The sequence below is a fragment of the Streptosporangium sp. NPDC005286 genome, assembly GCF_040607515.1.
Taxonomy (GTDB): domain Bacteria; phylum Actinomycetota; class Actinomycetes; order Streptosporangiales; family Streptosporangiaceae; genus Streptosporangium.
In genome coordinates, this window is record NZ_JBEXGU010000002.1 from 110,954 (window position 1) to 163,460 (window position 52,507).

The 52,507-nt window shown below is 69.9% G+C and carries 47 protein-coding genes (1 of these 47 only partly in view); 25 read left to right on the forward strand and 22 right to left on the reverse strand.

Annotated elements, in window-relative coordinates; all coding sequences use genetic code 11:
* The 5 genes in view from ABZU75_RS01740 to ABZU75_RS01760 are tightly spaced (each overlapping or abutting the next) and all read left to right on the forward strand, a layout consistent with a single transcriptional unit that may run on beyond the window.
* A protein-coding gene (locus ABZU75_RS01740; RefSeq protein ID WP_350923094.1) for an ABC transporter permease crosses the window boundary here: on the forward strand, nt 1-84 show its end. The gene continues 882 nt to the left of window position 1, outside the view; the window shows 84 of its 966 coding nt (coding positions 883-966); its start codon lies beyond the left edge, outside the window; its stop codon occupies nt 82-84.
* On the forward strand, nt 81-965 hold the full coding sequence (locus ABZU75_RS01745; RefSeq protein WP_355548122.1) for an ABC transporter permease: 885 nt from the start codon (nt 81-83) through the stop codon (nt 963-965). Before ABZU75_RS01740 ends, ABZU75_RS01745 begins: the two co-directional genes overlap by 4 nt.
* Entirely contained in the window at nt 962-1,933 is a 972-nt protein-coding gene (locus ABZU75_RS01750) for an ABC transporter ATP-binding protein (RefSeq protein ID WP_030916010.1), read from the forward strand. The genes ABZU75_RS01745 and ABZU75_RS01750 overlap by 4 nt, the downstream gene beginning before the upstream one ends.
* Nucleotides 1,930-2,898, forward strand: coding sequence for an oligopeptide/dipeptide ABC transporter ATP-binding protein (locus ABZU75_RS01755; protein ID WP_355548127.1), 969 nt, complete (start codon nt 1,930-1,932; stop codon nt 2,896-2,898). The genes ABZU75_RS01750 and ABZU75_RS01755 overlap by 4 nt, the downstream gene beginning before the upstream one ends.
* The gene (locus tag ABZU75_RS01760; RefSeq protein ID WP_355548130.1) at nt 2,888-4,744 is read left to right on the forward strand and encodes a prolyl oligopeptidase family serine peptidase; all 1,857 of its coding nucleotides are present in this window, start codon (nt 2,888-2,890) and stop codon (nt 4,742-4,744) included. The genes ABZU75_RS01755 and ABZU75_RS01760 overlap by 11 nt, the downstream gene beginning before the upstream one ends.
* Here ABZU75_RS01760 and ABZU75_RS01765 read toward each other — a convergent pair.
* The 4 genes from ABZU75_RS01765 to ABZU75_RS01780 form a co-directional block, all read right to left on the reverse strand.
* Complete coding sequence (locus tag ABZU75_RS01765) at nt 4,721-5,608, reverse strand: alpha/beta hydrolase (protein ID WP_355548133.1); 888 nt, start codon at nt 5,606-5,608, stop codon at nt 4,721-4,723. The two genes, ABZU75_RS01760 and ABZU75_RS01765, sit on opposite strands and share 24 nt — an antisense overlap.
* A gap of 7 nt (nt 5,609-5,615) precedes the next feature.
* Nucleotides 5,616-6,644: a tartrate dehydrogenase gene (locus tag ABZU75_RS01770; protein ID WP_355548136.1), complete on the reverse strand. Its 1,029-nt coding sequence runs from the start codon at nt 6,642-6,644 to the stop codon at nt 5,616-5,618.
* A gap of 104 nt (nt 6,645-6,748) precedes the next feature.
* Entirely contained in the window at nt 6,749-7,624 is an 876-nt protein-coding gene (locus tag ABZU75_RS01775; protein ID WP_355548139.1) for a LysR family transcriptional regulator, read from the reverse strand.
* 163 nt (nt 7,625-7,787) lie between these two features.
* Nucleotides 7,788-8,936, reverse strand: a complete 1,149-nt coding sequence (locus ABZU75_RS01780; RefSeq protein ID WP_355548142.1) for an ROK family transcriptional regulator — start codon at nt 8,934-8,936, stop codon at nt 7,788-7,790.
* A 78-nt stretch (nt 8,937-9,014) separates the two neighbouring features.
* Between ABZU75_RS01780 and xylA the strand changes: the two genes are divergently transcribed.
* The 6 genes from xylA to ABZU75_RS01810 all read left to right on the forward strand — a co-directional run bounded on the left by xylA (nt 9,015) and on the right by ABZU75_RS01810 (nt 15,603).
* Nucleotides 9,015-10,166: a xylose isomerase gene (xylA, locus tag ABZU75_RS01785; RefSeq protein WP_350923075.1), complete on the forward strand. Its 1,152-nt coding sequence runs from the start codon at nt 9,015-9,017 to the stop codon at nt 10,164-10,166.
* Nucleotides 10,163-11,533 carry a xylulokinase gene (gene xylB, locus ABZU75_RS01790; RefSeq protein ID WP_355548147.1) on the forward strand — a complete coding sequence of 457 codons (1,371 nt, stop codon included), beginning with the start codon at nt 10,163-10,165 and terminating at the stop codon, nt 11,531-11,533. Before xylA ends, xylB begins: the two co-directional genes overlap by 4 nt.
* 177 nt (nt 11,534-11,710) lie before the next feature.
* Nucleotides 11,711-12,376, forward strand: a complete 666-nt coding sequence (locus ABZU75_RS01795; RefSeq protein WP_355548150.1) for a DUF998 domain-containing protein — start codon at nt 11,711-11,713, stop codon at nt 12,374-12,376.
* A gap of 141 nt (nt 12,377-12,517) precedes the next feature.
* Nucleotides 12,518-14,731 (forward strand): ATP-binding protein, encoded by a 2,214-nt coding sequence (locus tag ABZU75_RS01800; protein ID WP_355548153.1) that lies wholly within the window; start codon nt 12,518-12,520, stop codon nt 14,729-14,731.
* 114 nt (nt 14,732-14,845) lie between these two features.
* Complete coding sequence (locus tag ABZU75_RS01805; RefSeq protein ID WP_089210923.1) at nt 14,846-15,235, forward strand: roadblock/LC7 domain-containing protein; 390 nt, start codon at nt 14,846-14,848, stop codon at nt 15,233-15,235.
* The gene (locus tag ABZU75_RS01810; protein WP_355548157.1) at nt 15,232-15,603 is read left to right on the forward strand and encodes a DUF742 domain-containing protein; all 372 of its coding nucleotides are present in this window, start codon (nt 15,232-15,234) and stop codon (nt 15,601-15,603) included. The genes ABZU75_RS01805 and ABZU75_RS01810 overlap by 4 nt, the downstream gene beginning before the upstream one ends.
* Before the next feature lie 72 nt (nt 15,604-15,675).
* Here the strand turns inward: ABZU75_RS01810 and ABZU75_RS01815 are convergent, their stop codons facing one another.
* From ABZU75_RS01815 to ABZU75_RS01830, 4 genes are all read right to left on the reverse strand, one after another.
* On the reverse strand, nt 15,676-16,251 hold the full coding sequence (locus ABZU75_RS01815) for an ATP/GTP-binding protein (protein WP_343961561.1): 576 nt from the start codon (nt 16,249-16,251) through the stop codon (nt 15,676-15,678).
* The gene (locus ABZU75_RS01820) at nt 16,232-16,579 is read right to left on the reverse strand and encodes a DUF742 domain-containing protein (protein ID WP_355548161.1); all 348 of its coding nucleotides are present in this window, start codon (nt 16,577-16,579) and stop codon (nt 16,232-16,234) included. Before ABZU75_RS01820 ends, ABZU75_RS01815 begins: the two co-directional genes overlap by 20 nt.
* Before the next feature lie 67 nt (nt 16,580-16,646).
* Complete coding sequence (locus ABZU75_RS01825; protein WP_355548164.1) at nt 16,647-17,054, reverse strand: roadblock/LC7 domain-containing protein; 408 nt, start codon at nt 17,052-17,054, stop codon at nt 16,647-16,649.
* Nucleotides 17,051-19,510, reverse strand: a complete 2,460-nt coding sequence (locus ABZU75_RS01830; RefSeq protein ID WP_355548167.1) for a nitrate- and nitrite sensing domain-containing protein — start codon at nt 19,508-19,510, stop codon at nt 17,051-17,053. Before ABZU75_RS01830 ends, ABZU75_RS01825 begins: the two co-directional genes overlap by 4 nt.
* Before the next feature lie 159 nt (nt 19,511-19,669).
* On the opposite strand from ABZU75_RS01830, the gene ABZU75_RS01835 reads away from it, so the two are divergent.
* Together ABZU75_RS01835 and ABZU75_RS01840 are read left to right on the forward strand one after the other, a co-directional pair.
* Nucleotides 19,670-20,476: an SDR family NAD(P)-dependent oxidoreductase gene (locus ABZU75_RS01835; protein WP_355548170.1), complete on the forward strand. Its 807-nt coding sequence runs from the start codon at nt 19,670-19,672 to the stop codon at nt 20,474-20,476.
* Between the two features lie 93 nt (nt 20,477-20,569).
* Complete coding sequence (locus ABZU75_RS01840; RefSeq protein ID WP_355548173.1) at nt 20,570-21,598, forward strand: acyltransferase family protein; 1,029 nt, start codon at nt 20,570-20,572, stop codon at nt 21,596-21,598.
* A 5-nt stretch (nt 21,599-21,603) separates the two neighbouring features.
* On the opposite strand, the gene ABZU75_RS01845 is transcribed toward ABZU75_RS01840, so the two are convergent.
* A complete protein-coding gene (locus ABZU75_RS01845) occupies nt 21,604-23,601 on the reverse strand; it encodes an FAD/NAD(P)-binding protein (protein WP_355548176.1) in 1,998 nt (665 codons plus the stop codon).
* A gap of 493 nt (nt 23,602-24,094) precedes the next feature.
* Here ABZU75_RS01845 and ABZU75_RS01850 point away from each other — a divergent pair, with 493 nt between their 5' ends.
* The 3 genes from ABZU75_RS01850 to ABZU75_RS01860 all read left to right on the forward strand — a co-directional run bounded on the left by ABZU75_RS01850 (nt 24,095) and on the right by ABZU75_RS01860 (nt 26,243).
* Nucleotides 24,095-24,295: a hypothetical protein gene (locus ABZU75_RS01850; protein WP_030916074.1), complete on the forward strand. Its 201-nt coding sequence runs from the start codon at nt 24,095-24,097 to the stop codon at nt 24,293-24,295.
* Between the two features lie 32 nt (nt 24,296-24,327).
* The gene (locus ABZU75_RS01855; protein WP_355548181.1) at nt 24,328-25,809 is read left to right on the forward strand and encodes an SPFH domain-containing protein; all 1,482 of its coding nucleotides are present in this window, start codon (nt 24,328-24,330) and stop codon (nt 25,807-25,809) included.
* 161 nt (nt 25,810-25,970) lie between these two features.
* The gene (locus tag ABZU75_RS01860; RefSeq protein ID WP_355548184.1) at nt 25,971-26,243 is read left to right on the forward strand and encodes a GlsB/YeaQ/YmgE family stress response membrane protein; all 273 of its coding nucleotides are present in this window, start codon (nt 25,971-25,973) and stop codon (nt 26,241-26,243) included.
* Nucleotides 26,244-26,691: 448 nt separating this feature from the next.
* Here ABZU75_RS01860 and ABZU75_RS01865 read toward each other — a convergent pair whose 3' ends face one another.
* From ABZU75_RS01865 to ABZU75_RS01875, 3 genes are all read right to left on the reverse strand, one after another.
* Entirely contained in the window at nt 26,692-27,717 is a 1,026-nt protein-coding gene (locus ABZU75_RS01865; protein ID WP_355548187.1) for a leucine-rich repeat domain-containing protein, read from the reverse strand.
* Nucleotides 27,718-27,972: 255 nt separating this feature from the next.
* A complete protein-coding gene (locus ABZU75_RS01870) occupies nt 27,973-28,212 on the reverse strand; it encodes a DUF397 domain-containing protein (RefSeq protein ID WP_350923032.1) in 240 nt (79 codons plus the stop codon).
* The gene (locus ABZU75_RS01875) at nt 28,209-29,069 is read right to left on the reverse strand and encodes a helix-turn-helix transcriptional regulator (RefSeq protein ID WP_355548191.1); all 861 of its coding nucleotides are present in this window, start codon (nt 29,067-29,069) and stop codon (nt 28,209-28,211) included. The genes ABZU75_RS01870 and ABZU75_RS01875 overlap by 4 nt, the downstream gene beginning before the upstream one ends.
* Nucleotides 29,070-29,277: 208 nt before the next feature.
* Here ABZU75_RS01875 and ABZU75_RS01880 point away from each other — a divergent pair, with 208 nt between their 5' ends.
* Nucleotides 29,278-29,565, forward strand: a complete 288-nt coding sequence (locus ABZU75_RS01880; protein ID WP_355548194.1) for a hypothetical protein — start codon at nt 29,278-29,280, stop codon at nt 29,563-29,565.
* Complete coding sequence (locus tag ABZU75_RS01885) at nt 29,562-30,125, forward strand: ATP-binding protein (protein ID WP_355548197.1); 564 nt, start codon at nt 29,562-29,564, stop codon at nt 30,123-30,125. Before ABZU75_RS01880 ends, ABZU75_RS01885 begins: the two co-directional genes overlap by 4 nt.
* 652 nt (nt 30,126-30,777) lie before the next feature.
* Here the strand turns inward: ABZU75_RS01885 and ABZU75_RS01890 are convergent.
* From ABZU75_RS01890 to ABZU75_RS01900, 3 genes are all read right to left on the reverse strand, one after another.
* Entirely contained in the window at nt 30,778-32,835 is a 2,058-nt protein-coding gene (locus ABZU75_RS01890) for a glycosyltransferase (RefSeq protein WP_355548200.1), read from the reverse strand.
* A gap of 63 nt (nt 32,836-32,898) precedes the next feature.
* Complete coding sequence (wecB, locus tag ABZU75_RS01895; protein ID WP_355548202.1) at nt 32,899-34,068, reverse strand: UDP-N-acetylglucosamine 2-epimerase (non-hydrolyzing); 1,170 nt, start codon at nt 34,066-34,068, stop codon at nt 32,899-32,901.
* Nucleotides 34,069-34,117: 49 nt separating this feature from the next.
* Nucleotides 34,118-34,606: a hypothetical protein gene (locus ABZU75_RS01900; RefSeq protein ID WP_355548204.1), complete on the reverse strand. Its 489-nt coding sequence runs from the start codon at nt 34,604-34,606 to the stop codon at nt 34,118-34,120.
* Here ABZU75_RS01900 and ABZU75_RS01905 point away from each other — a divergent pair.
* From ABZU75_RS01905 to ABZU75_RS01925, 5 genes are all read left to right on the forward strand, one after another.
* Nucleotides 34,590-36,140, forward strand: a complete 1,551-nt coding sequence (locus ABZU75_RS01905) for a glycosyltransferase family 4 protein (RefSeq protein ID WP_355548207.1) — start codon at nt 34,590-34,592, stop codon at nt 36,138-36,140. The two genes, ABZU75_RS01900 and ABZU75_RS01905, sit on opposite strands and share 17 nt — an antisense overlap.
* Before the next feature lie 129 nt (nt 36,141-36,269).
* Nucleotides 36,270-37,535, forward strand: coding sequence for a nucleotide sugar dehydrogenase (locus tag ABZU75_RS01910; protein ID WP_355548210.1), 1,266 nt, complete (start codon nt 36,270-36,272; stop codon nt 37,533-37,535).
* Between the two features lie 19 nt (nt 37,536-37,554).
* On the forward strand, nt 37,555-38,643 hold the full coding sequence (locus ABZU75_RS01915; RefSeq protein ID WP_355548213.1) for a glycosyltransferase: 1,089 nt from the start codon (nt 37,555-37,557) through the stop codon (nt 38,641-38,643).
* A 60-nt stretch (nt 38,644-38,703) separates the two neighbouring features.
* On the forward strand, nt 38,704-40,521 hold the full coding sequence (locus ABZU75_RS01920) for a DUF4434 domain-containing protein (RefSeq protein WP_355548216.1): 1,818 nt from the start codon (nt 38,704-38,706) through the stop codon (nt 40,519-40,521).
* A 19-nt stretch (nt 40,522-40,540) separates the two neighbouring features.
* A complete protein-coding gene (locus ABZU75_RS01925; protein WP_355548219.1) occupies nt 40,541-41,206 on the forward strand; it encodes an NUDIX domain-containing protein in 666 nt (221 codons plus the stop codon).
* A 76-nt stretch (nt 41,207-41,282) separates the two neighbouring features.
* Here ABZU75_RS01925 and ABZU75_RS01930 read toward each other — a convergent pair whose 3' ends face one another.
* Nucleotides 41,283-41,945, reverse strand: coding sequence for a Uma2 family endonuclease (locus tag ABZU75_RS01930; protein ID WP_355548222.1), 663 nt, complete (start codon nt 41,943-41,945; stop codon nt 41,283-41,285).
* 62 nt (nt 41,946-42,007) lie between these two features.
* Here ABZU75_RS01930 and hisC point away from each other — a divergent pair, with 62 nt between their 5' ends.
* Nucleotides 42,008-43,069: a histidinol-phosphate transaminase gene (gene hisC, locus ABZU75_RS01935; protein WP_355548225.1), complete on the forward strand. Its 1,062-nt coding sequence runs from the start codon at nt 42,008-42,010 to the stop codon at nt 43,067-43,069.
* Between the two features lie 78 nt (nt 43,070-43,147).
* On the opposite strand, the gene ABZU75_RS01940 is transcribed toward hisC, so the two are convergent.
* From ABZU75_RS01940 to purD, 5 genes are all read right to left on the reverse strand, one after another.
* Nucleotides 43,148-44,089, reverse strand: coding sequence for an EamA family transporter (locus ABZU75_RS01940; protein WP_355548228.1), 942 nt, complete (start codon nt 44,087-44,089; stop codon nt 43,148-43,150).
* Between the two features lie 218 nt (nt 44,090-44,307).
* Nucleotides 44,308-45,597: a GTP cyclohydrolase IIa gene (locus ABZU75_RS01945; RefSeq protein ID WP_350922997.1), complete on the reverse strand. Its 1,290-nt coding sequence runs from the start codon at nt 45,595-45,597 to the stop codon at nt 44,308-44,310.
* 225 nt (nt 45,598-45,822) lie between these two features.
* Nucleotides 45,823-47,091: a UDP-N-acetylglucosamine 1-carboxyvinyltransferase gene (murA, locus tag ABZU75_RS01950; RefSeq protein ID WP_350922994.1), complete on the reverse strand. Its 1,269-nt coding sequence runs from the start codon at nt 47,089-47,091 to the stop codon at nt 45,823-45,825.
* 244 nt (nt 47,092-47,335) lie between these two features.
* Nucleotides 47,336-48,370 (reverse strand): hypothetical protein, encoded by a 1,035-nt coding sequence (locus ABZU75_RS01955; RefSeq protein WP_355548233.1) that lies wholly within the window; start codon nt 48,368-48,370, stop codon nt 47,336-47,338.
* A gap of 145 nt (nt 48,371-48,515) precedes the next feature.
* Complete coding sequence (purD, locus tag ABZU75_RS01960) at nt 48,516-49,748, reverse strand: phosphoribosylamine--glycine ligase (RefSeq protein ID WP_355548237.1); 1,233 nt, start codon at nt 49,746-49,748, stop codon at nt 48,516-48,518.
* Nucleotides 49,749-50,196: 448 nt separating this feature from the next.
* Here purD and corA point away from each other — a divergent pair, with 448 nt between their 5' ends.
* Complete coding sequence (gene corA / locus ABZU75_RS01965) at nt 50,197-51,315, forward strand: magnesium/cobalt transporter CorA (protein WP_355548242.1); 1,119 nt, start codon at nt 50,197-50,199, stop codon at nt 51,313-51,315.
* A gap of 9 nt (nt 51,316-51,324) precedes the next feature.
* Here the strand turns inward: corA and ABZU75_RS01970 are convergent, their stop codons facing one another.
* Nucleotides 51,325-52,251, reverse strand: a complete 927-nt coding sequence (locus ABZU75_RS01970) for a glycerophosphodiester phosphodiesterase family protein (RefSeq protein WP_355548245.1) — start codon at nt 52,249-52,251, stop codon at nt 51,325-51,327.
* Nucleotides 52,252-52,507: the final 256 nt, after the last annotated feature.

Here is a 52,507-nt window from a genome sequence, read left to right on the forward strand (position 1 = left end):
GTGATCGCGGTGGTCGTGATCGTGTTCAACCTGCTCGCCGACATCGCCTACGCCGTACTCGATCCGAGAGTGAGGCTCCGATGACCATGCTCACCGCCCCGGCGGCGCCCGCGCAGGAACGGACCCAGTGGCAGCTGGCCCGCAGGCGGTTCCTGCGCCACCGGCTCGCGGTCGCCGGGCTCGGCGTGCTCGCCGTGCTGCTGATCGGCTGCTTCGGCGCCGACGTGATCGCCCCGTACGAGCGGGGCGTGCAGGACCTGGCGCTCGGGCCGACCCCGCCGTCGGCCGCACACTGGTTCGGCACCGACGAACTGGGCCGCGACTATCTCACCGAGCTGCTGTACGCAGGGCGGATCTCGCTGGCGATCGGTCTGTCCGTCGCCGTGCTCGCCACCGCGATGGGCACCGCTCTAGGAGCGGCCGCCGGCTTCTTCGGCGGCTGGGTGGACGAGATCATCATGCGGGTCACCGACCTGTTCATCGTCCTGCCCGCGATCGTGGTGCTGGCCGTCGTGCTGCAGGGGGCCGGCCGGTCTCCCACGGTGATCGTCCCGGTGCTGGCGGCCATCGGCTGGACCACGGTGGCCAGAGTGGTCCGCGGCCAGGTGCTCTCGCTCCGGGAGAAGGAGTACGTGTCGGCGGCCACGGTGCTCGGCGTGACCAGGCGGCGCATCATCGTGCGCCACATCCTGCCCAACCTCACCGGCGTGATCGCCGTGAGCACGTCGCTCGGCGCCGCCAGCGCGGTGATCGTCGAGTCCACGCTCTCCTTCCTCGGGTACGGCGTGCAGCCACCCGAGTCGAGCTGGGGCAACCTGTTGAGCCAGGCGGCCGGGCTGATCGGCACGGGCAAGGTCTACCTGCTGTACTTCCCCGGCCTGTTCATCCTGCTCACCGCGCTGGCCATCAACTTCCTCGGCGACGGGCTGCGCGACGCCTTCGACCCGAAAGGAGGCCGCCCGTGAGCGCGCTGCTGGAGGTCGACGACCTCACGGTCGAACTGCCCACCGACGACGGCCAGGTCACGGCGGTCACCGGGCTGTCGTTCTCCGTCGCGCCCGGCGAGACGCTCGGCATCGTGGGGGAGTCGGGCTCGGGCAAGAGCATCACCTCGATGGCCGTGCTGGGCATCCTGCCGGGCCGGGCCCGCGTGACAGGGTCGATCAGGTTCCGTGGCGAGGAACTGCTGGGCCGATCGGAGGCCGAGCTGCGCACGCTGCGGGGCAGCCGCATCGCGATGGTCTTCCAGGACGCGCTCACCGCGCTCACCCCCGTGCACACCGTCGGAGCGCAGATCGCCGAGGCCATCAGCGTGCACGACCCGTCGCGCTCGCGCCGCGAGCTACGCGGGCGCGTCGCCGAGCTGCTCGACCTGGTCGGTATACCCTCGCCGGCCAAGCGCGCCGAGCAGTACCCGCACGAGCTCTCCGGCGGCATGCGCCAGCGCGTCATGATCGCGATGAGCATCGCCAACGAGCCCGACCTGCTCATCGCCGACGAGCCGACGACCGCGCTCGACGTGACCGTGCAGGCGCAGATCCTCGACGTCATCAGGGGGATCCAGGAGCGCACGGCGACCGCGCTCATGTTGATCACCCACGACCTCGGCGTGGTGGCCGGCGTCGCCGACCGCGTGCTCGTGATGTACGCGGGAGCCAAGGTCGAGGAGGCCGCCGTCGAGCCGATCTTCTACGAGCCCGCCCACCCGTACACCCGAGGGTTGCTGGCCTCGCTGCCGCGGCTCGACGCGCGCCACGGCGAGCGGCTCTACCAGATCCCCGGCCAGCCCTCGCGGGCTCCCGGGTGCGCGTTCCACCCGCGCTGCGAGCACGCGAGGGCGGGCCTGTGCGACACGACCGTCCCCGCGCCGGTCCCCATCGGCGCCGGGCACACGGCGTCGTGCCTGCGGGTAGAGGAGGTTCGCTCGATATGACGGCGCTGGAGGTCGTGGACCTTGTCAAGACCTATCCGGTACGCAGCGGGGTGTTCCGCCGCCGCGTCGGCAGCGTCCAGGCCGTGTCCGGGGTGAACCTGCGCGTGGAGCGCGGCACCACGCTCGGGCTCGTGGGCGAGAGCGGCTGCGGGAAGTCGACGCTGGCCGCGTGCCTGGTGCGCCTCGTGGAGCCCACGGCCGGCCGGGTGCTGCTCGACGGCGCCGACTTCACCGCGCTGCCCGCCGCCGAGCTGCGACACGCGCGCAGCCGGATCCAGATGGTCTTCCAGGATCCGTACGCCTCGCTCAACCCCCGCATGACCGTGCGCGCCATCCTCACCGAGGCCCTCGACACCCACGGGCGCGACCCGGCGCGCGTGCCCGAGCTGCTGGAGCTCGTCGGGCTCGACCCCGGGCACGCCGGCCGCTTCCCGCACGAGTTCTCCGGCGGCCAGCGCCAGCGTGTCGGCATCGCCCGCGCGCTCGCCGTCGAACCCGACGTGATCGTGCTGGACGAGCCGGTCAGCGCGCTGGACGTGAGCATTCAGGCGGGCGTGATCAACCTGCTGGAGGACCTGCAGGACCGGCTCGGCCTCACCTACGTGCTGATCGCCCACGACCTGTCCGTGGTACGGCACGCCAGCGACCAGGTGGCCGTCATGTACCTCGGCCGGATCGTCGAACAGGGGCCGCCGGACGAGCTCTACCAGCGCCCCCTCCACCCCTACACCCAGGCGCTGCTGTCGGCCGTGCCGATCCCCGACCCACGGGCCGAGCGCGCCCGCCGCCGGATCATCCTGACCGGCGACGTCCCGAGCCCGACGGATCCGCCGTCGGGCTGCCGGTTCCGGACCCTCTGCCCGAAGGCCAGCCAGATCTGCGCCGCCGAGGTCCCTCCGCTCGTCACGGACGAGCGCGGGCACGGCGTCGCCTGTCACAAACCGGAGTTGATCGATGTCCTCTGAAGTCCGCACCTGGCGCTCGCGTTTCTCCGTACCCGTGCTGGAGTCCGCGCGTCCCTGCCCCGGTGCCCTCGACCTGGAAATGATCTTCGCGGCCGGCCTGGGAGACGCCGAGGTGTCGATCTGGGATCCGGCCACCGGCGCGACCACGCCGCTGCCCGAGTTGCCGCCGCACGTGGCCGACCCCGTACCGGCCGCCGACGGCCGCTCGGTGCTGGTGCTGCACGACGAGGACGGCGGCGAGGTCGGCCACCTGTGGTCGTATCCGGTCGGCGGCGGCCGGCCCGTCGATCTCACCCCTGACCTTCCTCCCTACACGCTGCGCGGCCTCGACGTGGCGCGCGACGGTTCGGCGGTGGTCATCGCGGCGGTCACGGACGCCGGGTTCACGCTCTACCACCTGGCAGGCGGCGCGGTCAGCCGCCTGTTCCGCAGCAGGAACGAGGCGTGGAACAGCCTGGTCACCGCCGACGGCACGCTGGCGAGCATCGACACCACCGACCACAACCCCGGTGTCCGCCGCTTCGCCGTCACCGTGCTCGACGCCTTGGACGGCGCGGTGCTCGCCTCGCTCTCGGACGGCCCGCTCGGGCCGGTGCGCGGGGTCAGGTTCTCGCCGGTCGTGGGGGACCCGCGGCTGCTGGTGAGCACCGAGCGCACCGGATACGCCCGGCCCAGCGTGTGGAACCCGCTCACCGGCGAGCGCATCGACGTCGACGCGCCGGAGCTCGCCGGCGAGCTCGTCCCGCTCGACTGGTCGGACGACGCCGCCAGGCTGCTGCTCGTCCACGTCGACCAGGGCATCCACCGGGTGTACGAGTACGACATCCCGGCCGGTGAGCTGCTTCGCGTCCCGCACCCCGACGGGGCCTACTTCTTCCCCGAGGTGGCGTGCGCGGTGCGCAACGCATGGGCCTCCCATTACGGCCCCGGCGGCCAGATCAGGCTGCTGCGGCAGCGTGCCGACCTGCCGCTCCAGGTGCTCGCGCTCGACCGGGGCGACGGCGAGCCGCGCACCCTCCTCGCCTCCGAGCCCGTGGTGCCCGGGATCCCGCTGCGTTCGGTGCCTGTCACCTCGAAGGACGGCACCGTGCTGCAGCTGTGGGTCGCGACCCCGCGCGAGGCGAGCGGCCCCGTGCCGCTCGTGCTGAACGTGCACGGCGGGCCGAACCTCGCCGAGGTCGGCGGATACGATCCCGTCGCGCAGGCGTGGCTGGAGGAGGGCTTCGCCTACGCCTCGCTGAACTACCGCGGCTCCGTCACGTTCGGCCGGGAGTTCCGCGAGGGGTTCTGGGGCGCCGTCGGCGACCGCGAGCTGGAGGACATCGAGGCGGCCTGGCGATGGCTCGTCGACGAGGGCGTCGCCGCCCCTTCGGCCGTCTTCATCACCGGCGCCTCGTTCGGCGGCTACCTGACGCTGCTCTCGCTGGGCCGGCTACCCGAGCTGTTCGCCGGCGGCTTCGCCTTCATCGCACTGGCCGACTGGAAGATCGCCTACGAGGACATGCACCCCGCGCTGCAGGCGGCCTGGAGAGGCTTCATCGGCGGCACCCCGGAGACCGCCGGCGAGCGGTTCAGGCTGAGCTCGCCGATGACCTACATCGAGCACGTGCGGGCGCCCGTGCTGATCAACCAGGGCCGCTACGACACCCGTACGCCCGCGCGGCAGGCCGAGGAGTACACGCGGCGGCTGCGTGAGGCCGGAGGCGACGTGGTGCTCCGGTTCTTCGAAGGCGGCCACGGACCCGTCGGCAACGACGGCGTGGTCGGCAAGATCGAGCTCGAGCTGGAACTGGCACGTAAGGCGCTGCGTGGCGAGCGCTGGTCACCTGGGCAGGAAGCGCGCTAGCTCCCTGACGACCTCGGCCGGCGCCTCCTCGGGCAGGTAGTGATCGCTTGGCAGCGCCGTGCCGGAGACGTCGTCGGCGTACTCGCGCCAGACCGCGAGCACGTCGTAGGTGCGTCCGACGAAACTGTGCGCGCCCCACAGCGCCAGCACGGGGCAGCGCACCTTACGGCCCGCCGCCGCGTCGGCCTCGTCGTGCTCGAGGTCGACGCCCGCGGCCGCCCGGTAGTCGGCGCACGACGCGGCGATCGCGGCGGGGTCGGAGAAGCAGCGCACGTACTCGCGCACCGCGGCCTCGTCGTACGTGGCGCCGCCCGCGTGCCTGGCGGCCATCCGGCTGCGAATCCAGAACTCGGGGTCGTTGCCGATCAGCCTCTCCGGGATGCCGTTGCCGGCGGCCAGGAAGAACCAGTGGTAGTACCCCAGGCCGAACGCCGCGTCGGCGTGGGCGAACGTGTGCCTGGTCGGCACGATGTCCAGGACGGCCAGCGCCTCGACGGCCTCGGGATGGTCGAGCGCCATCCGGTGGCCCACCCGCGCGCCCCTGTCGTGGCCGGCGACGGCGAAGCGGTCGAAGCCCAGCGCCCGCATCACCGCGAGCTGGTCCGCGGCCATCGCCCGCTTGGAGTACAGGTCGTCGGTGACCGGCGCGGGCTTGGCGCTGTCGCCGTACCCGCGCAGATCCGTCAGCACGACCGTGTGGCGGGAAGCCAGCGCGGGCGCGACGTCGTGCCAGATCAGGTGCGTCTGCGGGTAGCCGTGCAGCAGGAGCACAGGTGGCCCCTCACCGCCGACGACCGTGTGGACGGCGACGCCGCCGGCGTCCACCGTGCGCGGCTGGAACGGGCTGGGCAGCGGAACGCTCATGACTCCCTCAGAGTGCTTCGAGGATCGCGTGGGTCAGGTCCACGGTGGTGGCCGTGCCGCCGAGGTCGGGGGTGCGCACGGAGGTCGTGGCGAACACGTGACCGATCGCCTCCAGGATGGCGACTGCGGCCTCCGGGTGGCCCAGGTGGTCGAGCATCATCGCGGCCGTCCAGATCGCGCCGACCGGGTTGGCGATGCCGCGGCCCGCGATGTCGGGCGCCGACCCGTGGACCGGCTCGAACATCGACGGGTGGGCCCGCGTCGGGTCGATGTTCGCGGCGGGCGCCAGGCCGATGCTGCCGGCGACCGCGGCGGCGAGATCGGAAAGGATGTCCCCGAACAGGTTCGAGGCGACGATCACGTCGAACCGCGCCGGGTCGAGCACCAGCTTGGCGCACAGCGCGTCGATGTGCTCCGACTGCACGGTGACACCGGAGTGCTGAGCCGCCCGCTCGGCGACGATCTCATCCCAGAACGGCATCGTGTGGATGATCCCGTTCGACTTCGTCGCCGAGGTCAGCCGCCCGGTGCGCCGCTCGGCCAGGTCCAGGGCGTAGTCGACGATGCGGGTGACTCCGCTTCTGGTGAAGACCGCCTCCTGCACCGCCATCTCCGCCGGCGTCCCCTGGTACAGGCGGCCGCCGATCTCGCTGTACTCGCCCTCGACGTTCTCGCGCACCACCACGAGATCGATCCCCCGCTGCCCGCCGAGCACCTTGATCGGCCGCAGGTTCACGTACTGCTGGAAGCCTCGGCGGATCGGGATCAGCAGCCCCCACAGCGACACGTGATCGGGCACGCCCGGCGCGCCCACCGCGCCCAGGAAGATCGCGTCGTGGTGGCGCACCCGGTCGAGGCCGTCCGCGGGCATCATCGCGCCCTCGGCCAGATAGCGGGCGCACGACCAGTCGAACTCGTCGTAGGTGAGGTCGATGGCGTGCTTGCGGCCCACGGCGTCGAGTACGGCGCGGGCGGCGCCGCACACCTCGGTGCCGATCCCGTCCCCGGGGATCACGGCGATGCGATGCGATTTCATGCCCTCGATTCCAGCAGCCGGGCCCGGGTGCGGTCCAAGATCGGCTGCCTACCCCACCGATCGGCGCCGCCTATCGATGCGTGGCCATGCACGGGAACGACCGCCTACCGATCCGTCGCCATGCGCAGGAACGTGCGTGCCGCCGGGCCGAGCCCGCCCGCGTGGCCGGCGTAGGCGACGTCCAGATGGACGGGCGGATCGAGGTCGGCCACGACCGCGCCCGACCGCTCGGCCAGCTCCCGCCACGAGTCGGCCAGCACGGCGACGCCGCTCCCGCCGAGCACCAGCGGCAGGATCGCCTCGCGGTGTTCTGTCTCGACCGCGATCGTCAGCCGCACCCCCGAGCGGATCAGGTCGTCGACCACCGCGCGCATCCCGGTGCCCGTCTGGCCGGCGATCACCCGCAGGCCGGACAGCTCGCCCGGACTCACCCGGGCGCCGGCGGAGAACGGCCCGCCGGCCGACGAGACCACCACGAACCGCTGCCGCCCGACCGGATGCAGACCCACGCCGGGCCGCTGCGGGAGCCGTATCGCCGCCAGCAGGCCCAGTTCGGTCCGGCCGGTGCGGACGGCCTCCACCACCTGCTCCGCGGTCGCCGCGGCGCGGACCACCACCCGCACCCCCGGATACTCCACCGTGAAACGGGAGATCACCCCCGCGAGCGGGTCGATCGCCTGCGACGGCATCGCCGTGATCTCCAACCGTCCCGTCCGCAGGCCCCGCACCGCCTCGACGGACCCGACGGCGAGGCCCCGCGCGTGGATGACCGCCCGCGCCGGTTCCACCAGCGCCCGCCCCGCCTCCGTCAGCACCACACCGCGGCCGACCCGATGGAACAGCGCCTCGCCCAGCTCGCGCTCGAGCTGCTTGATCGACTGCGACAACGACGGCTGCGCGACATAGAGCACCTCCGCCGCACGATGGAAACCGCCGTGGTCGACGACCGCGAGAAACCGCTCCAACTGCCGGAAGTCCACCGCAGGATCATCCCTCTCCCGGCGATCCGGGTCCAGGAACCACGGGGAGCAGACCCCGCGCCGCCCCTTCGGCGGTCCAGGCCACGGCCTGGCCGCTGAGGCCGCGCCGGGGATCGGACCGAGGAGCGAAGGAGCCGGGTCCCAGCGGCCGACCCGCGACGCGTCAGCGTCGCAACAGGATCGCGATCGGATTCGCGATGATCCGGTGGATGATCTGTCCGGCGGCTCCCAGGGGGGCGGCGTCGCTGCCGAGCCGGGAGACGGTCAGTTCGGGGACGGTGTGCCGCATCCCGGTCAGCCGGGCGGTCATCGCCCGGTGGACCGGGTCGCGGATCCACGGGAAGAGCGGGGCGAAGACGCCGCCCAGCACGATCATGCCGGGGTCCATCAGATGGATCGCCGAGGTGAGGGCGACGCCGAGTGCCTGCCCGGCGCGCTCGCAGGCTTCCAGCGCGCCGGGCTCGCCCGCGCGCAGGCTCTCCAGCAGTTCGGGGATGCCGGGCAGGCCGCAGGCCCGGAGCAGGGCCTCCTGCCCGGCGTACTGCTCCAGGCAGCCCCGGCCGCCGCAGCGGCAGGCCGGACCGTCCGGATGGACGACCACGTGCCCCAGCTCTCCGGCGAGACCGCGGGCGCCGCGGAACAGGGTGCCGCCCACCACCAGGCCCGCGCCGATGCCGATCTCCCCCGACACGTGCAGGAAGTCGCCGGGGGCCGACCCGAACCAGAGCTCGCCCAGGGCCGCGAGGTTGGCCTCGTTGTCCACCTCGACGGGGAAGTCCAGCAGGTCGGAGACGCGGACGTGGTGCCAGCCGAGGTTGGGGGCGGTGTGCACGAGCCCCCCGTCCACGGGGCCGGGCACCGCGAGGGTCGATCCGGCGATGGCCAGGCCCTCCCGGCGGGCTTCGTCCACAGCCCTGTGGGCAAGTTCTGCCAGGTGGGAAAGGGTTTCCACAGGGGAGGTCGCACGGTTGTCCACAGCCTGTGAATATCGGAGCCGCACCGCGAGGGTGAGGTCGACCACGCAGGCGGACAGGTAGTCGACGTTGATCTCCAGGCCGAGCGCGGCGACCCGCCGCCCGCTGAGCATCACCGCCGTGCCCGGCCGGCCCCGCTCGCCGTCCCGCAGCGCGCCGGACTCGGCGACCATGCCCGCCTCGATCAGGTCGCCGACCATCTTCGACACCGTCGTCTTCGTCAGCCCGGTGATCTCGGCCAGCGCCGCCCGGGTGGCCGGGCCGTTCCTGCGGATCTCGCCGAGGACCACGCCGAGGTTGCGGGCGCGCATCGAGTCGTGGCGTACGGCCTGTGTCATGGAACATCCACCCCTTGACGATCCCACCACCCCGATCCATATTAAGTCCATAAAATGGATTAAATCGGAGGAACGTAGATGAGCGCCTACACCCCCAAGCCTGAAGATCGCTTCACCTTCGGGCTCTGGACCGTCGGCTGGCAGGCCCGCGACCCCTTCGGTGACGCGTCGCGGGCCCCGCTGGACCCGGTGGAGAGCGTTCACCGGCTCGCGGAGCTCGGCGCGTACGGCGTCACCTTCCACGACGACGACCTGCTCGCCGTCGAGCCCGACCGGGACAGGGCCATCGCGAACTTCAAGAAGGCGCTGGCCGAGACCGGGCTCAAGGTCCCGATGGCCACCACCAACCTGTTCACCCACCCGGTTTTCAAGGACGGCGCGTTCACCAGCAACGACCGCGAGGTCCGCCGCCACGCGCTGCGCAAGGTCATCCGCAACATCGACCTGGCCGCCGAGCTCGGTGCGACCACCTACGTCTGCTGGGGCGGGCGCGAGGGCTCCGAGTCCGGGGCCGCCAAGGACATCAGGGCCGCGCTCAGCCGCTACAAGGAGGGCATGGACCTGCTCACCTCGTACGTGATCGAGAAGGGCTACGACATCAGGTTCGCCATCGAGCCCAAGCCGAACGAGCCGCGCGGCGACATCCTGCTCCCGACCGTCGGCCACGCGCTCGCGTTCATCAACGAGCTCGAACACCCCGACCGCGTCGGCCTCAACCCCGAGGTGGGCCACGAGGAGATGGCCGGGCTCAACTTCGCGCACGGCATCGCGCAGGCGCTCTGGCACGGCAAGCTCTTCCACATCGACCTGAACGGCCAGCACGGCCCCCGCTACGACCAGGACCTGATCTTCGGTCACGGCGATGTGAAGAACGCCTTCTTCCTGGTCGACCTGCTGGAGAACGGCGGCTACGAGGGCCCCAGGCACTTCGACTACAAGCCGCTGCGCACCGAGGACTCCGAGGACGTCTGGGTCTCCGCCGCGGCCAACATGCGCACGTACCTGATCCTGAAGGAGAAGGTGAGGGCCTTCCGCGCGGACCCCGAGGTCGTCGAGGCGCTCGCCGCGAGCAAGGTCGCCGAGCTCTCCGAGCCCACGCTGGCACCGGGCGAGACGATCGCGGACCTGAGCCGCGACTCCTTCGACCTCGAAGCGGTGGCCGCGCGCGGCTTCCACTTCACCCGCCTCAACCAGCTCGCCATGGAGCACCTCCTCGGGGTCCGCGGATGACGCTCGTGGCCGGGGTCGACTCGTCGACCCAGAGCTGCAAGGTGGTGATCAGGGACGCCCGCACGGGCGCCCTGGTCCGCCAGGGCCGCGCGACCCACCCGGAGGGCACCGAGGTCGATCCCGGGGCCTGGTGGGAGGCGCTGCGGGAGGCGCTCACCCGGGCGGGCGGGCTGGACGGCGTCGAGGCGATGAGCGTCGGCGCGCAGCAGCACGGCATGGTCTGCCTGGACGCCTCAGGCGACGTGGTCAGGAAGGCGCTGCTCTGGAACGACACCCGCTCCGCCGGGGCGGCGGCCGACCTGGTGAGGGAACTGGGCGGTCCTGAGCGCTGGGCCGAGGCGGTCGGCAGCGTGCCGGTGGCGTCGTTCACGGTGACCAAGCTCCGCTGGCTGGCCGAGCACGAGCCCGACTCCGCCCGTCGTACGGCGCGGGTGTGCCTGCCGCACGACTGGCTCACCTGGCGGCTGGGCGGGGAGTTCGTCACGGACAGGGGCGACGCGTCGGGCACCGGGTACTGGTCGCCCGCGACCGGGGCCTACCGGACCGACCTCCTGCGGACGGCCTTCGGTGCCCTTCCCGAACTCCCCGAGGTGTTGGGGCCCCGCGACGGCGCGGGAGAGGTCAAGGCGGTTGGAAACGGGACGGTGCGGCTCGCGCCGGGGACGGGTGACAACATGGCGGCGGCCCTCGGGGTCGGCGCCCTGCCGGGGGACGTGGTGGTGTCGATCGGGACGTCGGGGACGGCCTTCGCGGTCGCCGACAGCCCGAGCGCCGACCCGAGCGGCGCCGTGGCCGGGTTCGCGGACGCCACCGGGCGGTTCCTGCCGCTGGTGGCCACGCTCAACGCGGCCAGGGTGCTGGACGCCACCGCGCGGATGCTCGGGGTCGGTCTCGACGAGCTCGACCGGCTGGCCCTGGCGGCGCCCTCGGGGGCCGGCGGCCTCGTCCACGTCCCGTACCTGGAGGGCGAGCGCACCCCGAACCTGCCCTCGGCCACGGGATCGCTGCACGGGCTGACGCTGGGCACCTCCACCCCGGCCCACCTGGCCAGGGCGGCGGTGGAAGGGCTGCTCTGCCACCTCGCCGACGCCTTCGACGCCCTCGGGCTCGACCCGGCCAGGGTGCTGCTCATCGGAGGCGGCGCCAGGTCCGAGGCCGTACGGCGGATCGCCCCCGCGGTCTTCGGGCGGCCCGTGGTCGTTCCCGAGCCGGGGGAGTACGTCGCGGACGGGGCGGCCAGGCAGGCCGCCTGGCTGCTCGGCGGCGACGAGCCTCCGGCCTGGGAGGCGGGCGGGTCCGAGCGCTACGAGGCCGACCCCGCGCCCGAGGTCAGGGCCCGCTACGCCGAGGTCCGCGGGCTCCGCTGAGACGCCGGACGGATCGGGCGGCCTGTACACGGCCCCGGCCGGGGCCGTGTACAGGGGCGTCGAGGGGACCAAGGCGGGTGAAGCCGCTCTCCGGCCGGTCGTCTCAGGGGCGGCTCAGGGTTGGATCAGGGATGCCGCCGGATGCCCGAAACGCCCTGCGGCGAGCAGGATTGATCCATGCTCGCCTCGAAAAGGCTCTACCCCCTGATCGCGTGCGCCGGAATCGCGGCGGCCGCGGTGGCCGCCCTGGCCGCCGTCGTGGGGCAGCCCGACCCGGTTCCGTACCCGGACTCGCTCGACCTGACGATCAGCGAGTACGCCGCGCTGGACCGCAGCGGAGTCACCGGGTTCGTCATGGCGTCGCTGGGGATCGCCTCTCTCGCGCTGGTCGCCGGGCTGCGCGCGACCGGGGCGCCGGTGGGTGTCCTGGCCGAGCGGCTGATGCGGGTGTGGGGCGCCGGGCTCATCCTCCTCGCGGTGCTGCCCCCGGCCCTTCCCGGCACGGGCACGGGCACCGACCTGATCGGCCAGGCGTACCGTTACCTGTCGATCGCCGTGTTCGTGGCGATGCCGGTGGCGGGCGGCCTGCTGGTGGCGCGGTTCAACGAGGACGAGCGGTGGCGGCCGGTGGCCAGGACCGTGGAGTGGCTGGCGCTGGCCGGAGGTTTCGGCCTGCTGGTGATCACCTACGTGGCGCTCCCCGGGCACGGGGTGCTCGCGGGCCTCGCCGAGTGGATTCTGCTCGGGACCGAGGTCGCGCTGGTCGGCGTGCTGGCCGCCCGGCTCGCGCGGCTGACCTGGGCACGGAGCGCCACTCAGGCATCACGCGCCGCTCTGGGCTGACTTGTCACTTCCCATGACTATTTCATGACATGTCACAAATAGGCTACAAATAGCAGGAGCCGCCAGTGCTATTCTCGTCGGCGATCTAGAGATCGTCCGGGGGCTCCCCCTGGCGTTCCGTGAGCGAGCCGTTGAGGTGACATGGCATCGAGCAAGTCCATCCGGTTCAAGGTCTCGGTGCTGCTGGCCATTCCTCTCACCTCGCTGGTGGCGGTGTGGGGCTTCGCCTCGGTCGTCACGGTCGGCGACTCGATGAGCCTGCGCTCCATCGGCACGCTGTACCAATCCGTCGGCAAACCCTCAGGTGACCTGAACAGCGCGGTCCAACGCGAGCACATCCTGTCGGCCGAGTACCTGGCCACCCGCTCCGACTCCGACCACAAGACCCTCGCGGGACAGCGGGTGGTCACCGACCAGGCCCGGACCCGTCTCCGCCAGGAGATGGACAGGGACGAGGTGCGGGCGGTGATGCCCGACGAGATGAGGACACGCCACGCCGAGCTGATAAGGCAGGTGGAGGGGCTCGACGCGATCCGCGCCAGGGTCGACGCGGGGCGGATCGACTCGGTGGGGCTCTCCGCGGAGTTCGCCCGGCTGCCGGACGTGCTGAACCGGCTCTTCAACACCCTGAGTCTCACCAACGACCTCCCGCTCTACCGCCAGTTGCGCAGCGTCACGATGGTCAACCAGAGCATGAACCTGCTCAGCCGCGAGCGGGCACTCGCCACGGGCCCGCTGGCGCTGCGGAGCCCGATGACGGAGAACGAGGCGCGGGTGTTCGCCCGGATCGCCGCCAACCGGGCCTTCCTCATGGAACAGGCGCTCCCCGAGCTGGAGCCCTCGCTGGGTGCCCCCTTCACGGAGCTGATCGCCTCCTCGACATACGCCAGGTTCGTCGCCCTGGAGTCTCGCCTGCTGGCCGGCGCCGGTGTCTCGGCCACCGACTGGCGCGCCGTGGGCGACGCGCTGGACGCCGTCTACCAGCGGTCGATGACGGAGGTCGGTCCCATGCTCGTCAACCGGGCCGAGCCGGTGACCGTGGGCGTCTACATCCGCGCCGGTGTCGTCGGCGTGCTCGGCCTCGTCGCGGTCGTCGCGTCGCTGCTCGTCTCGTACCGGATCGGCAGCGGGATCACCAGGGAACTCGCCGCCGTACGGCGGGCCGCCACCGACCTCGCGGAGGTGCGGCTGCCACGGGTGATGGAGAAGCTGCGCCGCGGCGAGAAGGTGGACGTGACGGCCGAGGCACCCGCGCTGGAACCGCTGGGCAGCACCGCCGAGATCCACGATGTCGCCGCCGCCTTCGACAGCGTCCGGCGCAGCGCCGTGGACGCCGCCGTGGAGCAGGCCAGGCTGCGCGAGGGCGCCGCCCACTCCTTCCGCAACCTCGCCCGCCGGAGCCAGTCGCTGCTGCAGCGCCAGCTCAAGCTGCTCGACGGCATGCAGAAGCGGGCGGAGAACCCCGAGGCGCTGGAGAACCTCTTCAGGCTCGACCATCTCACCACCCGCATGCGCCGCCACGCCGAGGGCCTGGTGATCCTGTCCGGTGGGGCGGCGGGCCGCAAATGGCGCTCGGCGGTGCCGATGGAGGACGTGCTGCGCGGGGCCGCCGCCCAGGTCGAGGACTACGCCCGGGTGCGGATCCTCCCGACGGGCGGCACCACCCTGGTCGGCAACGCCGTCGCGGACATGATGCACCTGTTCGCCGAGCTCCTGGAGAACGCCACGGTCTTCTCCCCGCCCGGCAGCCAGGTCTCGGTCCGCGGCGAGCTCGTGGGCCGTGGCTTCGCCGTCGAGATCGAGGACAGAGGGCTCGGGCTGACCGCGGAGAAGCGTGCCGCGGTCAACGAGCGCCTGGCCAGCCCGCCGGAGTTCGACCCGGGCGACACCGACCGGCTGGGCTTCGCCGTGGTCGGGTTGCTGGCCGCCAGGTACAGGGTCGAGGTCGTGCTGCACTCCTCGCCGTACGGCGGGACCGGGGTGGTCGTCCTCATCCCCGAGGAACTGCTCGGGGAGCCGGAGCCCGTCGAGCAGTCGACGGAGCCGCCGGTGCTCACCGTCATCAGCGTGCGGCCCGAGCCCGGGGGACAGCCGGAACGGGCCGCCGGTGAACCCGGTGAGCCGGCGGTGCCGATTCCCACGGACCTGTGGAGGCCGCTGCGGCGCGGCGGCGGCGGGCTGCCACGCCGGGTACGGCAGGCGAACATGCCGCCGACGCAGGCCAGGGAGCCACGTCCGCCCGATGCCGAGATCGAGGAGCGGTCACCGGAGGAGGCGAGGGCGCTGATGAGCGCCCTGCAGTCCGGCTGGCAGCGCGGCCGGGCCGACGACGAGGACGGCGGTGCCGAGCGTTGAGCCGGGGCCGTGAGAGCGGGAGCGCGAACGGAGACGGGTCCATGAGACCGGCTTCGTCGCGCCGGTGGGGGATGAAGATCAAAAGGATCATCAGAGGGGAAGGGGTTTAACCACGTGCCGGGTGAGCTTTATTGGCTTCTGGATGATTTCGTCACGAGTGTGGCGGACGTTTCGCACGCACTGATCCTGTCCAACGACGGGTTGATGATGGCCTCGTCCAGAGGGCTGAGCAAGGAGGACGCCGACCATCTGTCGGCGGTGGCGTCCGGCTTCCAGAGCCTTGCGAAGGGCACCAGCCTGCAGTTCGGCGGCGGAGCCGTGCGCCAGACGATGGTGGAGATGGACTCCGCGTTCCTCTTCGTCACCTCCGCCGGTCAGGGGAGCTGCCTGTCGGTCATGACCACCGGCGCCGCCGACGTGGGCCTGATCGCCTACGAGATGGCCCGCCTGGTCACCCGGGTCGGACAGCACCTGGCCACCGGGCCCCGGATGGCCGGCCAATGAGCGACGACGTCGAGTGGGTAGACGAGGAGGCCGGTCCCGTCGTCCGCCCCTACGCGGTGACCGGGGGGCGCACCAGGGCGTCCTGCTCCTCGTTCGACCTGCTCTCGATGGCGGTGGCGACAGGGACACCGGTTTCCCCGGGAGCGTGTCTGGGCTCCGAACACCGGCGGCTGCTCAACCTGGTCAGGCGGGCACGCCCGATCGTGGAGATCGCGTCGGATGCCGGGTTGCCGGTCGGCGTGATCAAAGTCCTCCTGGGCGACCTGCTCGACCAGGGCCTGATCCTGGTGAGATCGCCGCTTCCCGCCGCCTCCGTGCCGCCGGAGAGCCTGCTGAGGGAGTTGATCAGCGGCCTGCGGGCACTGTGACCTCCCGGCGGGGCGCCTGAGTTCGTGTCCGGTCTCCGGCAGCGAGGGCCGGGGAACACCCCGGCCCGCTGCTCAGCTCTGGCTGGCCGTCAGCACCTTCAACGAGTGCTCCACGAGGGTCACGAGCACCGTCTTCGCCGAGACACGGCGCCGCACGTCGCAGAGGAGCACCGGCACGTCCACATCGAGGTCCAGGGCGACGCGGACGTCTTCCGCCTCGTGCCGGTCGGCGCCGTCGAAGCAGTTGACGGCCACGATGAACGGCGTGCCGCGCTGCTCGAAGTAGTCGATCGAGGGGAAGCAGTCGGTCAGCCGCCGGGTGTCGGCCAGCACCACGGCGCCCAGCGCGCCGTAGGACAGCTCGTCCCACATGAACCAGAACCGCTCCTGGCCCGGGGTGCCGAACAGGTAGACGACCAGGCCCTCCCTGATCGTGATGCGGCCGAAGTCCATCGCGACGGTGGTGGTGGTCTTGCCCTCCACACCGTCGACGTCGTCGATGCCGATACCGCGGTCGGAGAGCACCTCCTCGGTGCGGAGCGGCCGGATCTCGCTGATGGCGCCCACGAGCGTGGTCTTTCCCACCCCGAAGCCACCCGCGATGAGAATCTTGAGGGCGACGGGTTCGTCAGAGGGCCCGAAGTCCATTGATCACTTCCTTGAGAATGCGCTCGCTCGCGGAGGCGCGCCCGATCGAGATGAGCTTGTGGTCCTGCAGGTCGCCGAGAAGGACCCTGACCACGCCGAGTGGCAGGTTGAGGTCCGAGGCGACGTCGGCGACCGAGGTCGGGGTGGTGACCATGGCGAGAATGCGTTCCTGTTCCGGCCCGGGGACGAATCCCCCGGACGGGACGGCGCGGGTCGCGGTGACCATCGCGACCAGGTCCAGAGTGTCACCGGAGGAGCGGGTGCGACCCCTGATGAGCGCGTAGGGCCGGACGACCGGTCCGGCCTCCTCGTCCATCCAGCGTGTCATCCGGACCTCCGGCACCGGGTTCGGGGATCCGACGGTCCATGGACGGCGCCGCCACCCGCTCCCCCGCTCACGAGAGACCCTGGCGCGGACCGGTGGAGATATGCTGGCCCACCCGCTTGACCAGCATCGCCATCTCGTACGCGATGTGACCCACATCGGCGTCGGAACTGCTCAGCACGGCCAGGCAGGTGCCCTGTCCGGCGGCGGTGACGAACAGGAACGCCGACTCCATCTCCACGATGGTCTGGCGCACCTCACCGCCGCCGAAATGGCGTCCCGCGCCGCGTGCCAGGCTCTGGAATCCGGCTGCGACCGCGGACAGATGTTCGGCGTCCTCGCGGTTGAGCCCCTTCGAGAAGCCGACGGCCAGCCCGTCGGTGGAGAGGAGCACCGCCTGGCGCACCGCGCCCACCCTGGTGGTCAGGTCGTCGAGGAGCCAGTTCAGCTCGCCGGTGTTGGTCAATTTTCCGGTCATTTGTCCCCCTTGTCGCCTGTCGTGTGGTGTGCGAAGTCATCGTCCTGCTCCTCGCGTCCGCGCCGCGCACCCGCCTGGAAGGCGGAGAACAACGCGCGGACCTCGTCGGGCGAACGCTCCTCGCACGGTTCCGCCCTTGGCTCTGGCTGGGCGGGCTCCGTCGCCTCGGGCTCCTGGCGGAGTTGAGGCGCCAAGTTCGCCTGCCGGATCCGGCGGGGCAGGCCACCCGGCCCCATGGGGGGCTGTGGGGCCGTCTTACGTGTCGGAGCGTCATTGCCGGGCTCGGGCGTCCGCCGGGTCTCACGGGTCCCCTGCGGTGCCCCCTCGGGCGACGCGGTGAAGAGGGCATGGGCCCAGCCGGTCTCCTGGTCCGCGGTCCCGCCCGGACGTCCCTCCTGCCCGGCGGGCTGGGTACGGGCCGGTAGGTCGGTCACCACGCTGAGAGAGGGCGCGGCAGTGGACTGGGCAGGGAAGGCCGGCCTCGTCCTGCGGGGCAGGCCGTTGCCGTTGGCGGGGGGTGAGAACGTGTCGTGCGAGGGGGAGTCGAACAGCTCTCCCGGACGCTCGGCGGCGCGTTCGGCGGTGGAGGACGTCTGCTCCACGGTGAGGGCGAGCGGCGAGCCCTGCTGGGCCATCACGGTACGGGGGATGAGCACGATGGCCGTGGTGCCGCCGAACGGCGAGCCGCGCAGGATGACCTGGATGCCGTGCCGGGAGGCGAGCTGGCCCACCACGAACAGGCCCAGCCGGTCGCTGTCGGCCAGGTCGAACTCCGGCGGGTTGGCCAGCCGCTCGTTGATGGCCGCGTACTCCATCGGGCTCAGGCCCAGGCCGCGGTCCTCGACCTCGACGGCGAACCCGTTGGCCACCACGTCGCCGCGCACGGTCACCATGGTCTGCGGCGGGGAGTAGATCGTGGCGTTCTCGATCAGCTCGGCCACCAGATGGGTGATGTCGGCGACCGCGGCCCCGTCGAGCGAGATGTCGGCCACCGGCATCACGTTGACCCGGGTGTAGTCCTCGACCTCGGCGATCGCGGCTCGCAGGACGTCGACCACCGGCACCGGTTTGCGCCAGGACCGGCCGGGTGCCGCGCCGGACAGGATGATCAGGCCCTCGGCGTGCCGCCGCATACGGGTGGTCAGGTGATCCAGCCGGAACAGGTCCTCAAGGCTGTCGGGGTCGGTCGCCCGGTGCTGCATGCTGTCGAGCAGGGTGAGCTGGCGGTGGAGCAGGCTCTGCTTGCGCCGGGCCAGGTTCACGAAGACCTGGCTGACGCCACGCCTCAGGTTGGCCTGGCCGACGGCGGCCTCGACCGCGGTCCGCTGCACCGAGCCGAACGCGTGGGCCACGTCGTGCACCTCGGTCGAGCCGCCCGCCTGGATCGGCGGCGCCTCGGCCCGCACGTCGACCTCCTCGCCGCGCCGCAGGCGGTCCACGACGTGGGGGAGCCGCACGTCCGCCAGCTCCAGGGCGGCCGAACGGAGCCCGGCGAGCTCGGCGGCCAGGCGGCGGCCGAAGCGGACCGAGATGATGATCGACGCGACCACCGCGATCAGGCCGACGCCACCGGCGATCACGATTCGGAGCAGGATGCCGGTGGCCGCCGTCTGGGCCCGCTCCGCCAGCTTCTTGGAGGCGGCGAGGTTGACCTTGTCCAGCCAGGCCGACATCTCGTTCGCGGTCGCCTTCCACCTGGCCGCCTCGGGGGCCAGCCGGTTGCCGGTCGATCCGATGACGGCCTTCTCCAGGTCCGTGAACTTCTCGAAGGCCGCGGACTTGAAGGTGTCGCGGTAGGTCGCGCCCAGCTCGGGATCGAGCGAGGCCACGCCCTTGGTGTGCAGGAACTTCCGGGTGGTGACGTACTCGCCGAAGGCCTTGCGCTCCTCCTCCGACAGCCGGTAGTCGATCAGAGCCCCGCTGATCAGCGCGTTCTCCCTGGCGAACATCTCATAGGCGTTGCCCATGCCATGCATGGCCGTGGCCTGCTGGGCGATCGACAGATCGGGCACCGCGGTCATCTGGTCGTACACCAGGAAGACGGCGTCGAGGATCCGGTTGTAGCTCGACAGCACGCTCAGCCGTGCCTGCTGTCCGCTGTCGACGCCCGACCGGATGTTCGGAAGCCGGTCGAGCTGGCTGAGCAGCGCGCCCAGCGAGGTACGCAGTTCCGGGCTGCCGGAATCCTCGGAGGCGGTGGCCTTCCTGAACGCCTCGACCGCCCGGTCGGTCCGGGAGCGCTGCTCCCCCATCCCGCTCGTGAGGACCCGGGAACTGATCGCCACCGACGACTGCGTCCGCTCCGCCTGAAGCTGTAGTCCCAGATCAGTGGAGGTGACACCCACCGACTGGTAGATGCTGTTCGCGTTCAGCAGCGTGATCCCGTCACCGACGGTCAGGTTGAGCACGAAGCCCCACAGCGCGCTCAGCGACAGCAGCGGCAGGAGCAACAGCAAGAAAATCTTGAACCGAATCGAGCGGTTTCTAGAGCCCATGTCCACTCGTCCCAACCTCTGAGCGTGTGGAGGCTCGTGCCGGCTTAGGGGTGGATAGGCCTCCGGAAGATCGCATAGGAGACTAGCACCGAATAGGCTTTCTGCGCAGTGGAGGATCGGATGATTAGTGTGATTACCGGGGCTAGTGCCGGAATTGGTGAGGCAGCGGCGGTAGAGCTTGCGAGGCGCGGGCAGCGTGTTGTTCTGGTCGGCCGTAATCCCGGTAAGACAGCTCGCGTGGCAGAAAGGGTAACGGCGGTCTCGGGAACGGTCCCGGATACGTTCACCTGCGATTACACCTCTTTGGACGACGTGCGCAGGCTGGGGGCCGAGCTGCTCTCCCGTTACGAGCGGATTGACATTCTCGTCAACAACGCGGGTGTCATGACCACCGAGCGCACGCTCACCCGCGACGGCCACGAGACGATGATCCAGGTCAACCACCTTGCCCCCTTCCTGCTGACGAACCTGCTGCTGGAGCGGGTCGGGGAGCGTGTGATCACCACCTCCTCCCGGGCGGGCAAGACCGGGCGCCTCGATCCGTCCGATCTCGACCGCGAGCGGCGGCGCTGGAGCGGCTGGCTCCAGTACGGGGACTCCAAGCAGGCGGGGGCCCTCTTCACGGTGGAGTTGGCCCGGCGCCTCGCGGGCACCGCGGTGACCGCGACCTGCTTCCACCCCGGTGTGATCAGGACCGAGTTCGCCCCGGCCACGCTGATGATGTGGATGGTGAAGAACATCCCCGGGATGGGCCAGACCGTCGAGGAGGGCGCGAGCACCATGGTCCACCTCGCCACCCACCCGGACGGCGCCGCCCACCCGGGCCGCTACTTCGCCAAAAGCGCCCCGGCGGCCGTCCCCAGGAGAATGGCCGACCCCGCGCTGGCCCGCGCGCTCTGGGACGCCAGCGCCGCCGCCGTCGCGTAGCCGCACCCCCGCCGGGCGGGGTCGGCGGGGATTTCCCCGGCTGTCACCGGCTGTTCGCCGGACGTTGGGCGGGTCCGGTTACGGTCCGGGGCTGTGAGTGTCGCAACCCCGCTGCGGGCCGTTCTCCCGCCCGCCGCGGGCAGGGAACCGTTCTTCGACAACGCCAAGTTCCTGGCGATCACCCTGGTCGTCTCGGGCCACCTGATCGAGGACCTGCGAGAAGTGCCGGTCGCGCACGCGGCCTACTTCTACATGTACACGTTCCACATGCCGCTGTTCATCGTGCTCAGCGGCTACCTGTCGCGGAACTTCACCTTCTCCTCCGGCAAGGCGCGCAAGCTGATCAGCACGCTCGCCGTCCCGTACGTGATCTTCGAGCTGCTCTACTCGCTGCCTCGTCTCGTCCTGTACGGCAAGCTCGACATCAGCCTCCTCGACCCGTACTACCTGACCTGGTTCCTGATGTCGCTCTTCCTGTGGCGGCTGTCCACCCCGGTCTGGCAGCAGCTGCGGTGGCCGCTGACGGTCGCGGTCGGGCTGTCGCTGCTGTCCGGGATGAGCAGGCTTCCCGACGAGCTGTCGATGAACCGGACCCTCGGCCTGCTCCCGTTCTACGTGCTCGGGCTGATGCTCCGTCCTGAGCACTTCGAGTGGCTCAGGCGGCGGTGGGTACGGGCCGCGGGGGCGATCGTGCTGGTCGGTGGCGGCGTCCTGGCGCTCGCCACGCACACCCTGGTGAAGACCGAGTGGATCCGGTGGCGGCATGCCAACGACGCGATCGGCGTCGACGACCTCACCGGCAGCCTGATCCGCCTGGGCATGCTGGCCGCCGGGGCACTGCTCGTCGCGGCGTTTCTGGCGGTCACCCCGGCCAGGCGCACCTGGTACTCGGGGCTCGGCGCGGCGACGATGTACGCCTACCTCCTGCACGGCCTGGTGGTGAAGGTCGCCGAGCGGTTCTACGGAGACTGGGCCCAGACCCTGCCGGGGGTGACGGTCGTGGCGCTTCTCGGGGTCGGGCTCGCCGCCCTGCTGTGCACGGAACCGGTGCGGCGCGTCACCCGCTGGGCGGTCGAGCCGAGGATGAGCTGGGCCTTCACCAGGCTGAGAAAGCCCGGCTGATCCCGTCAGCGCTGTAGCTCCGCGACCGCGCGGTAGGCGGCGGTGACGGCCGCGTCGGCGCGGGCGGCGGGCACGGAGTCGGAGTTGGCGATCGCGATCCGGCCGTGCGGCCGGCGGGCGACGGCCGCCGGTGGCTGCCCGTCGGGGTAGAAGTCGAGATCCCACGGGGTGGCGTACTCAGGAGTGTGGCCGTGCCCCCACCGGTTGACCGTGATCGCCTCGATGTCGCGGGCCGCGTCGAAGCCTCCCGGGCCGAGCAACCGGGTGAGCTGGTCGCGGATGCTGTACTCCAGATGCCCGTACGGCGTCTCGATCAGGGCGTACCGACCGGCGATCGAGCCGTGCGCGGGTGACACGCCGGGCGTGACGGGCGTGCTGACCATGTGCACCGCGATCGGCTCGGAGGGTGTCCTCGGGCACCGGTAGCCGCCGACGTCGGCCGGGTCGTCGAGCTCGGCCACGCACCAGCGGGCGCCGGTGAACCTGGCGCGCCTGATCCCGACCTCCTGCCAGGCACGCCAGTCACGGAGCTGGACCGTCGCGTACAGCAGGGGCACCTTGACCGCCCGGTACAGCGCCGCCCGCTGCGCGGGCGGCAGGTCGCCGACCAGGTAGGGGATCATCGAGTTCCAGCAGGCCATGATCACGCTTCCGGCCCGCACGGTCCGCACCCGCTCGCCGTCGAAGTAGCCGACCGTGGCGCCGGTGGCCACTTCGGGCCGGCCGTCGTTGACCGCCGAGACCACCGGGCTGGACAGGCGTATCCGGACCCGGTTGCCCGGCCGGTCGAGCACGCCGTAGTCGAAGCTCGCGGTGGTGATCCCCGCCATGTCGGCGGCCGTGGCGAAGCCGGGGATCATCCGGGCGGCCATCATCCGGACGATCGCCTGGTTGCCCTCGGGGAAGCGGTAGGCGCGCGGCTCGTCCGCGTCCCACTCCTTGATCACGGTCGGGGAGTTGTACCTGGACGGTTTGGAGGCGTCGAGCCCGAGCCCCCGGAACCCGGGGTACCGGTGCTCGTCGGTGCAGGCCCAGGCGTCGATCGCGCCGAAGGCGTCGGAGCCGTAGGCCCACTCGTCACTCGGCATGGTCTGGACGAACTTCAGCACATCCGGGTGGACCCCGCAGACCTCGGCGAGGAAACCCGAGTAGGTGAGCCTGGCCAGCCGCTCCTGTTTCTCCTCGCCGGACAGGCCGGGAAACCAGTCCGGCGGGTCGCCGTACAGCATGAGCAGGTCCTTTCTGGCCTGCTCCGCGACCGGCAGTTCGGCGATCCACCGCGGTGCCCCCTGGCCGGGGGTGAACACGACCAGCCTCTCGGCGGGGAAGGTCTCCCGGTCGCAGAAGACGCTGTCGTGCATCCCCAGGTCCGCGTAGAGCCTCCGCTCCCTGGCGAGCCTCTCGGGGCGGATGTCCAGCTTGGCGAGCAGGTCCTTCCCCTCGGAGGTCCACGCCGCCGGGTTGATGATCGACCGTGACCCGCCGTACGAGACCAGCGGCCCCCTCCTGGTCCTCGGGTGGAACTCGTTGCGCAGGGCGTGCCCGCCGATGTCGTCGTGGTTGTCCAGGATCAGGATCCGCGCGCCGGGGTCGCGCTCCAGCCACCGGTGGGCCGCGCTGAGACCGCTGATCCCCGCGCCCACCACGACCAGGTCATAGCGCTCGCCGGTGGGCTCCGGCGTGCCCGCGTACGGCCAGAAGCGCTGGTCGCGAAGGGCGTGCGGCACGCTCAGCGCCTCCGCGGTGTCGCCGCGCAGCCCGGTGAGTGACGGCGGGTAGGAGGTGTCGGGCGAGAGCTCCAGGTCTTCCGCGCCGGCGAGGCGGGGCACCTCTTCCGCGCCCTCGGCCGGGGAGGCGTTCCATCCGCCGATCCCGGGCAGCGAGCACGCCGCCGCGATCCCCGTGGCCGCGATCATCCCGTCGAAGAAGTCCCGGCGGGAGATGGGCCGGTCCATGCCGAGTTCCAGGGCCTTACGTGGATTGATCTCATCAGGATCGGTCATGGGGCGATCATCACGATGTGAATGGATCGCCGCGGTCGCCGCGCTGCGTTTTCGGGAACTTTTTACCCGTGCCATTAGCGCGCTGTCATGATATCTCCTGCATGAGAGTCATGTCATGGTCGCCGGGAATTGAAAGGAGGAGCGGGCGGCGACGGCACGCCGACTTATCCGGCCCGCGGAAAGGGGTCCGCGCCTGGGGCGTCCTGGTGCGCACCGGGACGCACCGCTCCGCTTGGTTCTCCGCTGCTTCGTGCCTTTTTGCCGCTGACCTCGGATTTCGTGGGACGGGAGGCGGTGCGGGTGAGCGGGGAGCTTGCCGTATGAATTTTCAGGATAAGCCGGAACGTTATGGAAGGTTGGCTCGTTACCTCTATAAAGTGAAGCACGGGGATTAACGGTGGAAGTCCGGACGAGCTCATGCCGCGGTATGGTGCGTGGCGGAGCGAGGCACGCATTCGTTTTTCCCTCTGACGGCTGATCCGGGGAGCATCGCGTGGTCGGTAAAGAGGGCAGGGTCACCGGAAAGATCGGCCCCGGCCTGGTCGGGGAGGTGATGGTGGTGGTTCGGGGTGGTGTCGAGGCGTTCTACGCGCATCCCACGGTTCCCGACGAGGAGATCACCGTCGGTTCGATCGTCGTGATCGTCGACTTCTTCCCGCCGCGCACCGTCTACGTCTCCCGAGCGCTCGGCTGACAGTCCTCTCATCCCCCACCGTGGAGGCCGCGATGCCTACGGAGTACTTCGTCATCGGGGGCGTCGTCCTCGTCGCCCTTCTCGTCATCGTCCTGCTGTTCAAGGCCATCTGGCGGGTGGCCGAACCCAACGAGGCACTGATCATCTCGGGGCTCGGGGCCCGGGGCAGGAGCGAGGAGGCCGACAGCCTCGGATTCAAGATCATCACAGGTAAGGGCACCTCCGTGCTCCCCGGATTCCAAACCGCGCGCCGCCTGCGCCTGGACAGCCGGGCCGCCAACCTCCAGGTCTCCTGCGTCACCCAGCAGGGCATCCCGGTGGTGGTCCGCGGCGTCGTGATCTACAAGGTCGGCGACGACCTGCACTCGATCGCCAACTCCGCCCGCCGCTTCCTGGACCAGCAGGACTCGATGAACGGCGCTATCCACGAGCTGTTCACCGGCCACCTGCGGTCGATCATCGGCAACCTGACGGTCGAGGACCTCATCCTCAACCGCGAGCGGCTGACCGGTGAGACCCGCGCCTCGGCCGCCGACGAGATGATCAAGCTTGGACTGATCGTCGACTCCCTGCAGATCCAGGAGATCGAGGACGAGACGGGCTACATCACCAACCTCGGCAAGCCGCACGCCGCCAGGATCGCCGCCTCGGCACGCATCGCCGAGGCCCAGCGTGACCAGGAGGCCACCGAGGCCGAGCAGGTCGCCGCCGCCAACAAGGCCGCCGCCTGGCGCGACTCCCAGATCAAGCAGGCCGCCTACCAGGCCGAGATCGACGAGGCCCTGGCCAGGTCCCGCCAGGCGGGGCCGCTCTCCGAGGCGTCCGCCCGCCAGGAGGTCGTCGTCCAGGAGACCCGCGCCGCCGAGCTTGAGGCGGCGCTGGCCGAGCAGCGACTCCAGGCCCAGGTCCGCAAGCCCGCCGACGCCAGGGCGTACGAGACGGTGACGGCCTCCCAGGCCGAGCGCGACGCCCGCATCGCCCAGGCTGAGGCCGAGGCCCGCGAGACCGAGCTCCGCGCCGCCGCGCAGGCGTCGCAGGTCAAGCAGGCCGCCGCGGCCGAGGCGGAGTCCGTGCGGCTGCGCGGTCTCGCCGCCGCCGACGCGACCAAGGCCACCGGCCTGGCCGCCGCGGAGGCTTCCAGGGCCCAGGGACTCGCGGAGGCCGAGGCGGCCAAGGCGAGGGGCCTGGCCGAGGCCGACGCGATCCGGGCCCGTTCCGAGGCCCTCGCCGAAAACCAGGAGGCGGTCATCGCCCAGCAACTCGCCGAGAACTGGCCGCAGATCGTCGAGGCGGGGGCGAAGTCCTTCGGCAACGTCGACCACATGGTCGTCCTCAACGGCGCCCAGGGTGTCGAGGAGATGCTCGCCAAGGCTCTCACCCTCGGCGGCACCGGCCTCGGACTTGTCCGCTCCCTGCTGAGCGGCGCCACTCCCGCCACCCCCGGCGCTCCCGCCGTCCCCGCCGGCGACACGGCTGTGGAAACACCGGGAAAGCCCGTCGACCGGGTCTCCTGACACCGGGGCTCCCCGGGCGGTGAGCGCCGGGCCGGAACCCGTATACGACCACTTCAAGACAGGACCGTGACCGACGGCCAGTAATTCGGGTCACTCCGTTATGTGTTGTTCTGCTTTCCCAGGGCATACGCCTGGCAGCTGAGCAGACAGGAGCGTGGAACATGACAGTCACCGGCATCATCACCGCCATCGTCATCGGCGCCATCATCGGTGCCCTGGGTCGGCTCGTCGTGCCCGGCAAGCAGGCCATCCCGATCTGGCTGACCATCGTCATCGGTATCGTCGCCGCCCTCATCGGCACCGCGATCGCCGGAGCGCTCGGAGTCGCCACCACGTCGGGCATCGACTGGATCGAACTCATCATTCAGATCGCCCTGGCCGCCGTCGGCGTCCTCCTGGCGGTGAGCCTGTACGGCAGGCGAGGCGTCCGGTAACCAAGTCAGCCGGGTTCGGGGGCCGGGTTCCCGGAAAAAGCGGGGAACCCGGAGACCAGCGCCCCGGCACCCACGACACCCCCCGGCCCGGAATCCTCCGGGCCGGGGGGTGTCGTCGTGTTCCGTACCAGGGCACCTCCCGTATGCTCAAGGGCTTCGCCGTCGTCATGAGCCCCTGCGGCTGAAACCCCTGGTGCCCTGGTCTCCGGTGCGCGTCGTCAGAAGACCGTTGCTGTGCATCGCATGCCGCCAGGACCCAACGGGTCACATCACGAACAGGTCGCTCGTATGCCGCGGGTTGGCCGACGGGGTCATCAGAGGGGTGAAAACCGTTGTGGTGTCATGCCTCACTCGTCCCCGCCTTCGCGAGCGGCCCCGCGATCATCCCCCGAATACATTTTCAGGTAGAGCCGTGGCCTGGTGGGGCCGGTGGAATCTCCGGAGCACCTCACCACCAACCCCAACGCTCCTCGTAGAAGACACTCAGTAGGGTCCTGGTGCTCTCGCTGAGGGCGGGAAGGTCGCCCAGCCAATCGGGCAGTTCGGTCAGCGGGTTATCGCTCACACTGAGCTCGGTGAGGGCGGTGAGGTTGCCCAGCGAATCGGGCAGAACGGTCAACTGGTTATCCCTCAGGTAGAGGTCGGTGAGGGCGGTGAGGTTGCCCACTGACTCGGGCAGAACAGTCAGCCGGTTACTGCCCACACTGAGGGCGCTGAGAGCGGTGAGGTTGCCCAGCGACTCAGGTAGAGCGGTCAACTGGTTAGCGCCCAGGCAGAGTTCGGTGAGGGCGGTGAGGCTGCCTACCGACTCTGGCAGAGCGGTCAACCGGTTATCGACCAGGTCGAGTTCGATGAGGGCGGTGAGGTTGCCTACCGACTCGGGCAGAACAGTCAGCCGGTTACTGCCCACACTGAGTTCGGTGAGGGCGGTGAGGTTGCCTACCGACTCAGGCAGAGCGGTCAACTGGTTGTCATACAGGTAGAGCCATTCGAGGGCGGTGAGGTTGCCCAGTGACTCAGGCAGAACAGTCAACTGATTACCGTTCAGGTAGAGCCAGTAGAGCTCGGTGAGGTTCCCCACTGAGTCAGGTAGAACGGTCAGTCGGTTGTTATGCAGATAGAGCTCGGTGAGGGCGGTGAGGTTCCCCACTGACTCAGGCAGAGCGGTCAGCTGATTACCGCCCAGGTCGAGGTCGGTGAGGGCGGTGAGGTTGCCTAGCGACTCAGGCAGAACAGTCAACTGGTTACCGCCCAGGGAGAGGTTGGTGAGGGCGGTGAGGTTCCACACTGACTCGGGTAGAGCGGTCAGCCGGTTGTCATACAGGTAGAGGCTGGTCAGATGGGTGAGATCACCGAGCGATTCCGGCACCGTGTCCAGGTCGAGCCCGGACAGGTCCAGCGTGGTCGATCCCTCTCCGAGGCACCTGTCGATCCGCTCGTCAGCGGTCATCGGGTCGTTCCCGGTCTCCGTCAAGATCTCTCTCCTCGTCGTTGCTCGGATGCCCGGTCGCTTCGGGCGCGAGGGTCGAGGATGAGGCTATGGATCGGCGCTGGGAACCTGCTTGGAGGGCGCTGAGGACCGGCTTGTGGATGGGACATCGATGTCGGCGAACGCCAAGCAAACGGTCTCGACCGCGCTCATCAGATCAGAGGTGAAAACGGCGGCGAGGCCGTCATAGGGCACCTGCGTCCCTCACCTCTCAGGAACCTTCCCTGACCTGTCACGCGCTCAGGGACGTGTGTCGAACTCACCGCCCTTGACACCGTCGACGAAGGTTCGCCACCCGTCAGGTGAGAAGACCAACGCTGGCCCCAAGGGGTCCTTGCTGTCACGAACGGCCGCGATGCCGGGGAGGTCGGTGGCGACCTCGACACAGTCGGCGCCGCCGTTGCCACTGAGGCTGCTCTTGCGCCAAACGGCGTGAGACAGGTCGGGGAAGTCTTGCGGCTCACGCTCTTCTACGGTCACGAAGTCATCTCCTCTATGACCGCGCTCATCAGCGCGACGGACTCGTTCGGCGGCAGGGCAGCCGCGCGAATATGGTCGAAAATGAGTCTATATCTGCGTACTTCCTCTGGCTTTTCCAGATACATGGAGCCTGTCAGATACTCGACGTAAGCAACATGAGTTTCGGAAGGCTGAGGGAACTCCAGGAGATGGAAGGGGCCGAGCATGCCAGGGTGGGCGCCTCCGGCGAAGGGCAGTACCTGAAGAGTGACCCCTGTGAGTCGCCGCGCGTCACGGAGGCTGAGAAGTTGCTCACGCATTGTCGCCGGTCCGCCGATGGCGTGCCGTAGAGCCGCTTCGCTCATCACCGCCCACAGCTCCGGTGGGTTCGACCGGGTAAGGAGTTTCTGCCTTACCAGGCGCAGGGCGACAAGCCTGTCGATTTCCCCCTCGGGCGTTCCGGGGTGGTCGGCTTCGATGACGGCGCGCGCGTATGCCTCAGTCTGGAGAAGGCCAGGGATCAGCTGAGGTTGGTAGGTCTGGATTGACGCGGCCTCGGCTTCGAGCCCGATGAAAACTTCAAACCATGGCGGTACCGCGTCTCCGTGGGCGTGCCACCATCCTCGTTTGCTCGCTTCTCGTGCGAGATCAAGTACAGCTTGGGTCTCGTCGTCGGCTGCTTTGTACAGATCGAGGAGTTGAACGAGAACCTTCTGACGGATGGTGACCCTGCCGGTCTCGAAGCGGCTGATCGTCGAATCAGAGCGACCAATATGCTCGCCCGCTTCGATAGCGGACACATCCGCGCGCTCGCGGAGCCGACGGAGTTCCATACCGAGTTGGCGTCGCCGGACAGTAGGGCTCTGACCTTCGGTCACGTGTCCACCTTCATGAGATTTCCGCCGGGTTGACCTATTTCGCGAATCAAACTTTCCGTGAAGTCCTTCTTCATGCATATGCATTTGGGGTTGCATATGGGGCTGCATGGCTGCATGCTCTGAGCATACGGTCAATGACAGTGCGTAAGCATCAACGTCCCTGAAAGTGCGAGCGGGCCAGTTCAACAGACAAGGGGAAGGACGAGCTGTGAAGCCACGTGATCCGCAAGAGCAGTTGATTCACCTGGTGCGGCTGGGGTGGGACCTGCGGGGTCTGGGGGTGAGCACCTCGCTGGTGTTACCCCAGGTGGGGCAGCCAGTGCTGGAGGTCATGTCCGGGGGCGAGACCCGGGTCCGGATCGCCGTCATCCGGCGCGCCTGCGGCTGGATGTTCGTCTGGCGGCCCTGGTGGGCCAGGGCGTGGCGGCCGGGCGAAGGAGTCTGGGCCGGGGCCGACAACGCCGCCGACGTCATCGTCTCGGCGGCGATCGCATGAACGCGTACCCGCAGGCCACCTGCCGCTACGAAAGACAGCGAGCGACCGCGGGACGCTGGGCCGTACTACACCCGCTGGGCCACGCCGAGTTCGCGGGCCTGGCCTGCTCGGTCGCGACGATCCGCACCTGGGCACGAGACCTGCTCAACGGCAGAGTCGCCGACTCCGCCCTCGACGACGTGGTGCTCCTGCTCAGCGAGGTCGTGACGAACTCCGTCGTCCACTCCGACTCCGGCCGCGCCCCCGGAGGATCGCTGACGGTCTGCCTGGGCCTGGGCGGCGGCATGGTGCACGCCGAGGTGATCGACGACGGCTCGGCGACCAGCCTCCCCTTCGTCCGCGCGACCGACTTCGACAGCGACGGCGGACGCGGCCTGCTCCTGGTAGAGGCCATGGCCACCGCCTGGGGCACCCACCACGACCCCGAAGCGGGCACCGCCGTCTGGTTCCACCTCCCAACCAACGAAACCAACGAAACCAACCGAGCCAACGAAACCAACAGAACCGACGGAGCCAACAGAACCGACGGGCCTGACGGACCCGGCTCCTTCTCCAGCTGACCCACCTGACCGAAGCTCCTCTCCCGAGGCGTACCCCTCCCTCCGGTCACCGTGGTGGTTCGAGTCGCGGTGTGCCTGTCCGGCTGGACCCCGGTAGAGGAGTGGAGTGAGGTTCCTTCCGGTCACAGTGGTGGTCCGAGTCGCGGTGTGTCCCATCAGGCGACCACACTCGCCCCCGAGCCAAGCCATGACCGGCGACGGCAAGCCGCAGCAAGCCGACCAGCACCAGCGAATCACGACGGGCCCGATGAACTACAGGAAGCCCCCTGAGCTCCTTCCCGCACCGGTGCTTCAGCTACGGCGATGGCCCCAGAACGCCCCCCGTACGGATTGCTTCAGCGCCGAAGAGCCCGATGGGCGGCCCGCAAGGAAGCGACTACGGCCCGCAGGCCGTACGGCGAGGCAAGGAGTGCGCGGAGGTGGGTGGGTGCTCCGGGCGGCTTATAAGAATCCGCAACCACCGCGCCCGCCAGGCCGAAGGCCTGAACCCACAGACCCGCCACCAACAACGGCCGCCCGGAGCACCCACCCACCGGAGCGCGAACGCGTCCCCGCAAGAGAACGCGTCCCCGCAAGAGAACGCGTCCCCGCAAGAGAACGCGTCCCCGCAAGAGAACACGCCGGACCCCCCCGCGACGCCCCGGCCAGAAAATCAGATCATCACATGCGCGTCCGGATGCCCCACGAAAGAGAACTGCGCGTTACGAGTGAGCTTGATGTCGTCGGCCTGCCAGGTGTGCATGCCCGCGTCCCCGCTGCGCCAGTAGACGAAGTTGAACCGGTCCGCGGAGTAGATCTTGACCCGGTCCTCCTTGAGCCGGCGGACCAGGCGGGTGTCCTCGCCCCGGGTGACGTCCTCGAAGCCGTAGTGCCGGAACATGTCCGCCCTGCCGAGGAAGGTGCCGCCCTGCACCAGGAAGGCGTAGCGGTGCTCCAGCCCCGGCAGGCGCAGCATCGTGGTGTTGCTGCCCTCGAAGTAGGCATAGTGCGCGCCCTTGCCGACCAGCTCGGCGTCGGAGTAGTCGAAGGCGCGGGCCAGGTCCGACAGGTAGTGCTCGCCGTACAGGTTGTCGTCGTCCATCTTGGCGATCAGCTCGCCCTCCGTGGCGGCGATGCCCAGGTTGAGGCAGGCGCCCAGCGACAGTGACGAGTCGGCGGGCAGCACCACGACGTCGGTGATCCCGGCCATCCGCGCCTTGTCGGCCACTACGACGGGGTCGATGTCCAGACCGTGCAGGACCATGACGAGCTGGACGGGGCGGTGGATCTGCTTCGCCACCGAGGAGATCGCGTGCTCGATCTGGGCGGCGCGGTTGGTGGGCAGCACCACCGAGATCGACCGGGTCCGCCGCTCCACCGGCTTGCCGAGGAGCGCCAGGATCTGGTCCACCCGGTGCGAGAACAGGTGCTTGTCGAAGACCTCGCGCATCGCCAGGTGCCCCTGGCGGGCGCGGAGCTCGGGGCTGTTGATCAGGTGCAGGACCTGGTTGTACGACTCCAGCTCGTCACGGGCGATCGGGATCAGCGACCCGAAGGTCTCCTCGATGGCCCGCGACCAGCCCGAGACGATCGACGTCGAGCAGGCCGACAGCTCGAAGACCCGGCGGGCGCACATGGTCGGCGAGTCGAGCACCGAGTTCACGTTGAGGAAGACCTTGTACATCTTGTACGCGGCCAGCATCTGGTCGTACGGGAGCTCGCCCACGATGTGCGGGACGTACTCCTTCGGCCAGGCGTACTTCTCGTCCACGGTCCCGTTGCGCGCGAAGATGTGCAGGCCGAGCTCGCGGATCGGGGCGAGGACGGTCTCCATCTGCTCGCGGCGCTCGGGGTGCTTGTCCCTGAAGTACATGCCGGCGAAGACCACGTCGTTCAGGCGGCCGCGCTTCTCCTGGATCGGGTTGTGCACCCGGGGCTGCGCGGCGAACTGCAGCACGTCGACCCGGTCGTGGCCCAGCACCTCGCGGTAGCGGGGCACCATGTCGCCGTCGCAGGTGAAGACGTAGTCGAACAGCTTGGCCGTGTCGATGAAGAAGTCAAAGTTCGGCGGGTCCTCCTTGTTCCAGAAGACCGTGGGGATCCCCTCGACGCGGCACCAGTCGATCAGGGCGCGCAGCTCGGGCTTGGGGGCGTTCGTCCCGGTCATCTGGTAGCGCCAGCGGCCCTGGTTGCCGTGCCAGGCCGACTCCACGAACAGCAGCTCGGGACGGCGCTCGGCGAAGATCTCCGGCCAGTCGCGGAGCCCGAACTCGATCTGGTCCCACTCGTACTTGAACGCCATCCGGGAGAAGTCGTCCAGGATGACCGCGACCTTCATGTCCGGACGGACGATCGGACCGGCCGGCCACTTGACCTGCGGCACGTCGACCACGGGCCCCTGCTGGTCGAGCTCGGCGACCACCTCGGTCACCGGGCGGGGCGGCTTGGGGCCCTTGCGCGCCTGCATCGCGGAGCGCAGCCTGCCCGGCAGCGCGGTGACCCCCGACCCCTTGGCCGCGGTCAGCGCCTCGGCCACCCGGTACGGGCGCTGCACCTTGGTCGACTCCAGCTTCCACTGCGCGTAGTCGGCCTTCGCCTCGGCGATGGCGAGCCGCCGCTCAAGGTCCCGGACGCGCTCCTCGAAACGCTCGACGACCTTGCGCTCCTCGGGCAGCCAGTTGATCGGCCCAAGACGCTGGAACTTCGGCTCTTCGGGGGTCTCTTCGCTCATGGGGGATCGCCTTTGTCCGGGGTCGTGCCAGGCTACGGCCTACGCCGTACCGAAATAGCCGTTTTAAATGGATTTGGGCGGTACGGCTTGCCCAGCCGGGGAGAGGTTGCCACCGCGCAGCCAGTTCTCGATCACCCGGGCGATCCGGGGACCGGCCTTGCCGTCCCAGAGCGGGGGCAGCTCACCGGAAGGCGTCGCCGCGCCGTTCGCCAGTGCCAGGTCGGCGGCGGCGGGCAACTGCGCGGGGGTGACCAGCCGGTTGGTGCCGTGCGTGATGGTGATCGGCCGCTCGGTGTTGGGCCGCACGGTGAGGCAGGGGACGCCCAGCATGGTCGTCTCCTCCTGCACGCCGCCGGAGTCGGTGACCACCAGGGTCGCGCCCCGCACCAGCGACAGGAAGTCCACGTAGCCCAGCGGATCGACGATGCGCAGGTTCTCGGTGTCCACCAGCCCGGCCTCGGCCAGGCGGGTCCGGCCGCGCGGGTGCAGCGGCACCACGATCGGGAGGCGCTCGCTCACCGAGAGCACCGCCTCGACCAGCTCCTTGGCGGAGGCGGGGTCGTCGACGTTGCCGGGACGGTGCAGGGTGGCCACCCCGTACCGCTCGGGCAGGCCGAGCCGGGAGCGGACCGGGGCCGGGTCGAGGTGGTCCAGCGCCGAGAACAGGCTGTCGATCATCGGGTTGCCGACGAGGTGCACCCGGGCCGGGTCGACACCCTCGGCGGCCAGGTAGGAGAGCGCGTCGGGAGAGGTGGCGAAGAGGATGTCGGACAGCGCGTCGGTGACGACCCGGTTGACCTCCTCCGGCATCTCCCGGTCGAAGGAGCGCAGGCCCGCCTCCACGTGCGCGGTCGGCACATGGAGCTTGGCGCACACCAGGATCGCGGCCAGCGTCGAGTTCACGTCACCGTAGACGACGACCAGCGTCGGCCGCTGCTCAAGCACCACGTCCTCAAGGCCGACGAGCAGCGCCGCCGTCTGGCGGGCGTGCGAGCCGGAACCGACGGCCAGGTTGGCGATCGGCTCGGGGAGGCCGAGGTCGGCGAAGAACACGTCCGACATGAGCGCGTCGTAGTGCTGGCCGGTGTGGATGATGCCCTGCCGCACGCCCAGTTCGGCGAGCGCGCGCACCACCGGAGCGGCCTTCACGAAGTTGGGCCGCGCGCCGAGCACGTGCAGGACAAGGGGATTCTCGGGGCCCTGAGAAGCGCCCGGACCGGCAAAGTCCCTCATTGACCTCGCCTTTCATGCGGCAGTGGGGCAAACCCTGCCTATGGTACGGTCACGGCGTGGTATCCGATGCCAACAGGCCAGACTCCCCCTCGGTTCCCGCGAAGCCCTCGGCTCCCGAGAAGCCCTCGGTGCCGGCGACACCCGCCACATCGGTGACGCCTCCGGCCGCCGAGCCTGACGCGGAGCCGGTGGCGACCTCGGGCACGGCGACGACCCCGGAGACGGGAGCGCCCTCCGAGCCGGAGACGACCTCGGCCGTGGAGATGCCTCCGGCCGTGGAGGTGCCCACGGAGCCCGCCCCGCCGCCGAGTGCGGAGACGCCTCCGGTCGTGGAGACGCTCCCCGGTTCGGACACGCCCCAGGCGTCGGCGACGCTCCCCGCTCCGGCGACGCCTCCGGCCGAGGAGAAGGTCCCCGCGGAGTCGGTGTCACGGGCCCCGGTGTCGGCGAAGTCGGCCAGGGCCGGCCTGCGCGGGCTGATCAGGGGTTTCGTCCAGCATCCGGTGATCGTCTCCCGGGTCGTGGCGACAAAGGTCAAGTCCGACCCGGTACGCGTGGCGCAGGCGGCGGCCGAGACGCTCCCGTCGAGTATCCGTCCCGTCGTGGGCCGGTTCGCCTGGCCCGTCGCGCGCCGTGCCAAGATCGTCGTCCGCAAGCTCGGCATGCGCATGGTGAGGGGCCCGTGGACCGAGGCGAAGGAGCACTTCGACGCCGGCCGGATGAGCGAGGCCGCCGAGGTGCTCCAGGCCCACACCCGCTACCCCTTCATCAAGCGCCGGGCCGCCTACTACGTCGGAGAACTGGCCGCGATCCAGCCGAACCCGATCCCGCCCAAGGCGAAGGTGATCGTGGGTGAGCGGTTCCACGGCCGGGTGCTGCACTGCGTGACCAACGCGCTGCCGTACACGCAGGCCGGATACACGGTTCGCACGCACCGCATCGTCACCTCGCAGAAGGCCGCCGGGCTGGATCCGCACGTCGTGACCAGCTGGGGCTGGCCGATGATGCAGGGCCACGCCGACGCGACGCCGTACGAGGAGATCGACGGGATTCCCTACCACCGGCTGATCCCGAGCGGTGAGGTGCCCTTCGAGAGCCAGGGGCGGATGATCCGGGGCGCCGGAGAGGTCACCGAGCTGGTCAGGACCCTGCGTCCGCAGGTGCTGCACGCCGCGACCGACCACCGGAACGGCTCGGTGGCGCTGGCGGTGCGCGAGCGGACCGGCACGCCGATGGTCTACGAGGTCCGGGGCTTCCTGGAGGAGACCTGGGCCTCCCGCGACCCCAAGCGCATCGGCAGCCAGCGGCACGTGCTCCAGCGCGACCGCGAGGCGTTCATCATGCGCTCCGCCGACGCGGTGGTCACCCTCGCCGAGACCATGGCAGCCGAGATCGTCGAGCGCGGGGTGCCGAGGGAAAAGATCTACCTGGCGCCGAACGCGGTGGACGACTCGCTGCTCAGTGCCGAGTACGACGGTGCGGCGTTCCGTGCCGCCTACGGCATCGAGCCCGGTGACATCGTCATGGGTTCGGTGTCGAGCATCGTGGCCTACGAGGGCTTCGCCACCATGATCAACGCCGCCGCGCTGCTGCGGGACGAGGGCGCGCCGGTCAAGATGCTGCTCGTCGGCGACGGCGTGGAGCGGGCGGCACTGCTGGAGCAGGTCGAGGAACTGGGGCTCGGCGACATCGCGATCATGCCGGGACGGGTCGGCCCCGACGAGGCGCTGCAGGCCCAGTCGGCGATCGACATCTTCGTCTGTCCCCGGGAGGACCTGCGCGTTTGCCGACTTGTTACGCCATTGAAACCGGTCGAGGCGATGGCTCTCGGCAAACCGGTCGTGCTGAGCGACCTGCCCGCCCTGTCGGAGCTCGTGGGCTCCGATGGCGCCGGGCTTCTGGTGCCGGCGGGAGACTCCGAGGCACTGGCCAAGGCGATCGCCGGACTGCGTGACGATCCGGGACGGAGGGCCGAGATGGGTGAGGCTGGACGGGCAGAGGTGGCCGCGAAGCGTACGTGGAGCCGCATCGCGGAGACGTACCGTGATATTTACCGATCGATTGCCGGTTAATGACCTTGTCATGGCACCGGGGATACCTGCCGTTTGTGATGCGTTCAATCGCATTAGGCGTAGCTCGTTCGGACTTGAGATAGCCTTTGCGACCATGAAGTGTTGTTTCCGGCGTTCCAAGGTCATCCAGTGACTGCCTACGACCTGGCCATCATCGGTCTGGGCTACGTCGGCATGCCCCTGGCCAAGGAGGCCACGGCAGCCGGTCTGCGGGTCGTCGGCTTCGAGGTCGACCTCGGCAAGATCGCTGCTCTCAACGCGGGCAGGTCCTACATCGACGACCTGACCGACGCCGACCTTGAGCACATGCTGGCGGGGGGATTCACCGCCACGGGGGACGAGTCCGTTCTGGCCGACAGCCGGACCATCGTCATCTGCGTGCCGACCCCGCTCGACGAGGACCACCGCCCCGACCTGTCCGCGGTCGAGGGCGCCACCGGCACCGTCGCACGTAACCTCCGCGCGGGCTCGCTGGTGGTTCTGGAGTCCACCACCTGGCCCGGCACCACCGACGAGGTCGCCCGTCCCATCCTGGAGGAGGGCTCCGGCCTCACCGCGGGCACCGACTTCCACCTCGCCTTCTCGCCCGAGCGCATCGACCCGGGCAACCCCAAGTACGGCCTGCGCAACACCCCGAAGGTCGTCGGCGGCTACACCTCCGCCTGCAAGGACCGCGCGGTCGGGTTCTACTCCCAGTTCATCGAGCAGGTCGTGCCGGTCAGCGGCACCCGCGAGGCCGAGATGGCCAAGCTCCTGGAGAACACCTACCGCCACGTCAACATCGCCCTCGTCAACGAGATGGCGATCTTCTGCGACGAGCTGGGCGTCGACCTCTGGGAGTCGATCGAGGCCGCCGCCACCAAGCCGTTCGGCTTCCAGAAGTTCCTCCCCGGACCAGGTGTCGGCGGTCACTGCATCCCCGTCGACCCGTCCTACCTCTCCTACACGGTGCGCAAGCTGGGCTACCCGTTCCGCTTCGTCGAGCTGGCTCAGGAGATCAACGAGCGGATGCCGTCGTACGTGGTGGCCCGCGTGCAGCGCCTGCTCAACCGGCACAGGAAGCCGGTCAACGGCTCCAAGGTGCTGTTGCTCGGTGTCACGTACAAGCCCGACATCGCCGACGAGCGCGAGACCCCGGCCCTGCCGGTCGCGCGGGCGCTGCGGGAGCTGGGCGCGGAACTGGTCTTCGCCGACCCGTACGTCAAGGACTGGCGGGTCGACGGGGTTCAGGTGCCGCGCGAGGAAGACCTCGCCAGGGGAGTCATCGAAGCCGACGTGACGTTGTTGCTCCAGCAACACGCCGCCTTCGATCTGTCGATTGTCGAGGACCAAGGCAAGCTCGTGCTCGACACCCGAGGCGTGCTCGCCGAGGGTGAACGCGTCGAGCGGCTCTAGCGACGAAGGGCTGCGCGCAGTGCACGTGCTCGTCATGACCGTGGTGCATCATCCCGAGGACGCCCGGATCCTGCACCGGCAGATCCGCGCGCTCGTGGACGCCGGTCATGAGGTCACGTACGCGGCCCCGTACACGGCGCGGGGCGTCATGGCCCGATCCTGGGTGAACGGCGTCGACCTCCCCCGTGCGGCCGAGCGCAGGCGGCTGTCGGCGGTGCGCGCCGCGCGCAAGGTCTTCAAGCGCATGCGCGGCCAGGTGGACCTGGTGGTCATCCACGACCCGGAGCTGCTGCTCGCGGTGGTGGGGGTGCGCAAGCGGCCCCCGGTGGTCTGGGACGTGCACGAGGACACTCCGGCGACGCTGTCACTGAAGCCCTGGCTGCCGGCGTTCCTCCGCCCGCCGGTGCGCTTCATGGCCCGCCTGCTCGAAGGCACCGCCGAGCGGTACCTGCACCTGCTGCTGGCCGAGACCGCCTACGCCGGACGCTTCCGCCAGGCCCACCTGGTGGTGCCCAACGAGACCTGGGTGCCCGACGAGGTGACGCCGCCGGGCGACGACCGCGTCGTCTACCTCGGCTGGCTGTCGGGGGCACGCGGGGTGCGCGAGGCCATCGAGGTGGCCCGGCTGCTCCAGCCGTACCGGGTGTCGGTCGAGCTGATCGGCTACGCCGATCCGCAGTCGCGGCCGACGCTGAACGAGGCGGTGGCGGAGGGCGTACTGGAGTGGCGCGACTTCATGCCCAACGACGAGGCGCTCAAGCGGCTCGACGGCGCGCTGGCCGGTCTCTCCCTGCTGCACGACGAGCCCAACTACCGGCACTCCATGCCCACGAAGATCGTGGAGTACATGGCCCACGGCATTCCGGTGATCACCACCCCCTCGCCTCGCGCGGTGGAGCTGGTCGAGCGCTACGACAGCGGCATGGTCGTGCCCTGGCAGGATCCCAAGGCCGTGGCCCAGGCCGTGCTCTTCCTCCGCGACGACGTCTCAGCGAGGCGTGCCCAGGGCGCTCGAGGGTATGCGGCGGCCCGTGCGAACCACCACTGGCCCAACTCGGCCCGTCGTTTCGTCGCCCAGCTGGAGGCGTGGGCGGGCGTCAAGAGCTGATTTCCGGTAGGGCAAAGTTCCTTATGTCTGCCAGATCACAAGAACGGTAGTGTCCTGAACGTGCGCTGGCTCATCGCTTTTCTGGGCGTGGCGATCCTCGCGGGAGTGGCGGCGTTCGTGATGATCACGCCTGCCGAAGACAGTTCTCCGACCAGCGGGAGCTCGCCGCTCTCCCCCTCGCCTTCCCCCTCGGTGCCGGTCCCGGAGGCGACCGAGTTCACCGACCCGTGTGGAACGTTCGACACGGCCATGGGGGCGCCGTACGCGATCACCGGCTACTGGCTCGTCCCGACCGCCGACCACTGCACCTGGCGGCGGCAGTTCGCCGCCATCCACAAGGTGGGCGGTGACACCGTGATCCGGATCGGCTGGGGCCTGCAGGCCCGCAGGGTCGACGACGACGGCCGGATCCTCGACGGTGAGGGGAAGGTCGATCCCCGCTACGAGCCGTGCGAGGAGAACGGGGTGCCGTGCGCGGCCGCGGCGGAGAACGACCTCAAGGCCGCCAACCCGGGCAACCGGGTGAGCTGGACATTCGTCTACCGGACCGACGAGGCGTTCGGCTCCCAGCTCTTCCGCTGCCCCGAGTTCGAGCGGAAGATCGTCACGAAGAAGGCAGTCTTCTACCGGATCGTCGCCACCGACGACGGCAGCGACGACGCGAGCTGCGAGAACATCAAGGGCAAGGGGCGCGGCTACCACGTGATCCTGATCGCGGGCGCGCATGAGGACAGCCTCACCGAGCTGCTCGATCTCGGCGACCAGTTCGGGGTGAAGGTGTTCCCCGCGCTGCCGCTGGCCCCTCGCGACCCGGCGCAGAAGACCCGGGCCGCCAAGCAGGGCACGGACACGCTCACCACGCTCACCCGGCGCATCATGCAGGACTACGGTGCCCGCTTCCGGGAACGGGCCTCGCTGGGCGGCTTCTACCAGCCGTTCGAGCTGCAGATGCGGGAGATGAAGTACACCGGCGAGTCGGACGACGACCACCCGACGCTCAAGATGTACGCCTCGCAGCACGAGATCGTCGAGCAGGAGATGCCGGGCAGGCCCGTCCTCGTCAGCCCCTACCTCGACGCCCGCAGGCAGCGGCCGTTCAGCGCCACCCCCAAGCAGGTGGCCAGGGGCTTCGAGGCCCTTGTCCGGACGGGGGTCGGGATCATCGCGCCGCAGGACAGCCGGGGAACGGGGAAGGTCGGGCTGTTCTGGCCCGACCAACGCGAGGAGAAGGCCGACAAGCGGCTGTGGCCGGTCGTCGGGGAGAAGACCAACGGCGACGCCTACCACGGCTCGACCCGCGATTACTACCGGGAGATGTCAACCGTCCGGACGGAGATGGCCGAGCGGGGCCACAACGTGGAACTCTGGGCCAACGTCGAGGCATTCGAGCCGTCCGGCGAGGAGACCTGCGCGGCCGGGTACAAGAGAGGGAGCACCGACAAGGAACGGCTCGACGCGGCCGTGGCACAGGTCGGGCGCTACGTCTCCAAGGTCGTCTCCTACATGTGGAGCGACTTCTACACCTGCGGCTCGCCGTCCCTCGCCGAGGAGATCGCCCGCGACTGGAACCGGCCCATCGCGGCCGACGCGGTCCGCATGCAGCGCGACATCCAGGACGGTATGGAGATTCGCGGCTACAACATGCCCATGGGGTCCAAGGTCACGATCACCTGGGAGGGCCAGCAGGAGCCCCGTGTCGTCGAGGTGGCCGGGGTGAACCTCACGGACCTGCCGCCCGGCCTGCCGGTGCGGATGGAGACGGCGTGGATCCCGTTCGACTGGTCCCAGGTGCCCGAGGACACCTGGGTCCAGGTCCTGGTCACCGCGGCCGACGGACGCGCCGCCTCCGAGCCGTTACACGTCCGCGTGCGGCTCTGACCGGTGTAACGTGCCTGCCATGGTTCCGCGCATTCCCGTCAGCGTGGACCTGGTCGTCCTCACGGTGCGTTTCCAGGCGCTGAGCGCACTCGTCTGGCGGCGTGACAACCCGCCGTACGAGGGACGCTGGGCCCTGCCAGGCGGCTTCATCCACCTCGACGAGGACCTGCCCGCCGCCGCGGAGCGGATCCTCGCGGAGCGGGCGGGCCTGCCGGGCGCCCCGGTGCACCTGGAACAGCTCCAGACCTACGGCTACCCCGACCGCGACCCGCGCCAGCGCGTGCTGAGCGTGGCCTACCTCGGTCTCGCCCCCGACCTTCCCGCCTCCACCGAGGCGCACATGAGCTGGCAACCGGTCTCCGCGCTGTGCGAGATGGCCTTCGACCACCGGCGCATCCTGGTCGACGGGATCGAGCGGGCCCGGGGCAAGCTCGAATACACCCCGCTCGGCGCGGCCTTCTGCCCGCCGGAGTTCACGGTCGCCGAGCTGCGCCGGGTCTACGAGATCGTCTGGGGCCGTGTCCTCGACCCGCGGAACTTCCACCGCAAGGTCACCAGGGCCGAGGGCTTCCTGGTGCCCACCGGCGACACCACCACCCGCGACGGCGGCCGTCCCGCCAAGCTCTACCGCCGTGGCCCCGCCACGTTCCTCCACCCTCCGATGCTCCGCTCCCTCAAGGAGTAGGGGCGGTCGATCACGTCGTGGGTGAGGAGTTCAGGGGGGGGCGCCGTGGTGAGCCGTGGCCCCCGCCCGTGGCCGATCAGAGGTCGTCGATCTCCGTCAGGTCGATGTCGACGTCGAACGGGACGCTGACCTTCAACCGGTCGTGGTGGATCCCCGTGAGCGCGTAGGTCCTGGTCGCCGGGTCCAGCTCGTAGACGTAGGCGACCGGGCGGTCGTCCTTCTCCTCGATCCGCCAGAAGTGGGTGATGCCGGCCTGGGCGTAGAGAACGGGCTTGCGCTCCCGGTCGCGGATCTCCGACTCGGCGGAGACCACCTCGACGGCGAGGACGACGTCGTCCGGTTGGTAGGTGGTCTGCTTCAGCCCCTGCACGGCTTCGGTATGGACCACGAGAATGTCCGGCTCGGGTCGCTGCCGCCTTCCAAGTGTCACCGTCATCTCCCTGCGAACGCGCAGGTCAGCCGGAACGGCTCGACGTAGCTCGCTCTCCAGGAGAAAGAGCATAGACATGTGGAAGTTGGTCTGGGGGCTCACGAAGACGAGAGTGCCATCGATGAGTTCCGTGTGCGGAGGGATCCCTCGAAGCCGGTCGAGATCCTCGGCTGAGAAGCCCGCTTTGGGAGGAAACACCCAGGCGGGCAGCGGCTCCAGCTCGGGCGACTCCGTCTCGGCGTCCGGCGCCTCGGCGCTCGGCCTGTCGGCCAGCGGTGCGATGCTCATGTCGTCCTTCCGGTCGGGCATGCCTCTCACCTCCAGTCTTACAGGATGATGCCCCATCCGCCCGCTGCTCATAAAGTAAGGCCATGCCTCGTTTCCGTGCGATCCTGGACACAATGCCCCCTTACCGGGCGGGCAAGGCCGTGGTGTCCGCCGACGGCCGGTCCTACAAGCTCTCCTCGAACGAATCCCCCTACGAGCCGCTGCCCTCGGTCGTCGAGGCGGTCGCCAGGGCCGCGGCCCAGATGCACCGCTATCCCGATCCGGCCGCCACCGGGCTGACCGAGGCGCTCGCCGAGCGGTTCGGCGTGCCGCCCGAGCACATCGCGCTCGGCGCGGGCTCGGTGACGGTGGCCCAGCAGCTCTTCGAGACCGTGAGCGAGCCGGGTGCCGAGGTGATCTACGCCTGGCGGTCCTTCGAGGCGTACCCGCTCCTGGCCGACCTGGCGGGGGCGACCTCGGTGCGGGTCCCGCTGCTGGGCGAGGGGCACCATCTGGAGGCCATGGCCGACGCGATCACCCCGCACACCCGCATGATCTTCGTCTGCAACCCGAACAACCCCACCGGCACCGTGGTCCAGGCGGCCGAGCTGGAGGCGTTCCTCGACCGGGTTCCGCAGGACGTGCTCGTCGTGCTCGACGAGGCCTACCACGAGTACGTCAGGGACGCCGGGGTCCCCGACGGGATCGCCGTCTACCGCGACCGGCCGAACGTGGCGGTGCTGCGCACCTTCTCCAAGGCGTACGGCCTGGCCGGGCTCCGGGTGGGCTACCTGATCGCCGCGGAGCCGGTGGCGTCGGCGGTCCGCAAGACGACCGTGCCGTTCGCGGTCAACCAACTCGCCCAGGTCGCCGCGATCGCCTCGCTGGCGGCCGAGGACGAGTTGCTGGAGCGGGTCGAGGTCGTGGTCAAGGAGCGCGACCGGGTCCGCGGCGCGCTCGTCGCCCAGGGCTGGACGGTGCCGGCGACCGAGGCCAACTTCGTCTGGCTCCGGCTGGGCGAGCGCACGCTCGACTTCGCCGAGGCGTGCGCGGCCGAGGGCGTCGCGGTGCGGCCCTTCGCCGGTGAGGGCGTCCGTGTCTCCATCGGCGATCCCGAGGCCAACGACACCTTCCTGGCGGCCGCGACGGCCTTCCCGAGGGGCTGACCGCCCCGCTGCGGCGCTTTCGGCACCGGCCGGGAGCGTCATGACGGGACGACCGCCTCACGCGGGCGAGCCCGCGGCCTACACGGTCGCGGGCTCGGGGCCGGAGACGGGCTCCGGCTTCTTGCGTCGCTCCGTGGAGACCACCAGGGCCACGCCGAGGACGATCACCATGCCGCCCGCGATCATCGGACCGGTGACCTGCTCGCTCAGTACGAGGGCGCCCAGCACGACCGCCACGACCGGGTTGACGTAGGCGTAGGTGGAGACCAGCGAGATCGGGGCGTTGTTCAGCAGCCACACGTACGCCGTGAAGCCGACCAGCGATCCGACCATGATCAGGTAGGCGAGCGCGATCCACGACCGGGTGGAGACGTCCGCGAGGTCGACATGCTCGCCCACCACGGCGGAGGTCAGGGCGAGCCCGACGCCGCCGGCGGCCATCTCGACGGCGCTCGCGGTGAAGGGGTTCGCGGGCATCGGGATGCGGGACGTCAGGAACGAGCCGACCGACCAGGACAGCGACGCCAGCAGGATGATCACGATTCCGGTGCTGTCGGCCGCGCTGCTCCCACCGGTCAGCGAGAGGACCGCCACACCGCCGAACCCGATGAGCACCCCCACGAGCGTCAGTACCTGCGGCCGGTCCCTGAACAGGACCCTGAAGATCACGAGCCAGAGTGGCGTCGAGGCCACCAGCAGCGCCGCCAGCCCGCTGGAGATGTGCTGCTCGGCCACGGCGACCATGCCGTTGCCGCCGTTCAGCAGCAGCAGGCCGACCAGGGCGGCCCCACCGGCCTCCTTCCAGGTCATCCGGAAGGACTCGCGCCCCTTCAGCAGGCGCACCACGACGCCGAGGATGAGCGCGGCCGTGACGAAGCGGATGGCGCCGCTGAGCAACGGGGGCATCGTCTCGATCACGATCATGATCGCGAGGTAGGTGGACCCCCACACCACATACACGATCGCCAGCGCCCCCCAGACGAGGAGCGCCTTACGGCTGTCAGCACTGTCATGACGCATAGCTCGTGACAATACTGGCAAGGCCCGACATCTCGCGCGCGGGGTGCGGTCCCCTCCGTCACGTTGAGATCGGCGCTCGCGGCCTGGCGGACTCTCGCCGCGCCGGGGCGGGCGGACCGTGCCCGGCCGGTCATGCCATGCCGAGCCAGGCGGGCCGTGACCTGGGAGGTTCCGCCGTCCGGGTGCGGCGGAAGCCTCCAGGTCGAAAGGCGGAGGGCTCAGCGGGTGCCGAGCTTCTCCACGATCAGCCGGTACAACTGGCGGGGGCGGCCGGGTTGCGGTGTCCGGTTCGGCGGAAGCGGCCACGCGAGTCCCTCGTCTACCAGCGTGCGCAGCAATCGTCGTGCCGTACGCGGGGTGACGCCCAGCATCTTGCCCGCGCCCTCCGCGTCCACCACCGTGTCCCCACCCTCAAGCTTGGCGGCCAGCCGGGCCAGCACCTCCACACCCTTGGGCTTCAGCGGTCCCGTGCCCTGGGGAGGCATCCTGGGCGCCGGGATCAGTGCCCTGCCCTCGCGGTCGACCGCGAAGCCCTGGGCCTGCTTGCCCGCCTGGGTGCGCGCCAGAGCGGCCCTGGCGTGTGACTCGGCGTCGTGGGTCGTACGGCCCATGCCGACGCCGACCTCGACCGCCAGGCCGAGTTCGTCGCGGACCCGCGCGGCGAACGGCAGGACCCGGAACCCCTCGGTGGCCGCGGCCACCGAGCCGCGGGTCGCGGTGACCATGTAGCTGTGATCGTCGACCGCGGTGACCGACGCGTTGATCCGGTTGGCCTCCTGCACCAGCAACCGGTGCAGGGAGAGCCGGAGCTCGTCGCGCCAGTAGCGTGGCGCGGCCCGGCGGACCGGCTCGCGCAACGTGGGCACCTCCACCAGGACCACGGTGAGTTGTGACTCCTCCAGCCGGTGGTGCGCGCCGAGCAGTGCCGCCGTGTGCAGCGCCGTACGCACTGCGGCGGAGGTGGGGCGGATCCTGACCACGGGCACCCCTGCCGTCTGAAGGCGGTCGGCGACCGCGGGCAGGCAGGTGAGCGCCCCGCTCGTGCTGCCCTGGCGGGCGAGGCGTTCATGGAAGGCCGCGATCGTGCCGGTGGCGCCCGGCTCGTCGCGGCTCTGTACGTCCCCTGAGGGAAGGCTCAGATCGCTATAGGCCTCCTCGACCTCTGCTCTGCTCAGGATGTCGATGCTGACCCTGCGTGGGTCTATCCGCTCGTCCATCGCGGCCCTCGCCAGCGCGGCGATCAGCGCGGCGCCGCCGAGCTGGACATACGTCGCGGGCATCGTCAGCACCCCCGATCGCCGGGCCAGGTCGTAGGGGACCGGGCTGGCGAACAGACACGCGTCCACCCCGGCTCCCAATCGAGTGACCTTGTCCGCGGCCTCCTGCTCGTCACGGTATGCCGCCGCCACCAGGCGGCAGGGTAATGGGGCCGCCGCGTGCCCCATCAACATCACCCGTTCAACGAGGTCATGGGGGCCCACCACACCGATGGTGAGATCTGGTGTCATGGCACCCGGGCGTGACACTCGTGGCGCTTCTTCGGCCCGCTCGACCAATGTTCGTCCCATCATGCCGTCCGTTTGTTTTCGGCTCTCTTTTGGAACGATCGCTTGTGAGGGCCGTAATGTCACGCCCGATTTGCGGCCAATTCCGGAAGCTGCTTCCGGGTTAAACCTATGACTGGCATCGTTTACACAGGTCAGAGCGGTTTTTGAGCGGCTCAAACCCGCTGATTATGGCGCTGAAATCTCTCGGCGCACATCGCCGCCCAGGGCCTGCATGCGCTCGGCGAGATAAGAGTGCCCGCGGTCGATGAGATATCCCGATCCGATCACGGTCTCCCCTTCAGCGGCCAGACCCGCGAGCACGAGGGCGATTCCCGAGCGCAGGTCGTGAGCGGTCACCTGTGTTCCAGTGAGCGGGGTCGCACCACGAACGACGGCGCTGTTCTCTTTCACTTCAATATCGGCGCCCATTTTGTTCAGTTCTGAGGCCAGAGCGAAACGACCGTCGAAGATTCGTTCATGAATGTAGCTGGCGCCGTCGGCGAGACAGGCGACCGTCATGATCGGCGACTGCAGGTCGGTGGCGAAGCCGGGATAGGTGTCGGTGATCACATTGATCGGACGCAGTGGACGATCCCTGCGCACGTGCAGCACCGCGCCGTGGTCGGCGAACTCCACCCCCATCTGCTCCAGCTTGTAGCGGACCACGCCGAGGTGGTCCAGGTCGGCACCGACCAGGTTGACCTCTCCGCCGGTGACGGCGGCGGCCATGGCGAACACGCCCGCGTCAAGGCGGTCCGGCATCACGGTGTGCTCGACGGCCTGGAGCTCCTCCACGCCCTCCACGGTGATGAACCCGGTGCCGCCGCCGCTGATCCTCGCGCCCATCCGGGTCAGCATGTCGATCACATCGAGGACCTCGGGCTCCAGCGCGGCGTTCTCGATCACGGTGGTGCCGCGCCCGAGGGCGGCGGCCATGATCAGGTTCTCGGTGCCGGTGTGCGAGGGGGTGTCCAGGTACAGGGTGGCACCGGTGAGGCCCGCCGACTTGACGTGGATGACCGCGTCACCCTCGTCCACGATCGCGCCCAGGCGCTTGTAGCCCAGGTAGTGGAAGTCGAGGTTGCGGCTGCCCAGGTTGCAGCCGCCCACGCCCTCGATGATCGCCTCACCGAGACGGTGCAGCAGGGCGGGCACGAACAGCACCGAGCCGCGGAAGCGCCGGGCGATCTCCGCGGGCAGCACCGGGCTGCTCAGCGTCGAGGCGTCGATCACCAGCGTGCGCTCCGCCTCGTGGAGCTCGACCTTGGCGCCGACCGTCTCTGCCAGCTCGACCGCGCGCCGGACGTCTTCGATGATGGGGACGTTGCGCAGGACCGTGCGGCCTTTGGAAGCCAGCAGCGCGGCACCGATCATGGGCAACACGGCGTTCTTGGCACCCTGGATGAAGGCGGTTCCACGAAGTGGGTTGCCACCGCGCACGCGGTAACGGACCATGCGTCATGCTCCTTGGAAGTGTTCTGGGTAACTCGTGTGGCGCGAGGCGGCAGCCGAGGTTATCGGCCAACAGTAGCCGTTGAATGCCCCTGAACCGGCCAGTTCGAGGGTGAACTGCCCTTGAACCGGCCGATAAGTCATCTGCCGCCGCCGCGTTGCGCGGCGACCACGCTTTCGCCTGCGGTTTCCGGGCCCGCGGGTGTCACTGTGGGGCGCGGCACCGGGAGACCTCGGGCCTCGGATGCTACCTGCCCTTCGTGTTCACCGCGGCGGTGAGCGGGGAGGCGGCCGACAGGAGATTGTCGGCCCGCTGGTCCACGAAGCGGGTGACGACCTGCTGTCCGTACCCGAACGCCATCGCCCAGACCAAGATCGCGGGCTGCGAGCCGAGCCCCGCGAAACCGGGCACGAAGCCCGAGTTCAGGATCAGTAGCCCGAGCACGGCCGTGGCCACCCCCGCGGGCGCCTTGAGCAGGTTCTGGACGACGGCCAGCGAGTAGCGGGTGGACAGCTCCGAGCGGGTCGACAGCGAGGCGGCGGTGGCCAGCGCCGCGCCCAGCATGCCGATCAGGGCCACGAGCGGGACGTCGCCGTGGCCGGGCCGCAGGCCGCCGGTCGGGCAGATCTGGGCGGGCATCAGCCCCTGGGTGCGGATCACCGACTGGTCGCCGCACATCGGGATGACGTCCGGCCAGATCGCACCGATGACCACCACGCTCAGCACGATCAGGGAGAGCATGACCACCCCGCCGATGAGCAGGTTGCGGAAGCTGCGGACCCGCCCGGTGTCCATCGCCTGCGCGGTGTACGCGGCCCGCAGCACCGACTGCATCAGCGGCCTGTCGTTCTCACCGAGGTCTCCCGCCGCCAGCCTGGCCTGGAGGTGGACAAGCCGGGGATCGTCGCCGGGCAGGTAGGCCCGGCCGATCGCGACCACCTCCGGCGCCCGCCCGCACAACTCCGCCACCGGCAGCACGCCGTACAGCATCACGGTGGCGCTGTTGACGTTGGACCAGGCGCCCTCGATGGCCTGGCCGGTCAGCCAGCGCCGCACACCGTGCCTGCTGCGCGCGTACTCCTGCGCGCGGGCCAGGTGCGTGCCGATGCCCTCGCCCACCGAGACCGGCCGGCCCGCCTCGTCGCACATCGTCAGAACGCGCTCGGCGTCGGCCCTGATCTCCTCGCTCCGGGTGGCCACGTAGACCCGCCAGGTGCCCGGCCAGCGCAGCACGCCGGTGTCACCGATCCGCTCGGCGGTCAAGGCTGGATCAAGCGACATCGTTCCTCCGGGGGGCGGAGCCGGCCTGGGGCGGGGCACCGACTGCCCCAGGCTTATCGCGACATGCCGATCAGGCGCTACGCCCCGGCCGGGGCAGGCCGTGCCGTTCTCAGAGACCGTGCCGTTTTCATAGACCGTGCCGCTTTCAGCGGGCGCGGCCCGCGATGTCGGTGCGGTGGTGCGAGCCGCGCAGCCGGATGTGCTCCACCGCCTCGTAGGCCGCCACCCGCGCCGCGGGGACGTCGGGTCCCGTGCCGACCACGCTGAGCACCCGGCCGCCGTTCGAGACGATCCGGTCGCCGTCCAGCGCGGTGCCCGAGTGCAGCACGTAGGCGTCCTCGACCGGGTCGGACAGCCCTTCGATCACGTCGCCCTTCACCGGATCCGCCGGGTAGTTCTCCGCCGCGATCACCACGGTCACCGCGGCGCCGTCGCGATAGGAGAGCGGCCCGAACCGGTCGAGCGTCCCGTTCGCGCAGGCGAGCAGCAGGCCCGCGAGGGGCGTCTGGAGCCGGTCCAGCACGACCTGGGTCTCCGGGTCGCCGAACCGCGCGTTGAACTCGATCACCTTCGGGCCCTTGGAGGTGAGGGCCAGTCCCACGTACAGCACCCCCGTGTACGGCGCGCCACGCCTGGCCAGCTCGGTCACGGTCGGTATGACGGTCTCGGCCATCACCTGGTCGGCGAGGTCGTCCGGGGCCCACGGCAGCGGCGTGTAGGCACCCATCCCGCCGGTGTTGGGGCCCTGGTCGTCGTCGTAGGCGCGCTTGTGGTCCTGGGCGGGCTGGAGTGCCACGGCTGTGGCGCCGTCGCAGAGCGCGAACAGCGAGACCTCGGGACCGTCGAGGAACTCCTCGATGACCACCCGCCCGCAGGCGGCGGCGTGCCGGAGCGCCTCCTCGCGGTCGTCGGTGACCACCACGCCCTTGCCGGCGGCCAGGCCGTCGTCCTTGACCACGTACGGCGTGCCGAACTCGTCGAGCGCCGCGGTGACCTCCTCCGGCGTGACGCAGGTGTACGACCGCCCGGTGGGCACGCCCGCCGCGACCATGACGTCCTTGGCGAAGGACTTGGAACCCTCGATCCGGGCCGCCTGCCGTGAGGGGCCGAAACAGGGGATGCCGGCCTGCCTGACGGCGTCGGCGACGCCGGCGACCAGCGGGGCCTCAGGGCCGATCACGACCAGCTCCGCCCGGAGCCGCTCGGCCAGTTCGGTAACCGCGGCCGGGTCTGTCGGTACCACCGGATGCAGGGTCGCGACCTGCGCGATACCCGCGTTTCCGGGAGCACAGTGAACCTCGGTGACCTGGGGGTCCGCCGTCAGCGACCGGCACAGGGCGTGTTCACGCCCGCCGGCTCCAATCACAAGAACGCGCACTTGTCAGAGCCTATCGTCCCCCCGGATCGTCCCTCGGGCCGTGTCGGCATGCCCGGACTTCGCCGGTGGTCGAACGCCAGAGTTGTCCACAGCCTGTGGATAACTCTGGGGAGCTCGCGACGTGTCAGATACGCACGGGAGGTGCCAGTAAACAGGGTGTGAATTTTGTCAGGTTGTGCATGATCGATGCTTGAACCTGGGAGTAAGCTGAGAGCCATCCCCCTATTCGTGTTAAGTTTTGAGTGGCTTTGCGTGTCTCTTGCTGATTGGAGGTGGTTCGGGATGTCCTCTGGCGATCCCAGCAGTACGTGCTCGCGCACGCCTGCTGTGCGCACCCTCGACCACCCCATCTCGGTGCCCGACCGGCGCCGCACGCATCGTCGCCTCCACTTGTGGTGACAGCGCATCGCGTGCGGAATCCCGCCAGGTTGGGCGGGAAAGGCTCGCCATGCGCTCCTCGCTCCTTTTTCCCCGTATCAAGCACGCCCGCACGATCCGTGCCCCGCACGCGCCCGCCGTCTCGCTCGGTGCGCGGATGAGCGGTGTCTGCGTCCCGCCGAGCGACTCGCTCGTCGAGTACGCCGCCTACATCGACGGTAAGAAGATCGAGGCCCTGGGCATCCCCGACGCCCTGGAGCTCGTCCGCGCGCACAACGCGTCCGTCGAAGGGAACAACGCCTTCGTCTGGGTCGGCCTGCACGAGCCCGACGCCCCCGAGGTCGAGTGGCTGGCGGAGGTCTTCGCCCTGCACCCGCTCGCCGTCGAGGACGCCGTCAAGGCTCACCAGCGACCCAAGGTCGAGCGCTACGGCGACTCGTTGTTCGTGGTCCTGAAGACCGTCGCCTACCTCGACCACGACGTGCTGACCGCGACCAGCGAGATCATCGGCACCGGAGAGATCATGGTGTTCGTCGGCACCGACTTCGTGGTGACCGTGCGGCACGGCCGGCACTGCCCGCTCTCGGAGGTGCGGGAGCGCCTTGAGGACAAGCCCAAGCTGCTCAGCCGGGGCCCCACCGGAGTGCTGCACGCGATCGCCGACCACGTCGTCGACAAGTACCTCACCGTGGCCGACCGGATGCAGGCCGAGCTGGAGGACGTCGAGGCGATGGTCTTCGCGGACGTCAGCGCCCGTGACATCGGCCGGATCTACAACCTCAAGCGCGAGATGATCGAGATGAAGCGGTCCGTCACACCGCTCCAGGCACCGATGTCCACGCTGGCCCAGCGCCGGATGATCCCCTCCGAGATGCGCGAGTACTTCCGTGACGTCGTCGACCACCTGGCCCGCGTCTGCGAGCAGGTCGAGTCGTCCAACGAGCTCTGCAACTCCATACTGCAGGCGGCGCTCGCCCGTTCCAACGCGCTCGCCAACGAGGACATGCGGAAGATCTCCTCGTGGGTCGCCATCATGGCCGTCCCCACGATGATCGCCGGCATCTACGGCATGAACTTCGAGCACATGCCCGAGCTCGACTCCGTCTTCGGCTACCCGCTGGTGCTCGGCGTGATGGTCATCGCCTGCACACTGCTCTACCGGGGCTTCCGCCGTAACGGCTGGATGTGACCCGATCCCTCAGGCGCTCATCGGGCTGGCGGGGGTGACCGGCTTCGGGACACGCATGCCCCGTCCGGCCCACAGGGTGATCATTCGGTCGGGATAGTCGGTGACGATCGCGGCCGCCCCGAGATCGAGCAGCTCGGCCGCTCGCCCGGGGTCGTTGACGGTCCACACGGCCAGCGGCAGGGCGGCCTTGTCCGCTCGCCGGGCGAGCTCGGGGTCGACCATCACATGCTCGGGGGAGAGCGTGGTGCCCCCGGCCTCGGCGGCGGCGGCCGGGACGTCGCCGCCGAAATCCTCCAGATGGAGGCCGTCGAGCCAGGCGCTGTCCATGGTGGCACGCTCGATCAGGGCGTACCGCCCGGTCGCGGGGGCCAGGGAGCGGGCGATCCGCAGGACGCGCCAGTCGAAACTGAGGATGGCCGCCCGGTCGAGCCTGCGGTGCCGGTCGAGCTCGGCGACCACCATCTCGGTGAACTCAGCGACCTCGGCGCTCAGATCGGGCCTGGTCGGGTCCGACTTGAGCTCCACGTGCACCCGCACCCCGTCGGCTCCGTAGGCGTCCATCAGCCCCAGCACGGAGCCCAGGGTCGGCATCCGGGTGTTCGGCACCGGCAGCTGGGTCGGGGCGAAACGGTCTTCGGGGTGGCGCGGCACCCGGACTCCGCACTCCAGCGTGCGCAGCTGCGCCAGCGTGAGCTCGCCGACGGGCCTGCCCACGTACGGGAAGGCGGGGTCGTCGCGGAAGGCGGGCCGGACGTCGGTGCTGGTCACAGCGGACACTGTGAGGTCGTGTGTGAGCACCAGCCGCCGATCGGCGGTCAGTGCGACGTCGAGCTCCAGTGCGTCGACGCCCAGCTCCAGGGCGTGGGCGAAACCGGGCAGGGTGTTCTCGGGACGGAGCCCACGGGCCCCACGGTGACCGTGAATCTCGGCATGCACACAGGGACCTTATCCATCTCGCGTACCGATCCCCAGTGCGGCTCGCGCCTCGGCGACGCCGGGCGCGGGCCGTATCGGTCGAAACCAGGCCCTTGGCACTTCTGCCCACCACGGTGTCGTCGGCCACCGCACTCGTGCGGCACCACCTGGCCGATCCCCGCCGCGGCCCGGGGGGGGGGGGGGGGGCCCAAAAAAACGGGGGGGAGTTTGTCACGTAGGGAAATACAACAAAAAAACAACAAAAACAAAAAAAAAA

Coding starts and splice junctions, on each gene's coding strand:
- ABZU75_RS01815 (WP_343961561.1), bottom strand. CDS start 16,251: ATGGACTTCGGGCCCTCTGACGAACCCGTCGCCCTCAAGATTCTCATC.
- ABZU75_RS01890 (WP_355548200.1), bottom strand. CDS start 32,835: ATGAGCGAAGAGACCCCCGAAGAGCCGAAGTTCCAGCGTCTTGGGCCG.
- ABZU75_RS01925 (WP_355548219.1), top strand. CDS start 40,541: ATGGTTCCGCGCATTCCCGTCAGCGTGGACCTGGTCGTCCTCACGGTG.
- ABZU75_RS01855 (WP_355548181.1), top strand. CDS start 24,328: ATGCCTACGGAGTACTTCGTCATCGGGGGCGTCGTCCTCGTCGCCCTT.
- ABZU75_RS01755 (WP_355548127.1), top strand. CDS start 1,930: ATGACGGCGCTGGAGGTCGTGGACCTTGTCAAGACCTATCCGGTACGC.
- ABZU75_RS01860 (WP_355548184.1), top strand. CDS start 25,971: ATGACAGTCACCGGCATCATCACCGCCATCGTCATCGGCGCCATCATC.
- ABZU75_RS01800 (WP_355548153.1), top strand. CDS start 12,518: ATGGCATCGAGCAAGTCCATCCGGTTCAAGGTCTCGGTGCTGCTGGCC.
- ABZU75_RS01820 (WP_355548161.1), bottom strand. CDS start 16,579: ATGACACGCTGGATGGACGAGGAGGCCGGACCGGTCGTCCGGCCCTAC.
- ABZU75_RS01825 (WP_355548164.1), bottom strand. CDS start 17,054: ATGACCGGAAAATTGACCAACACCGGCGAGCTGAACTGGCTCCTCGAC.
- xylA (WP_350923075.1), top strand. CDS start 9,015: ATGAGCGCCTACACCCCCAAGCCTGAAGATCGCTTCACCTTCGGGCTC.
- wecB (WP_355548202.1), bottom strand. CDS start 34,068: ATGAGGGACTTTGCCGGTCCGGGCGCTTCTCAGGGCCCCGAGAATCCC.
- ABZU75_RS01810 (WP_355548157.1), top strand. CDS start 15,232: ATGAGCGACGACGTCGAGTGGGTAGACGAGGAGGCCGGTCCCGTCGTC.
- ABZU75_RS01945 (WP_350922997.1), bottom strand. CDS start 45,597: ATGACACCAGATCTCACCATCGGTGTGGTGGGCCCCCATGACCTCGTT.
- hisC (WP_355548225.1), top strand. CDS start 42,008: ATGCCTCGTTTCCGTGCGATCCTGGACACAATGCCCCCTTACCGGGCG.
- ABZU75_RS01770 (WP_355548136.1), bottom strand. CDS start 6,644: ATGAAATCGCATCGCATCGCCGTGATCCCCGGGGACGGGATCGGCACC.
- ABZU75_RS01760 (WP_355548130.1), top strand. CDS start 2,888: ATGTCCTCTGAAGTCCGCACCTGGCGCTCGCGTTTCTCCGTACCCGTG.
- xylB (WP_355548147.1), top strand. CDS start 10,163: ATGACGCTCGTGGCCGGGGTCGACTCGTCGACCCAGAGCTGCAAGGTG.
- ABZU75_RS01940 (WP_355548228.1), bottom strand. CDS start 44,089: ATGCGTCATGACAGTGCTGACAGCCGTAAGGCGCTCCTCGTCTGGGGG.
- corA (WP_355548242.1), top strand. CDS start 50,197: ATGCGCTCCTCGCTCCTTTTTCCCCGTATCAAGCACGCCCGCACGATC.
- murA (WP_350922994.1), bottom strand. CDS start 47,091: ATGGTCCGTTACCGCGTGCGCGGTGGCAACCCACTTCGTGGAACCGCC.
- ABZU75_RS01795 (WP_355548150.1), top strand. CDS start 11,711: ATGCTCGCCTCGAAAAGGCTCTACCCCCTGATCGCGTGCGCCGGAATC.
- ABZU75_RS01835 (WP_355548170.1), top strand. CDS start 19,670: ATGATTAGTGTGATTACCGGGGCTAGTGCCGGAATTGGTGAGGCAGCG.
- ABZU75_RS01955 (WP_355548233.1), bottom strand. CDS start 48,370: ATGTCGCTTGATCCAGCCTTGACCGCCGAGCGGATCGGTGACACCGGC.
- ABZU75_RS01930 (WP_355548222.1), bottom strand. CDS start 41,945: ATGCCCGACCGGAAGGACGACATGAGCATCGCACCGCTGGCCGACAGG.
- ABZU75_RS01745 (WP_355548122.1), top strand. CDS start 81: ATGACCATGCTCACCGCCCCGGCGGCGCCCGCGCAGGAACGGACCCAG.
- ABZU75_RS01765 (WP_355548133.1), bottom strand. CDS start 5,608: ATGAGCGTTCCGCTGCCCAGCCCGTTCCAGCCGCGCACGGTGGACGCC.
- ABZU75_RS01885 (WP_355548197.1), top strand. CDS start 29,562: ATGAACGCGTACCCGCAGGCCACCTGCCGCTACGAAAGACAGCGAGCG.
- ABZU75_RS01780 (WP_355548142.1), bottom strand. CDS start 8,936: ATGACACAGGCCGTACGCCACGACTCGATGCGCGCCCGCAACCTCGGC.
- ABZU75_RS01845 (WP_355548176.1), bottom strand. CDS start 23,601: ATGACCGATCCTGATGAGATCAATCCACGTAAGGCCCTGGAACTCGGC.